This window comes from Stakelama flava, assembly GCF_019351405.1.
GTDB classification, from domain to species: domain Bacteria; phylum Pseudomonadota; class Alphaproteobacteria; order Sphingomonadales; family Sphingomonadaceae; genus Sphingomonas; species Sphingomonas flava_A.
In genome coordinates, this window is record NZ_JAHWZX010000016.1 from 1 (window position 1) to 57,671 (window position 57,671).

Below are 57,671 nucleotides of genomic sequence, written 5' to 3' on the forward strand. Positions count from 1 at the left end.
TTTTCATCGGGGCGGCTAAAGCGCCTGCTTTTCGGTGACCAACAAAACGTGCCAATCGGCCCGCCGCGTCGGTGAAAGGCCTTCTATGCCCCACACCACAAACCGTCAATCAGTTTTTTGCAATTTTGTCGCGGCCACCTGAATTAGCCCATTTTTCATCAGGTTGAGCGGTTTTCGTGGGGCTCGACCCGCGGCAAATTTGTCGTCTCCTCTCCGAATCAGGGATTCGAATCGGGGGACTTGGCAACGATGCCGGCAAGTGTATCGGCAAAGGTCGCCGGATCGAACGGCTTGGCAAGCACCGCATCCACCTGAAGCGCGGCAAGTTGATCCCGCTCCTCCTCGCGCGCGGCGGTTACGAATGCGAACCGGGTTTCGCCAAGCGCGGCGCGTGTGCGCAGCAACGCCAGCGTCTGCGGCCCATCGAGTCCGGGCGGCATCCTGGCGTCGAGGACGATCAGGTGGGGAAGCCAGCCACCATCATCGATCATCGCGATCGCCGCTTCGCCCGAATCGGCCATGCGCAGGTCGATATCGTCGCGCGCCTCCAACGCCCATTCGGCGATGTCCCGCAAATCGGGATCGTCGTCGACATACAATATCCGCATCTCGCCCTCCATCGATTCCAACCAACGTTAACAATACGATAGCCTTTTGGTGCCAGATGGAAAGCGAGGGAGAGCCACGTGACGACATCCGCACCTTCGCCCGCGCTGGCGCGCATCGCCCAGCGATTCGCCGCGCGCTTGCCCGAGCGCATCGACGCCATCGATGCGGCGATCGACACGCTGTCGACGGGCGCGGCGTCGGAAACGCCCGGCGACCTCGAACGCATGCTTCACGATATGGCGGGGACCGCCCCCATTTTAGGATATGAGGTGCTCGGCACGATGGCACGGCGTGGCGAGGACATGATAGCGGCGCGGCGAAGCTCGGCGGGCAACGCAAATCACGAATCGACACAAGCCTTGCTGGACCAGCTTCGCCAATTGCGTCTTGAAGCGCAGCGGCAGATGGACGAGCGCGCATGATTGCCAAGGGAATCGGCCTCCTTTCCTGTGCCGCTGTCCTGGTGATGCCGCTTCACGCCCAACCGCGCCCCGCCGCGCCTTTTTCCGCCAACATCGGCGACTCGTCCGCGCAGGATGCCGACGCAACCGGGCTGCAACGCATCATCGCGCTTCGCGAACTCGGCTATGCCGACGGAATAGACCTTTCCGGTCTTTCGGGGACGCGCGACCTGTTTTTCCCGGTTCCGCCCGTCAAAGGGGTTCGCAGCCTTCGCCTGCGGCTCCCCTATCGCAGCGCATCGGCGTTCGACAGCCGCCGCAGCCTTCAGATCGATGTCGGCGGCAACACCTTGTTCACCACCTCGCTACCCGCCGAAGCGCAGGACGGCGTAATTGAGGTTCCGATCGATCCGGCGTTGATCCGTGACGGATTTCTTGCCGTAAAACTGCGCTATAGCGGCGCGATTTCGGATGATCGCTGTGTCGATCAACGGGTTTCGGGCGCCTATTTCAACCTCGCGCCCGGCGGCGGGCTGACGGTCGGGCTTGCTCCCGAAGCCGTCGACAGCATCGGCAAGGTCGCGGCGATCATGCCGCGTGGCGGCGAAATCATGCTGCCCGCCAACGCCACCCCCAATCAGGCGGCGGCCGCATTCACGCTGGCGGCGAACGGCAGCGACACGCGCATCGTGAATGCACTGCCGCAAAGCGAAGGATCGCAATGGGCGCGCAGCCGGTTCGCACTTGCCGGGGCCGATGCCGGTGCGGTCATGCTTGCGCACGATGGCGACATCCCGGAAATTCGCCTGGGCGGTGAGGATCCGGCGGCGGCGGCGCGACTGCTAAATACCCGCTGGCGAGCTCTGGCCGCCTCCCCGATGCTTGCCGCCGCGGCGACCAGCCGGGATCAGCCAGCTCTGCCGCACCTGACCTTTGCCGATCTGGGCGCCGACACATCGGTGCAATCCGTCTCCGACCGCGGCAGCTGGACCATTGCACTGCCGGTCACTGCTATCCCTGCCGACCGGAAGGCAAGCGCTCTGGCGATCGACGTTGCGGTCGCGGACGACGGAAGCACGACGCCAGCGATCGTCAGCGTCCTGATGAACGGGCTTCTGCTCGGCAGCGCGCAGGCCGATCGCGGCGGCCGCACGCACTTGCAGCTCGACCTTCCCCAAGGCCTGCTCACCGCACGAAACAGCGTGGAGGTTGCGGTGACGCGGCAGGTGCGCGCGGGCGATTGCGCTTATGCGCCGCAGGGCTATCCCGCGCAGTTGCTGCCCTCCAGCCATGTCGTGCTTGCCAAGGCGGGGGCGCCGGTCGATTTTAGCGATCTTGCCCCCGTATTTGCGGGCGGCGTGACGATCGTCGTGCCCGGTCCCCAGGCTCTGCCGCCCCTGCGCCGCCTGCTGACAACGCTGATCGACGGTGCGACGCCGGTCCGCGTTTCCTATGGCGAGATTCCATCGAAAGGCCCCTATGTGCTGGTCGGTGCGAAGCCGCCGCCCGATGCCGCGTCGCCGGTTCGCTTCGATCAGGGGGCCGTGCGCATACAGGGTGAGGGCGGCACCACGCTTATCGATTCGGGCGCGATGAGCCGGCTGACGATCGCGCAACTGGTGCGTCAGGGCGACCGGGCTGTGCTGTGGATACGTCCGGGCAGGGATTTCGGCGACCTTGCCGGGGTCGATATCGATCGTTCCGGGCTTGCGCGCGGTGATGTCGCCTTTTTCGACGGCGACGGGCCGGTATTGGCCTTTTCCACCACGCGCGACCGGCTGGTCGATATCAACTATCCCGAACAGTCGAGCCTTGCCGACCTGTTGAAACGCTATCGGCTGTGGCTGATCGGTCTAGGCTGGCTGATCGCGAGCATCGGGTTCATCTATCTGCTGCGCCGCATCTACCGCCCTGCCGAAACGGAAGGGTAAGCCGTGGCGGAACTCACCGCGAGCGATAGCTGGACCGGCGATTTCCTTGCCGAACAGGGACTCATCACCCTCGCCCAGCTGAACGAGGCGAGCAGTCTGGCGCTGCGCTGGGGGACCAGCCTTCCCGACGTGCTGCTCGCCCGCGCATGGATCGATGCCGACACCTATTACGCCACGCTCGCGGCGCGGTTCGGCATGGAATATGTGCAGCTGACCGACGTTCCGCCGGATCCGGCACTGCTGCGCGAAGACGAAGTCGCCGATTATATGCGCGAACTCACCGCGCCCTGGCGCGTGCTCGACGGCCGGCTGCACATCGCCACCGCGCGGCCCGGCCCCGAAGCGATCGTATATATCCGCGAACATTGGGGGCCGGACGTCGCGCTGGTGGTGACGACAAAGCCGGATTTGCAGCGCGCGGTTCAGGACGTGTTTTCCGAACGGTTCAGCCACGCCGCGGTATTCGACCTTGCCGAGCGCGACCCCGTCATGTCGGCGCAAACGGTGTTCACGCCGCGCCAGCTGATCGCGGGATGGGCGGCGTTGACGGTCACCGCCCTGGCGCTTGCCGTGCGGCCGGTGGCGACGCTGATCGTCCTGAACCTGCTGATGTCGCTCTTTTACCTCGGCAATTTTCTGTTCAAGGCGGTCCTGATCTGGGCCGGGGGTAGCCAGCAGCATGTCCGCGCGCGGGAAATCGAGTCGGCGGTGCGCATGCTGCGCGACGAAGACCTGCCGATCTATACCGTGCTGGTGCCGATGTTCCGCGAACCGGACGTGCTGCCGATCCTCGCCAACGCACTGCGAAAACTCGACTATCCCACGTCAAAGCTCGACATCAAGATCGTGCTGGAAGAGGGCGATCACGAAACGATCGATGCCGCCGTCCGGCTGGGGCTGGAGGGGATTTTCGAAATCATCCGGGTGCCGCCTTCGCAGCCGCAGACCAAGCCAAAGGCCTGCAACTATGCCTTTCGCTTCGCGCGCGGCGACTATCTCGTCATCTTCGATGCGGAGGACAAACCCGAACCCGATCAACTGAAAAAAGTGGTGGTCGCGTTCAATCAGGCGCCCGACAGCGTCGCATGCGTTCAGTGCCGGCTGAACTATTATAACCGGGACGAGAACTGGCTGACACGCATGTTCACGCTCGATTATTCGTTGTGGTTCGACCTGATGCTGCCGGGGCTTGAACGGTTGCGGGTGCCGATCCCGCTGGGCGGTACGTCGAATCATTTCCGGATGGATGTTCTGCGCGAACTTCACGCCTGGGACCCGTTCAACGTGACCGAGGATGCCGATCTGGGCATCCGGATGACGCAAAAGGGCTATGAGGTCCGCCTCGTCGAATCGACGACGTTCGAAGAGGCCAATGTGTCGCAAACGAACTGGGTCCGGCAGCGTTCGCGCTGGATAAAGGGCTATATGCAGACCTTTCTGGTCCATATCCGCCGCCCGGTGCATCTGATGCGCACGATCGGGCCGCTGGGCGTGTTGGGGTTCACCTTCTTCATCGGCGGAACGATGCTGTCGGGCCTGCTCAACCCGATCTTCTGGGGAATCTTCGCGCTTTGGGCGGTGACGCAGACGGCGGCGCTCGACAATCTGTTCCCGCCGATCCTGCTGTATCTTGCGCTGTTCAACCTGCTCGCCGGGAACGGATTGTTCATGTTCCTGATGATGCTGGCGCCGTTCCGCCGCAACTGGCTTCAGCTGACGCCGTTCAGCCTGACCGTCATCTGGTATTGGGCCCTGATGTCGATCGCCGCCTGGAAGGGCGCCTGGCAACTCGTAAGCAAGCCCTTTTACTGGGAAAAGACGAATCACGGCCTGTCCAAACACACCGCGCACGAAGTCGCGCTCGCCGTTCAGGAACAACAGGCCGCATGACCCGCAACCGCATCTGGTCCCCGCTGGTCGCGCTGGTCGCCGGGGCGGCGCTGTTCGCGCTGATGCTGGCGATGCGGGCCAATGGTTACGCCTCGGCAAGCGGGCTCGACCTGTGGGGGCGCACGCTGCTCGCCGATGACGGGCTGATATCGGTGGCGCAGATCGTCACCGCCTATCCGCCGCTTCCCTATGGCGGCACGCTGATACTGGCATGGCTGTTTCCAGCGCTGGGATCGGCCGCGCCCATGCTGCTGGCGATCCTGCTGGCCGTCGGGCTTTGCACCGCCTGGTTCGCTTCGTTTCGCAACAGCGGATTCGGCCTGCCCGCCGCGCTGCTCTCCACGCTGTTTCTGTCGGCAAACCCGCTGTTCCTGCGGGCCGTCGCGGAAGGCCCCGGCTTCGTATTGCTGCACTGGGGCATCTGGCTGCTCGCGCTCGGCATGTTCCAGCTGGGTCGCGGCCATCGCGTGAACGACATCATTCTGGTCGCGATCGCACTGGTGATCATCGTGCTTTCGCATCCGCTGGGGCTGGTGCTCGCCTTTGCCGGGCTGCCGTTTCTCGCGCTGGTGGTGCCTGCCGATCGTCTGCGCAGGACGCCGGGCGCGGCGATCATGGTATTGATGTTCCCGCTGCTCTTCACCGCCGCGTCCTTCGCCTATGTAAACTGGATTTTCGGCGGCGATCCGCTGCACTTCATCGACACGCTCAGCCGGGAGGCCGCAGGGTTGGGACCAGCGCGCGGCGCCGCCCTTGCCACACCGTTCGACAGCCTGCTGTCCGGATGCCGCGCGGCGGTCGGGTTGTTCGTCGCCTGCCCGATCGGCGTTGCGATGTTCGCGCGAACCGCCGGCATGCCACCGTTGCGGCTCGCGGTGCTCGCGCTTATGGGATGGCTGGTGGCGGCGACTGCGCTTGCGACTTTGTTCGGACTGCTGCCGCCGCTGATGCTGGTCGTCGGACTGGGCGTGCCGTTTGCCGCCGCCTGCGCCCTGCGCTGGCCGCATGAACGCCCGGGACGCCCCGGAATCGTCCTGCTGCTGTTCGCCGGTCTGGTCGGGACGACGATCCTCACCTTTGTCGATCAATCCTCTGAAACCACGCGCTGGCGCGCGGCCGCGACCGGACAGCGCGTGCAACCGCCCGATCAGAATCTCGCCGCACTTGGCGCGCTGCTGCGCAACGGTGGCGCGATCCTGTTCGATGCCGAAGCGGCACCGCTGGTCGTTGCGGCGCGCGGCCGCGCCAGCGGAATATGGAGCGCCGAGACACCGCAGTTTCAGCTTGCCGGTCTGCGCGGCAAAAGCGACGCCGCGATCCTGGTGGTGCGCAACCGGGAATCGCGACTGGGCAGCGACCGGGTGGGTCGCCTGTTTCCCGACCTGTATGAACGCGGCCGGCCGGGATACCGGCGCATATATGACAGCGATCGCTGGCGCGCCTATGCCCGGGTGGAGAAGACCGGATCATGAACGCCCCCACCTCCCCCGCGCGCATCCTGATCGTCGACGATTCGGAAGATTCGGCAGACATCACCGCAATGTTTCTGGAAGAAGGCGGCTTCGACAATCTGACCTTCGCACGTTCCGCGTCCGAAGCGTTTCGCCATATCCATCACGAAATCGAAGGAGTGGAGAAACGCGACACCGATTTCGACCTGATCATCATGGATATCGTGATGCCGGAGATGGACGGGATCGAAGCCTGTGCAAGGCTACGCCTTGATGAACGCAGCAGGCAGGTCCCGATCCTGATGCTCACCGGCGCACGCGATGTTCAGGCGCTCAATCAGGCTTTCGTTGCAGGGGCGAATGATTTCGTCGGCAAACCGGTCAACCAGATCGACCTGTTGGCGCGGGTGCGCACGCTGCTTCGCCTCGGCCGCGAACTGGCGCGCAGGCGGCTGCGCGAAGCCGAACTGGAAGCGCGCAACCACAATCTTCAACGCGGCGCGCTTGATGCAACGCTGATCGATCCGGTGACGCGTCTGGCGCGAGACGTGGTGGTGGAACTGACCTTACGAAGCTGCCGCGAGCATGACGATTCGGCGGCGCTCGCACTGGTGCAGGTGGACGAATTCGACCTGTTTCGCGAACGCCACGGCGCGGTGGCCGCCGATGCGCTGATGCAGCGTATTGCGGAGATCATCAGCGAAGCGCCGGGACCGATGGCAGCGATGCCCTGCCACTATGGCGATGGCGCATTCATGCTGGTGCAGCCGCGCGCGCAAAGCCGCGAACCGCTTGGTATAAGCTGCACCGCGATCCGGGCCGCGCTGACCAGTGCCGAAATCCCGCACGGCAATTCGATGTCGGGCGAATTCGTCACGGTGTCCACACTGACCGCCTGGGGAACGGGCGAGGAACTGGGCGAGATCGCGGCGCGACTTCTTTCCGACAGCAAGCGCCAACGAAGCAAGGAGGGGCAAAATGGGCGGATTCAATAGCAAGGCCCGGCATCTGGGCCCGACGGCATTCGCATGCGCAATTTTAACGGCCATACCGGCGATGGCGCAAACCGACGGCACCATACCGTCGGAGCCTTCTGCCCCGCGGGGGCAGGTGATCGCCACCTTTTATTATTCTAACAGCGAACAGGGCTTCGATGCCGACGGCCATCGCGTCGACATCGCCGATTACCGCAAGATGGAACTGTACCTGCTGACCGAATATCGCGTGACCGACGACGTCACGTTGACCGTCACCCCCAGCCTGCGCGACGTGTCGGTGGAAGGGCCGGACAATGACAGCAGCGGCCTCGGCTATACCGATGTGGGCGCGCGCTATCGCTTCGCGCATGGCGACGGCTGGTCGCTGGCAACGCAGGGGACGATCCGTATTCCGGGCGATTCCCGGCGCGACGTGCTGGCGCAGGTGGGCAGCACCGATACCGAATATGATTTGCGCCTGCGCGGCATATACGGCTTTGCGATCGGCGCGGACAGCGGCTTCGTTGATCTGCAAGGCGCGTACCGCCTGCGCGACGGCGATCCACCGAATGAATATCATGTCGATATTACCGCCGGCTATCGCCCCGCGCCCAGATTGTTGCTGATGGCGCAATCGTTCAACACGTTCAGCGACGGTCGCGGCGAGGGGATTTTCGATCGCTATCGCTATCACAACGCTCAGCTGAGCGCGGTGTATGAAGTCGCGCCGGGGCTTTCGCTTCAGGCAGGCTGGGTCGGCACGCTGGGCGGCAAAAACGCCTTGCGTGAACGCGGCGCGTTCGGCGGGGTGTGGGTCAGTTTCTGATCCAGCGCGAACGCAGCATGCGCGCCGCGGCCTTGTTCTGCACGGTGAAATCAGTGTCCTGCGCCCCGCCCGCATGCGGATCGGAAAACCAGCGCCAAACCAGAATCAGGTCGGCCGCGTCCAGTTCCCCAATCGTGTCGAGCCAGCATCGCAGTACCGACCGCTGGAGCGCCTGATCGGGCGCGGCGCGGCGCTCTTCGGCGCTTTCCCATGGACGCATGGCCGCTCCGACAGCCGATCGTATGCCGATTTCGCCGATCCACAAGGGCCGCGCGTTACGATCCGCAACCTTTCGCGACGCAAGCAGCACGCCACGCATCGCCCGTTTCCAGGCTTCGCGATCCGCATCGCCGCCCAGCGAGGGGTAAAGCGAAACCGAAACGGCGTCGAGTTGCCGCCAGAACGGTATTTTCTCCGCCTCTTCCGCGCCATGCGCGACATAGGTCAGCCGGCCGGGGAAACGGCTTCGCGCAGCATCGATCACACCGGCCCATTCCGCCCGGCCGCTGGTGCGGCGAAGTTCGGTTCCGATGACCAGCGTTTGCGCCCCCTCATCGCGCGCCACATCCGCCAGAATCGCGACCACCGCTCGATAGGCGGCGAACCATGTCGCCCAGTCGGCTTCGCTGCGCATCGCCACGCTGCCCGCCCAGCGTTCGGGCACCCAGACATGCGGCTTTACGATAACGGAAAGCCCTGCGGTGCGCGCCTGGCCAATCGCAGCGCGCAACCGCGCCAGCGGCACGGCGTCACCGTACAAAATGTTGGGATCGTTCTCGCTGGCCTGCCACAAAAAGGGGATCAGCGCGACATGGTCCGCGCCGATCGCCGCCATCGCCTCGAAACTGCGGGCCGCGGCGGCGCTGCCGAAAGGCGCATCGGGCTTTTCGATCATGTTAAAACCGCGTGCCGCCGTTCGCGTGGCCGCACGAACGGAAGGCATCGTCACCCCCGTTCCGATCAGGGCCAGAAGCACAACCAGCGATCGCCGCGCCCGGCACGGGCCGATATCGCCACCGCCAGCTTGTATACCGACGCCGCCGGGGGCATGCGGTTTCGCCATGGTGCTTCCTTCCAGACAGCGCGGGCCGCAATCAGCGTGATCGGCAAAGGATCGACCATATCGCCCTTTTGCGCAAGAACGCTCGCCCCATTTGCGGTGCCGGGCACGGGAGTACCGACACATTTGCGCAAAACATTCACGATACTGGGAAACTTTTGCGACAAATAGAAATTACAAGCGTCGCCGATGCGGCATCGGGCCGTAAAAATAACAAGGGTCGATTCGTCCGCATGGGCAATATCAAGAAATTTACCGCGCTCCTGCTACTCGGCACCGCGCCGGTCGCCGTTCATGCGCAAACCGCCCCGCAAACCGAGGATCAGGGCGATACCGGTGCAGTCACGGACAGCGGCGCCGACCTGCCGACCGGCACCGAAAGCGATATCGTCGTCACCGCCGAGCGCGAACGCGGCGCCGTTATCGGTGACATCAAACCCGAACAGACACTCGATCAGGGCGATATCCGCGCCTATGGTGCCAGCACCATTTCCGAACTTCTCGACGCGCTGTCACCGCAAACGTCGAGCGGGCGCGGGCGCAGCAGCGGTCGCCCCGTCCTTTTGCTCAACGGCCAGCGCATTTCGGACTTTCGCGAACTTCGCGACCTTCCCACCGAGGCAATCGAGCGGGTGGAAATCCTGCCCGAAGAGGTTGCGCTGAAATACGGCTATCGCGCCGACCAGCGGGTGGTGAACATCGTTCTGCTCGAACGCTTCAACGCCTGGACGGTCGATCTGGACGACACGCTCCCGACCGAAGGCGGCACGAACGACGGCGAAGCGGAATCCAATTATCTGCGCATCCGCAACGGCGGCCGGCTGAACGTCAATCTGGAATATGAAAACAAGTCGCGCCTGCTCGAATCCGAACGCGGCATCACTGCGTCGGACCCCACCCATCCCTATGATATTTTCGGCAATGTAACCGCGCTGGGCGATACGGGCGACGATATCGATGCCGCCCTGCCGGTTTCGGTGGCGGGCGCTCCCGTCACGTCGGGCATTGCCTCGATCGGTGACTTTTCGACCACCGCCAACAGCACCGACACCACCCCCTACCGCACGCTTCAGGCGGCCAGCCAGCGCTTTGAGGTGAACACGATCTATTCGAAACGGATCGGCGACGTGTCCGCCACCGGCAACATCAATATCGAGCAGGAAAATACCCAGTCCTATAACGGCCTGGCGGAGGTCGGACTGACGCTCCCCGCCGATAATCCCTATTCGCCCTTTTCGAATGACGTGTCGCTATACCGCTATGCCGGCACCGATCCGCTGACGCAGGATACGCACACGCTGACCGCGCATGGCGGCTTCACCCTGAACGGCGCGCTTTCCGGGTGGCAATGGTCGGTAACCGGCAATCTCGACCGTGAACAGGTCAACACCTGGACCCAGACCGGCGTTGACACCGATGCGGTTCAGGCCGCGCTGCTCGCCGGCGACAGCAGCGTCAATCCGTTCGCGCCCGAATTCCTGAACGGCGATCTGTACCGGCCGACCGACAGCGCGAAATCGGTATCGACCAGCGAAGAAGTCAATGTCCTGTTCACCGGCACACCGCTCACCCTGCCCGCGGGCGAGGTGAATACCAGCGTGAAGCTGGGCTTCACGAACAGCGATTATGACAGCCGTTCGCGCAGCAGCGGGATATTGCAGACCAGCGATATCGGCCGCAGCCAGGCCGATGGACAGATCAATATCGATGTGCCGATTGCCGATGCCGATCGCGGCGTGCTGCCGATCCTTGGCCATGTGTCGCTGAACGGCAACGCCCAGGTGCAGCAGCTATCCGATTTCGGCACGCTGACTTCGATCGGGTACGGTCTGAACTGGGAGCCGATCGACGATGTGCGCCTGCTCGTCTCGATCACCGATGAAGACGGCGCGCCGACCGCCGCTCAGCTTGGCGGCGCGGTCATCACCACGCCGAACAGCCGGATCTTCGACTATGTCACCGGCGAAACGGTAGACATCACCCGCATTTCGGGTGGCAATCCGGATCTGGTCGCCGACAACCGGCATGTGATGAAAATCGGCCTGAACGCAAAACCGCTCAGCGATCCCGATCTTCGCCTCAGCGTTGAATATGTGAAGGAGCGCATCGACAATCCCATCGCTTCCTTCCCGTCGGTGACCGCCGCGATACAGGAGGCGTTTCCCGATCGCTTCGTGCGCGATGCGGCGGGCGATCTGGTTCAGGTCGATGCCCGGCCGGTCAACTTCCTGCGGTCGGATCGCCAGCAGATTCGCTGGGGTTTCGATTTCAACAAGCGGCTGGGCGGCAGCGCCTCCGACGGCGGTGGCGGTGGCCCTCCCGGTGGCGGCGGCCCCGGCGGCGGCCCTCCCGGTGGCGGCGGGCCGGGCGGCCCTGGTGGCCCGGGAGGCGGACCGCCCCCCGGCGACGATGGCGGCCCGCCCCCCGGCGAGCTTGCTGATTCGTCGAACAGCGATTCGTCACAAAGCGGCCAGCAGCAAAGCGATCAAACGCAAAGCGCGAACGCCAAGGGTGAACAGGACGGACAGCAATCCGGCAACCAGTCCGAAGGGCGGCAGGCGTCGAGCGGATCGGGCAATCGGCGCAGCGGTGGTCGCGGTCCGTTCGGCCATCATGACGGCGGGCGGTTGATGTTCAGCGTCTATCACACGATCCACCTGCAGGATCGGGTGCTGATCCGCGACGGCGTTCCCGAACTCGACCTGCTGAATGGCTCGGCAACCGGAAATAGCGGCGGCCAGCCGCGGCACGAGGTTGAACTGCGCGCCGGTGCGTTCAAAAACGGTTTCGGCGTACGCTTCAGCGGCGATTGGCAAAGCGGCACCGATGTCGACAGCGGGACGTCAGGCGATGAAAGCCTTCACTTTTCCAGCCTGATGACCTTCGACCTCCGGCTGTTCGCCGATCTGGGCAATCGCGACAATTGGGTGAAAGCGCATCCCTGGCTGCACGGCGTGCGGGTGTCGTTCGACGTCGACAACATCTTCAACGAACGCCAGCGGGTAACCGATTCGGACGGCACCGTGCCGATCAGCTATCAACCGGCCTATCTCGACGCGCTCGGCCGCACGGTGAAGATCAGCGTGCGCAAGCTGTTCTACTGATCCGCTGCGCCTCACCGGACAATATGCGATGATAAGCAGCTATAAGGGCACCCCGCCGGTCGATCGAATCGGCGGGGTGCCCTTGCCGATCATCGGTTGGCGGCCAGCGTCGTAGAAACCGCATATTTGCGCTTAACGCTTTGCTTACCGCGCCATGCGATTTTCGGACGGGATGGCGGAAAAGCATGACCCGAAACGAACCGGATATGACATCGAAACGCGGCTCCGGACCACAGGCCCGCACGATATTGGTGGTCGATGACAATCGCACCACCCTGAATGTTCTGGGCCATCAGCTCGGCAAACTCGGTTACCTGCCGGTATTGAGCGACAGCGCGATCCGCGCGCTCGATCTGATCGGTGCGGGCGGGTTCGATCTGGTCCTGCTTGACTACGACATGCCGAAAATGTCGGGCATAGAGGTGCTGCGCCATGTCCGCGCCGCGCATGAAACGACCGATCTGCCGGTAATCATGATGACGGGGCATGACGATGCCGCCGCGCCGGTCGGTGCGCTGGAAGCGGGTGCCAACGATTATGTGGCGCGTCCCTTCGCGTTCGACGTGCTGGCCGCGCGCGTTGCGCGCACGCTGCGGGACGCCAAACAGCTGGAAGAGCTCAAGCGGTTCAACGCGACGCTTGACGCGCGCATCGCATCACGCGCGATCGAACTGGGTGAAACCCGTGTCGAACTGGCCAATCTGCGCCATGATCGGAAGCGGCTGGTCCGTTCGATCGATTCGCTGACCGCGCAGGTTGCCCGGCTCGGCGGTTGATCTGGCAGGGCCGTCAGGCCGCCATGGTAAGGAACAGCGTCAGCCCCGGCGGCCGCTCCCCCGATGTCTGCGCATCCCATTCGATGCGCACCGCATCGGCACGGGCGCGGTGCAGGATCGCCGCCGGAACGCCGGGGGTGTGGACGATATAATCGGCATTGGCGAGCAGCCGCGCCTGGCGCACGGTCAGTTCGTCCGGGTCCTCCGATCGCAGCGAAAGGTTCGCCGCCTCGCTAACCGGCTCGGCGGTCTCGCTCTCCAGCCAGCGATCGACCGCATCCTCGCCAAGGTCGGCCATCGGGTCCAGCTTGCCGCCGCGCATCAATGCACCCGACAATACCCGCCGCCGCTCGCCCGCATCGGGCCAGCGCTGGCGCATCGTCGCGCGCGCTTCGCCCAGCCGGGTGGCCAGCGTGCCGAGCCCCGCCGGGATCATCCCTTCCAGCCGCTGCCGCAACGCCGCGGCCAGCCCCGCTGATGCGCCGCCGGTCGAGATCGCGACGATCACGGGATCGCGCTCGACGATCGAGGGAAAGATGAAATCGCACAGGTCGGGCCGATCGACCGCGTTGACCAGAATATCGCGCTCGTGAAGCCGCTCGACGATTTCGCACGCCTCGGCGTCGCTGTCGGCGATCACCACGGCAAGGCGCGCCTGTTCGGTCTCTCCGACGATTTCAGCGCCGGCGCGTTCGAGGATGCGGCGCTTGGCGTCCGCCGCTTCGCCTTCGCCGACCAGAATCACCGGCCGCCCGGCGACCTGAAGCATGACGGGAAGTCCTGAAAGGCTCATGGCAACCACTCCGGTACACGTTCGGCCGCCATGACGGTGGCGGCCTGGATGCGGTCGGCGACAATGGCATAGCGATCGCCAGAAACCAAAACCTCCGGCACCAGCGACCGGCTGTTATAGGTAGAAGCCATGGTCGCCCCATAGGCGCCGGCGGTCAGGAAAACGCCCAGATCGCCAGACGCGACACTGTCGATATCGCGATCCATCGCAAAGGTGTCGCCGGTTTCGCAAACCGGCCCGGCGATATTGGCATTCATCGTTTCGCCGCTCGGGCGAACCGCCTGAAACTGGTGATACGCGTCATAAAGCGATGGTCTGGCAAGATCATTCATTGCTGCATCGACGATTACATAGGGCCGCGCAATACCGGGTTTTACCCATATTACGCGAGTCATCAGCACGCCCGCATTGCCGGCGATCACCCGGCCGGGTTCGAACATAATCTCGACGTCCCAGTCCTTGGTGACGCGCGCGGCCATCTCCCCCAGGGCGGCGGGACTGGGCATTTCATCGCCCGGTCGGTATGGCACGCCCAGACCGCCGCCCAGATCGACCCGGCTGATGCGATGTCCGGCCGCTCGCAGCTCGGCGATCAGTTCGCCGACCCTGGTATATGCGCGTTCGAGCGGCGCAAGGTCGGAAAGCTGGCTGCCGATATGAATAGCGATCCCGCGCATATCGAGTCCGGGCAGCGCGGCAAGGCGCGCGAACATCGCGGGCGCTTCCGAAATGGGAACGCCGAACTTGTTTTCGGCCAGTCCCGTGGAAATCTTGGCATGGGTGCCGGCATCGACATCGGGATTGACGCGCAGCACGGCGGGCGCGGACAGTCCCTTTTCATGGGCGAGCGCGGCAAGCGCGATTCCTTCGGGTTCGTGTTCCAGATTGAACTGGCCGATTCCGGCATCGAGCGCGGCGGAAAGTTCCTCCCCGGTCTTGCCCACGCCCGAAAACAGGATGTCCTTCGCCTTCATTCCCGCGGCGAGCGCGCGCACCATCTCACCACCCGACACCACATCGGCGCCATAGCCCTGATTGGCGAGTACGCGCAGCACGCCCAGATTGGGATTGGCCTTGATCGCGAACGCGCAATGGACGCGCGGCAGCACGCCGACGCCTTCGCGAAAGACGCGGGCATGCCGTTCCAGCGTCGCCTGCGAATAGACATAGACCGGGGTGCCGACTTCGGCGGCGATCTTTTCCAGCGGCACGTCCTCGCAGAACATGCGACCGTCGCGATATTCGAAATGGTTCATAGCATTCAGTCTGTTGGCGGAAGGTCGAAAGGATCGTCTTCGCGTTCGTGCGAATCGGTCAGAATGTCGTCGCTGCGCCGGGGCCGGGTGGCGGTACGCGGTGCCATCAATTGCTGGGCATTGGGCTGCTCGCTCGCGCCATAGGGGGCGGGCGGCAAGGCCTGCCCTTCCGGGGGAACCAGCGCGCTCTTCGCCCCGCATCCGGCAAGCGCAAGCGCGGCAACGCCGAAAAGCGCGGAGACCGGCTTCATGCCCTGCCCTCCCGGCTGAGGGCATCGCGAGCGGCGGCGATCGCCTCTCGCACCCGATCGGGCGCGGTTCCGCCAAAGCTGCGTCGGCTGGCTACCGAGGCGTCGACGCTCAGCACGTCGAACACGCTTTCATCGAATCGCGAATCGATGTCGCGCAGATCGCCCAGCGGCAACTGGTGCAGCGCCACGCCGCGATCCTCGGCCAGTTTCACCGCCCGGCCGGTCACATGATGCGCTTCGCGGAAGGGCAGTCCGGCTTCGCGCACCAGCCAGTCGGCAAGATCGGTCGCGGTGGCAAAGCCGCTTTCGGCCAGGGCGCGCATCCGATCGGTGCGAAAGGTCGCGCTTTCCACCATGCCGGTCATCGCCGCGATCGCCAGCCCGATCAGGTCATGCGCCTCGAACACCGGCGGCTTGTCGTCCTGCATATCCTTTGAATAGGCGAGCGGCAGCCCCTTCATCGTGACCATCAGGCTGGTCATGCAACCGATCACCCGCCCCGCATGGCCGCGAACCAGTTCGGCGGCGTCGGGATTGCGCTTTTGCGGCATGATCGAACTGCCCGTCGACCATTGGTCGGAAAGCTGGACAAAGCCAAAGGGCTGCGATGCCCAGATCACGAATTCCTCTGCCAGTCGCGACAGGTGCAGCGCGCATTGCGCCGCAGCGGTGAGATATTCGAGCGCGAAATCGCGATCCGACACGCTATCGAGCGAATTGGTCGTCGGCGAATCGAAGCCGAGCGCGGCGGCGGTCGCATCGCGATCGAGCGCAAATCCGGTCCCGGCAAGCGCGGCCGCACCCAACGGACACCGGTTGAGCCGCGCCCTGGCATCCGCAAACCGTCCCCGGTCGCGCACGATCATGTCGTGATAGGCCATCAGATGATGGCCGAGCGTCACCGGCTGCGCCGATTGCAGATGGGTGAAGCCGGGCATCACCGAATCGGCATGTTCGTCGGCGCGCGCGATCAGCGCGTCGATCAGCGCGCAAAGGCCGGTATCGATCTCGTCGATCGCTTCGCGCACCCATAGTTTGAAGTCGGTCGCGACCTGATCGTTGCGCGACCGCGCGGTGTGCAGCCGCCCCGCCACCGCGCCGATCTTTTCGGTCAGCGCGCGCTCGGTCACCATGTGAATATCTTCGAGGTCAAGCAGTTCGGGCACGCCGTCGCGTTCATAATCGGCAGCGACGGCATCGAGTCCCTGCGCGATCGTCGCTGCATCCGCCGCATCGACGATCCCCTGTTTCGCCAACATTGCGACATGCGCCTTCGATCCGGCGATATCCTGCCGCCACAGCGCCTTGTCGAACGGGATTGACGCATTTATCACACGCATCACCGCCGACGGGCCGCCTTCGAACCGTCCGCCCCACATCTGATTGGAGTCTGCCTTGCGCTGCGAAATTGCGCTTCTCCTCGGTCTCGCGCTTATGGCCGCCGGCTGCGATAGGCAATCGTCCGCGCCGGGGCAAGCAAGCGCGAACAGGTCGGATGATAGCATGGCTAATGACGACGCCTCGCAACCGCTACACGGATCGGTCGATCGCAGCCATGCGGGCGAAGCGGCGCCCGATGCCCGCTTCACCGATCCGTCGGGAAAATCGGTCACGCTTGCCGCATTTCGCGGGACGCCGGTGCTCCTCAACCTGTGGGCGACCTGGTGCCCGCCATGCGTAGCGGAAATGCCCACGCTCGATACGCTGGCGGGCGATCTTGACGGAAAGGTGGCGCTGCTTGCCGTCAGCCAGGATCTGGGCGGCAAGGAACAGGTGGCCCCGTTCTTCGCGAAACACAAATTTGCGAATCTCCAGCCCTATCTGGATCAGCAACTGGCATTATCGACGCGCTATGGCGTCAACCTTCCCACCACCATCCTGTATGATGCGAACGGCAAGGAGATATGGCGAGTAACCGGCGGCATGGACTGGACCAGCGAAAAGGCCCGCACCCTGATCGCAGAAGCAACCCGCTGACGTAAAAGCGAATAGCGCTGAAAAGCTGCGCTATTTGGCGCAAACGCACAAAATACGTCAGGCCGCGCTTCATTTCGTGGCAGACGGGCGGCTCGAGAACACGAGCACGAATGCGTTGTCCAAGAATGTCGAGATATCGATCGTTCACATCCGCAGTCAGCGAAACTGGTGATTATTCGGCCACGGCTGTATGAATCCCGTTGTTAACCTTCGGTCGCTATCCCTCCGGTCGGCTTGGACGATGAATGAGCGGAGAAGGGGTATGTGGAAGATTGGATTTATCGCTGCTGGACTGGCGATAAGTGGAAGCGCGCAGGCGCAGAATAATTACTATTGGCCGGCGCCAGCCCGTGTCGATGGCGACAAACCGATCCAGACCAGATTTTTCCCGATGGGAACGCAATTGATGCTGCGGACGCGGACGGACGTATCAACGAAGGATGCTGAGCCGGGCGACCGCATCTATCTCGAAGTCGCCGAGAGCCTGTCTTATCGTGGTCAGGTCGTCGTACCGATCGGCGCTCCCGCCGTCGCGGAAGTAGTTCGAGCGCAGGCGAATGGCCATGTCGGCAAAAAGGGCAAGCTCGATATTCGCATCCTGTATGTCGAAACGCCTAGCGGACCCGTTCGACTAAATGGTCAGGCGCACGACGAGGGCGTCAGCGGCACTGCGGCGTCCGTCGCCACGATGGTATTGCTCAGCCCACTTGGCGGCTTCCTGATCCATGGCACGAGTGCAAGGATACCTTACGGTACGACGGTGAAGGCATATCTTGCCGAGCCGTTGAAATTCATGGTGCAGCCGCCGAATGAGCCGGTCGCGATGGTACAACCCGAAAGAGCAAAGGCGTTGCCGGCTACATTTGATCCGAACGTCTTCGGCGGATCAGGACCAGCGCCGGCCCTGATTGACGCCGGCGACTAATCGGAATGCCGCAATATTATGCTTCCACGATCAACTGGATGCGTGACGTGGCGATCAGCATGCCGTTCATTACACCCCCGCGTCTGGCATGGTCATCGTTTCTTCAATGAATTGCGCACGCGATGCTATCTCAGCAAGGTCCGACACACCTGACGCCGGTGGGCTTGGCTTTATCGGCGAACATGTTGCTGTTCGCCACATTCACGACGCAACTCCTGTATGTTCGCTTCAAGTTCGGGAAGCTTGCCGATTTCACGGTTGATTCGCTCGATCGGGAGCTTGGTTTCATCAACTCTCCGGCAAGAAGATATGGCGAGTAACCGGCGGCATGGACTGGACCAGCGAAAAGGCCTGCCCCCCTGATCGCAGAAGTCACCGGCTGATGTAAAAGCGAATAGCGCTGAAAAGCTGGATGCCCCGCGTGGATTCGAACCACGATTGACGGAGTCAGAGTCCGTAGTCTTGCCGTTAGACGACGGGGCAACAGGAGCGCGGCTCTAACGCCCGGTTTTCCGCCGGTCAAGGGGGTTGAGGGCATTACCGCGCGACATGCTTGATGTCACTCGCTCAACAATAATCGCGCAAATCGGCGAAACGTCAACCCGCCATTTGATCGCCGCCCATCGCGCTTGCCGTTCCACCCCATACGCGTTAGCTTCACGGCCAAGCACCGAGCGCCCATCGTGCAATTCGTGCGCGGCGGGTGTGACGGAAGAATATAAGCGAGTGACGGCATGGGGGATCATCCCGCCCGGGTGCCGCACCGGCAGGGCAAGTCCCCACGCCGACAGGCGCCCACAACGCCAGCGCGCGCGCGCTGGCCCCAGGCACGGCATTATGCCGCCCTGGACCTAGGTACGAACAATTGCAGGCTGCTGATCGCGCGGCCGCAAGCCAACGGCTTTACCGTGGTCGACGCCTTTTCGCGCATCGTCCGGCTGGGCGAAGGGCTGAACGCGTCCGGCAGGCTGAGCGATGCCGCGATCGAACGGACGATCGCCGCGCTGCGCGTTTGCGCCGACAAGCTTCGCCGGCGCAACGTCACGCTGGCGCGATCGGTCGCGACCGAGGCATGCCGCCGCGCCGCCAACGGACCGTCCTTCATCCGGCGCGTATATCGCGAAACGGGCATCCTGCTCGACATCATTTCGGCGGAGGAGGAGGCGCGGCTTGCCGTGCTTGGCTGCCATGCGCTGCTCGAACCGGGCGAAGGGCCGGCGGTGGTGTTCGACATTGGCGGCGGATCGACCGAACTGGTGCTGATCGATTCGGCCGAACCGGTCCCGCGCGTCATCGACTGGCACAGCGCACCATGGGGCGTCGTGTCGCTGACCGAGGAAATACGCGCGCGCGACATTTCCAGCCCGATAGACCAATATCGCGCAATGCGCGAAACCGTCACCAGAAGCTTTGCCGGTTTCGCCGGGCGCCTGCCCAAAATGGCCGATGGGCACCGCCTGCTGGGCACCAGCGGCACGGTGACGACGCTGGCCAGCGTGCATCTGGGCCTCGAATCCTATGATCGGGGCCGGGTCGACGGTCTGATCGTACCCTCGGACGAGATGCGGCAGGTGAGTTCGGACATTGCGTGCATGACGATGACGCAGCGCAGCGAAGTACCGTGCATCGGGCGCGAACGGGCCGATCTGGTCGTAGCTGGGTGCGCGATCCTGGAAACGATACTCGACCTGTGGCCCGCCGAGCGGCTGGGCGTTGCCGATCGCGGCATTCGCGAAGGGATTTTGCGCCGGATGATGGAAGGATCGGGACAATGAGCCGCGGCGGAAGGGGCGGTCATACACGCGTGCGCACGTCGCGCGGGCGGACCGCGCAATCGACCCGCTGGCTCGAACGGCAGCTCAACGATCCCTATGTGAAGCGCGCCAAGGCCGAAGGCTATCGCAGCCGCGCCGCGTATAAGCTGATCGAGCTAGACGAGAAATTCGGTCTGTTGAAAGGATCGAAGCGGGTCATCGATCTCGGCATCGCGCCGGGCGGCTGGACGCAAGTCGTTCGCCGCAAACTTCCCAAGGCGGCGGTCGTCGGTATCGACCTGCTCCCGGTCGATCCGATCGAAGGCGCGACGATTTTCCAGATGGACTTCATGGCCGATGACGCACCCGATACGCTGATCGAGGCGCTGGGCGGGCGCCCCGACCTGATCCTGTCCGACATGGCGGCAAACACGGTCGGGCATCAGCAGACCGACGCGCTGCGCACCATGGCGCTGATCGAAACCGCCTTTGCCTTTGCCGAAGATGTGCTCGAACCCGGCGGCGCATTCGTTGCAAAGGTGTTTGCCGGGGGCGCCGATGCGAATCTGGTCGCGCAGATGAAGCGCGCCTTCGCCACCGTCAAACACGCCAAGCCCCCGTCAAGCCGCAAGGGATCGGTCGAATGGTTCGTCGTCGCGCAGGGGTTCAAGGGCCCCGGCGATCCAGGCCCTGAATAATCCCCGGCGGGCAAGCGTGTTTACATGAAGAGGGACTGGTGCGCTGCGACACCGGCAAGCACGCCGGCCGCCGACGCCATGGTTCCGTTATGCATCGGTGCGGCAGCATCGCCCGCCGCGAACACTCCGTCGATCGAGGTCTTCCCCCATTGATCGACCTTGATAAAAGGTCCGCTGGGGCCGTCTTCCATCGCGCATCCCAACTGCGCGGCCAGTGGGCTTGATTGCCGGGTAACCGGTGCTGTGAAGATCGCCGCAACCTCCACTGTCCTGCCATCGGCCAGCCTCACCGCCCGCAGCGCCGGAGCATCGCCCAGCAATTCGACCACCGGCGTCCGTTCGATCGCAACGCCGCGACGGGCGAGCAGCGCCGCTTCGTCGGCGTCGGGTTCGTACAGGTCCTGCGTGAAATAGGTCGCTTTTCCCCAATCGGGGATCATCGCCGCCTGATGCGCGGAGAAGGGATTATTGGCGATGATGCCCAGATTTTGATCGCAAACCTCGTATCCGTGACAATAGGGGCAGTGTAATACGGTTTCACCCCAACGTTCGCGCAACCCCGCGATCGGCGGCAGTTCGTCGCTGACCCCGGTGGCCAGAATCAGGCGTCGTGCCGCGAAGCGTTCCCCGTCTTCGCCCATGACGGTGAAGCGCCCCTGCCCGCGTTCGACAGTCGCGATTTTGCCGCGAACGATTTCGGCGGCCGGATAGGCGAGAAGCTGTTTCGATGCATCGCGCATGATCGCCGCCGGACTGCGCCCATCTTGCCCGAGAAAGCCATGCGCGGCTTCGGCAAAGCGATTGCGCGGCTGCCCCGCATCAATCAGCAGCACCCTTTGTCGTGCACGCGCCAGCTGCATGGCAGCGGACTGGCCGGCAAAGCTGCCGCCGACAACGATAACGTCATGCATGGTTCGTGACCTCGACTTTTTACGCAACATATGGGGTTACATAAACCGGCCACCTTCTTTTGCAACCTCAAACATAGCGTGACCTATGATAAGGGGGTTGCATGAAACTGGATTCCCGCCTTTCGCGAATGCTGCACATTCTCGTCCATATGGCCCGCGCCGACGGACCGATCACGTCGCAGGCGGCGGCGGAAATGCTTGGCAGCAACGCCGTGGTAGTGCGGCGAACGATGGCCGGCCTTCGCGATGCCGGCTTGGTACAGTCGGTAAAGGGGCATGGTGGTGGCTGGACGATTACCGCCGAACCCGATCAGGTCACCATGCTGCAGGTTTATCGTGCGGTGGGGGAGCCGCGCATATTCTCGATCGGGCTAGCCGATCCCAATTCCGCCTGCCTGGTCGAACAGGCAGTGAATGCTTCCATGCGTTCGGCGCTCAAAGAGGCGGAGGAAGCACTGGTTACCCGGCTCGGTGAAGTAACCCTTGCCGATATTGCGCGTGATTTCGAACGGCGCTTTGCTCTGCTTGGCGAACAGGCGCGCACCGCCTGAACCGTTCGTCGGCGGCAAGAAAAACCCCGGACGATGCCGGGGTTTTTGCAAATTCAACTGAACCGACCGAATCAGCCTTCGTAGTCGCTGCCGACATTGGTGTTGCGCGGCGGGGCGGCGGCGGTGAGGCGAAGCGCTTCGGCCGACGCGGAGAGCGATCCCACTTCGTCGGGGGCTTCCTCATCATCGATCTGAACGCGCTGAAGCGACTGGATCGCGCCCTCTTCCAGATCGCGGGGCTTTATCGTCTGTTCGGCGATCTCGCGAAGTGCGACGACCGGATTTTTGTCGCGGTCACGATCGATGGTGAGGTCGGCACCGCCCGAAATCTGACGGGCGCGCTGCGCCGCGAACAATACCAGATCGAACCGGTTGGAGACCTTGTCTACGCAATCCTCGACGGTAACGCGCGCCATGAAACGCTTCCTTCAAACTTGACGGTGTACGGAAAGGCAAGAAGCTACTCATCCAGCTTCCGATTGTCAAGAAAAGTCGGTCGCGGGCGGTTGCCTGCCCCGCCGCACCGGTGCAAGGAGGCGCCATCATGCAGGCTCCCCCCGATCAACCGACATTCACCGTTGACGGCAACCACCTTACCCTGCTCGACACCGGCCCCCGCCGGCTCGACGCGCTGATCGCGCTGATCGACGGCGCGCAAACCAGCCTCCGCTTCCTGTATTACATCTATGTCGACGATAGTGTCGGGACGAAGGTGCGCGACGCGCTGATCGCCGCGGTGGCGCGCGGGGTACAAGTATCGCTGATCGTCGATGCATTGGGCAGCGATAAGGCCGACGACCATCACTTCTTCGATCCGCTCCAGCGTGCGGGCGCGACCGTCAGTCGGTTCGTGCCCCGGCTCGGCCGCCGCTATTTGCTGCGCAATCACCAGAAAATGGCAATCGCCGACGAAGCACGCGCGATCGTCGGCGGCTTCAACATTCAGGACAGCTATTTCGGGACGCTCGACCAGCATGCGTGGCGCGATCTGGGGCTGCTGGTCGATGGCCCGGCAGCGGCACGGCTGGCCGGGTATTTCGACGCGCTCGAACGCTGGACACGGCGGTCGAAAGCGTCGCTTCGCGCGCTGTCGCGAACCCTGAACGACTGGAGCGAGGAAAGCGGCAATGCGCGCTGGCTGCTGGGCGGGCCGACGCACCGCCTGTCGCCCTGGGCGCGAACGATCAAGCGCGAGATGGACCGCGCGCTGCGGATTGATCTGATCGCGGGCTATTTTGCACCGGGGCCGGCAATGCTCCGCCGCCTCGACAGGGCGGGCAAACGCGGCCAGGTACGCCTGATCCTGCCGTCAAAGACCGATCACGGCGCGGCAATCTGGGCCTCGCGCTTCACCTATGCCGGGCTGCTGCGCAAAAAGGTACGGATATACGAATATCAGCCAACCAAGTTGCACACGAAGCTGTTCGTCATCGGCGACGTCGTTCATATCGGGTCAGCCAATTTCGATGTCAGGTCGATGTTCCTCAACCTTGAACTGATGTTGCGGGTGGAGGATCGCGCATTCGCCGCGCATGCACGCGCCTATGTCGATACCGAAGTCGCCAATTCGGCTGAGATGACCCGCGATTACTATAAACAGTTTACGACACCCTGGCGGCGGGTGAAGCAGGCGGCGGCCTATTTCGTCATGGCGATCCTCGATTACACCGTGACCCGGCGGCTCAACTTCGGCGACGACTGATACCGGGGCGCAGTAATCCGGACCCGTGGCAGTATCGTCAGTGCGTTACGCTTTACCGGACCTTGAGATAAGGGGCTATTTCAGCCGCTCGGCGTGCCAGGCGACATGATCCGCCATGAAGGTGGAGATGAAGTAATAGCTGTGGTCGTATCCGGGCTGGCGACGCAGCGTCAGATCGATTCCGGCGCGCTCACATGCCTGTTCAAGCAGTTCGGGACGCAATTGCCCGTCGGCAAGGAAATTGTCGGCAAGCCCCTGATCAACCAGCAATTCGGGCACGCGTGCGCCGTCATCGATCAGCGCACAGGCATCGTAGCGCCGCCACGTTTCGCGATCCTCGCCCAGATAGCGCGGCAACGCCTTTTGCCCCCAGGGCACCTGCATCGGCGCGACGATCGGCGCAAAAGCCGATACCGACCGGAAACGCGCCGGATTGCGAAGTGCGATGGTCAACGCGCCGTGCCCGCCCATCGAATGGCCGGTGATTCCCTGCCGGGTCATGTCCGCCATGGGGAACTGGTCGGCGATCAGCGCAGGCAGATCCTCCTCGATATAGCTGCGCATCCGGTAATGACGCGACCATGGCGCTTCGCTCGCGTCGAGATAGAAGCCCGCCCCCTTGCCGAAGTCATAGCTGTCCTCGTCCGCGACCTCGTCCCCGCGCGGGGACGTGTCGGGCGCGATGAAGATCACGCCCTTTTCGGCGCATGCGGCGCGATATTCGCCCTTTTCGGTAACATTGGCATGGGTGCAGGTCAGCCCGGAAAGATACCACAGCACCGGGAGGGCCGCCCCCGGCGCATGCGGCGGGACGAAGACCGAAAAGGTCATGTCGGTGTTCGTGGCACCGGAAGCATGGCTGTACACGCCCTGCATTCCACCATGCGCAATGTTGGTCGACAGTGTCTCCATGGTCGCCGCTACGCCATCGGCTTCATGGCGCACAGCTTGTTGCCGTCGGGATCGCGCAGATAGGCGAGATAGACGCGCGCTCCCTCACCCTTGTCGCGAATGCCGGGCGACTCTTCAATCGACGTTCCGCCATTGGCCAGCCCTGCCCGGTGCCAAGCATCGCCCTGCTCCGGTCCGGTGACCGCAAAACCGATCGTCATGCCGTTGCCGGGGGTCGCCGTATCCTCGTCAAGCGGCTCGCCGACGATCAGAAGCGCGCCTTCGCGCTGCCAGAACCAGCGATTGCGAAGCGAGTCCTTCCAGCTTTTCGCGCCGCCCAAGGCATCAAAGAGCGCATCGTAAAAACGCTTGGAACGTTCGACGTCGTTGCTGCCCAGATGGATGTGGCTGAACATTATAGCCTCCTTAATACACCACGACGCTGCGAATGCTTTCGCCCGCATGCATCAGGTCGAACCCCTTGTTGATCTCTTCGAGTTTCAGGACATGGGTGATCATCGGATCGATCGCGATCTTGCCGTCCATATACCAGTCGACGATCTTGGGCACGTCGGTGCGTCCGCGCGCGCCGCCGAACGCCGTGCCCTTCCACACGCGGCCGGTGACGAGCTGGAACGGGCGGGTGGAAATTTCCTTCCCCGCTTCGGCAACGCCGATGACGATTGATTCGCCCCAGCCGCGATGCGCACATTCCAGCGCGGTCCGCATGACGTCGGTATTGCCGGTTGCATCGAAGGTATAGTCGGCGCCGCCATCGGTCATTTCAACGATCTTCGCGACGATCTCCTCGCGCGTCATGCCCTTGGTATTGAGGAAATGGGTCATGCCGAACTTGCGACCCCATTCCTCCCGGTCGGGGTTCAGGTCGACGCCGATGATCCGGTTCGCGCCGACCATCTTCGCCCCCTGAATGACGTTGAGGCCGATGCCCCCCAGCCCGAAGACGACGACATTGCTGCCCGGTTCAACCTTTGCGGTATGCACCACCGCACCCACCCCGGTGGTGACGCCGCACCCGATATAGCAGCTCGTCTGGAACGGCGCGTCCTCGCGGATTGTCGCCAGCGCGATTTCGGGAAGCACGGTGAAATTCGAAAAGGTCGAACAACCCATATAATGATGGATCGGCTCGCCCTTGTATGAAAAGCGGGTGGTGCCGTCAGGCATCAGCCCCTTTCCCTGGGTGGACCGGATCGCGGTGCACAAATTGGTCTTCTGGCTGAGGCACGATTTACACTGGCGGCATTCGGGCGTGTAGAGCGGAATGACATGGTCGCCCGGCTTCACGCTGGTTACGCCCGGTCCCACTTCGCGCACAATGCCTGCGCCTTCATGGCCGAGTACGCTGGGAAACAGCCCCTCGCTATCCAGACCGTCCAGCGTGTAGGCATCGGTGTGGCAGATGCCGGTCGCCATGATCTCCACCAGCACCTCGCCCGCTTTGGGTCCTTCCAGGTCGAGTTCGACTATCTCCAGCGGCTTTTTGGGTTCAAACGCTACGGCTGCGCGGGTTTTCATGACGTCTCCATATCGGCAATCTTTTGTCGGTGGGCAGCGCGCCCGTACCTACATCATGCGATGGTACAGATTAAACAGGATGATCAAGGTGCCGCCGACCATTAGCAATGTGATCAGCGTCGAAAACAATATGAGCTGAAGATCGTCCCGCGCCGATTTTTTCAGGTCGATGTGCAGGAAGAACCGGAAATGCACGTTCAGCTGAATCAGCCCCAGTGCGAACACGATGCCGATCGTGGTGCCGGCGGGCGCCAGATCGAAATGCACCGTGGCGAAGGCAGCGCAGGTTAGCGCCAGCGCGCTCGCGAAGCCGATCGCATAGCCGCGAAGTTCGCGCCGATATTTTGCCCGATCGTCCATTAGGCAAGCCCCTGCAGATAGACGACCGAGAAAATGCCGATCCAGATGATGTCGAGAAAATGCCAGAACAGGCTCAGGCGCATCACATTGATCTTCACCATCGGATCAAGCCCGAATTTGCGAATCTGCACCAGCATCACCATGCCCCAGACGCAGCCGATGGTGACGTGCAGCATATGCATCGGCACCAGCGCATAAAAGCCCGATAGATAGCCGCTGCGCGACGGCACCTCTCCCTTCGCCGCCATCGAGACGAAATCATGGATTTCCCAGCCGATAAAGGCGAAGCCGAGGAGCAGCGTGACGCCCAGCCAGAGTTCAAGCTGGTGCCGCTTATGTTCATATTTCATCGCCAGCGAGGCGAGGCCGAAGGTGAAGCTCGACGACAGCAGGATCAGCGTTTCAATGAACGCGCTTTTGATCTCATATACCTCGTGCGGCACCGGTCCGCCCGCCGTGCCGCGAAGCATCACGCCATAGGTGGCGAAAAGCAGCGCAAAGACGACCGCGTCGCTCATCAGGAACACCCAGAAGCCGAAAATCGCCTCTCCCGCCTTTTCGTGCGTCAGCGGATCGGCTTCCTGCAGGTTCAACCCGGCATGTTTCAGTTCGTCCGCGCTCATACCGCGCTCTCCGCCAGTCCTTCATTGGCGCTTCTGGTTTCCAGTTCCCGCGGAATGGCGCGCGCTTCGGCAACCGTGCGCAACCAGTGTTCGTGCGTCCTCGCAACCTCGCTCGCCGGAATGACCCTGTGGGTGTCGCGGGAGAAGCTGCTCACGATTACCGCCGCCAAGATGCCGAGAAACGACAGGATCGCCAGCCACCAGATGTGCCAGACCAGCGCAAAGCCCGCTGCCGCGCCGACGATGCACAGGACCGGGCCAAGAACCGAATTTTTCGGCATTTCGATATCTTCATATGCGTGCGGCGGCTGATACGCCCTGCCCTGCTCCTTGCGCAGCGCAAAGGGATCGCGGTCCTCGACACAAGGAATCACGGCGAAGTTATATTCGGGGGGCGGTGAAGAGATCGCCCATTCGAGCGACCGGCCGTCCCACGGATCGCCTGCGGGAACGCGGGTTTTCTCGCGTCGGCGGATGCTGATCACCAGCTGCACGAACAGCGCCCCCAGCGCGGCGAGAAGGATGAACGCGCCGATGCACGCGATAATCAGCCAGGGCAGATATTCGCCCTGAAATACGCCCGCCATCCGGCGCGGCATGCCCATCGCGCCAAGCACGTACAGCGGCATGAAGGCAAGGTAGAACCCCACCACCCAGCACGCGAAGCTGATCCGCCCCCATGTTTCGTCAAGGCGGAATCCGAACGCCTTGGGGAACCAGAACTGATACCCCGCCAGCATGCCGTACAACAGGCCAGGTATCAGCATGTTATGGAAATGCGCGACGAGGAACAGCGTGTTGTGCACCACGTAATCGAGCGGCGGCGTCGCCAGAATGATGCCCGTCATGCCGCCGATGACGAAGGTGACCAGGAAGGCAATCGCATACAGCATCGGCACGGTGAAGCGCACCCGCCCGCGATACATGGTGAGTATCCAGTCATATACCTTCACCCCGGTGGGGATTCCCACGCACATTGTAGCGATGCCGAAAAAACCGTTGATGTTTGCGTTCTGCCCCATGGTGAAGAAATGGTGCAGCCACACGGTGAAGCTCAGCACCGCGATGACCATCGTCGCATATACCAGCGTTCGATATGCGTAGAGCCGCTTGGCCGAAAAGGTCGAAATGACTTCGGAATACACACCGAAGGCCGGCAGGATCAGGATATAGACTTCAGGATGACCGAACAGCCAGAACAGATTGGCGTAGTTCATCATGTTCCCGCCAAGGTCGGTCGTGAAGAGGTGGAAGTCCAGATAGCGGTCGAGCGCCAGCATCAGCGTGGCGACGGTGAGCGGCGGCATCGCGAAAATCATCAGGATCGACGTGCACAGCGCCGTCCAGCAGAATAGCGGCATGCGAAACAGATGCATCCCCGGCGCACGCGATTTATAGATGGTGACCGCGAAGTTGAGCCCCGTCATCGTGCTGCCGATCGAACTGAGCGTCACCGCCCATATCCAGTAATCCGGCCCCACCCCCGAATTGAACGCCATTTCGGTATAGGGGGGATAGCCCGACCAGCCGCCGGTCGAAAACTTGCCGACCACCAGCGATATCATCAGCAGCACCGCGCCCGACACGGTCAGCCCAAGGCTGATCGAATTGAGCGTGGGGAACGCCACATCGCGCGCGACGATCTGCAACGGCATCACATAGTTGATGATACCGGTGAGGAAGGGCATCGCCATGAAGAAGATCATGATCGAGCCATGGGTCGAAAACAGTTCGCCGAAATGTTCGGGGGCAACGATTCCCGGCTGATTGACCGCCACCGCCTGCTGCATGCGCATCAGCACCGCCTCGATCACCGCGCGCGTCAGCATGATTCCCGACAAAATGACATACATGATGCCGATTTTCTTGTGGTCGACGCTGGTGAACCAGTCCTGCCAAAGATAGCGCCATTTGCGCAGCTTCGTGATGATCGCGAACACGGCGATCGCGCCGAGCACGACCAGCGATGCGGCGCCCGCGGCGATCATCTTGTCGAGCGAAGGGTCCTCCCATGCCCGGACAAAGGCGAAGGAATGCAGGTCGATCCTGCCGATCGCCCAAAACCATGCGGATTGCACGGTCATTGCCCGCCCTCCTTCCCGCGCCGTTCGGGCTGCATATATTTGGCGATGATGCGCGCGAACAGGCCCTCGGGGACGGCGGAAAATTCCATCGGCGCATCGGGCACGGATTTTTTGGCAAGCGTTCGATAGCGCGCTTCATTCAGCGGGCTGCCCGATGCCTTCACCCGCTTCACCCAGCCATCGAAAGCGGCGTCCGTGACGGCGAGCGTCCGAAAATTCTGCTTGTGAAAACCTTCGCCGTTATATTGCGTGTTTTCACCGAAATAGCTGCCGGGCCGGTCGGCCTTCAGGTTCAATTGGGTGCGCATTCCCGCCATCGCATAGATTTGTCCGCCCAACCGGGGAATGAAAAGCGACTGCATCACCGTGTCGCTGGTCAGGTCGATATGAACCGGGCGACCTGCCGGAATCACCAGCCGGTTGACCGTCGCGATATGCTGATCGGGATAGATGAACAGCCATTTCCAGTCGAGGCCGACCGCCTGAACCGTGATCGTCCCGTTTCCGTCCAGCCGCTTATAGGGGTCGAGCGTCTGCGTGCTATGCCATAGCTGGATGCCCAGCAGCACGACGATCAGCACCGGCACGCCCCATATCACGAATTCCAGTCTGGGGTTCCAGTCCCATTTGGGATCGTAGCGCGCCTTGTCATTGCCCCGGCGATACCGCCACAGCACCAGCGGCAGACCGATAAAAACCGGCAATACGACGACCATCAGCGCCGCGATCACCAGCCAGAACAGATGGCGCTGTTCGGCTGCCACCGGCCCCGCCGCCTGCAGGAAGCTGGGGCTGGCCGCGCATCCGGTCAGCAGGCCGGCGACCATCGCCATGGCGAACAGCCGGGCTTTCGATGCCATCCCCGCCGTCATGCCAGCCGCGGCGGTTTCCCGTCGGAGGAAAGGCTGAGCGCGGTATTGACCAGCGAAACATGGCTTAGCGCCTGCGGAATGTTGCCGAGTTGGCGGCCGTCCTCGGGCCAGCATTCCTCACTCAACAACCCCAGATCGTTGGCGGTGCCCAATACCGAATCGAACAATCGGCGCGCTTCGTCCTTGCGCCCCTGCAACGCATAGACATCCGCAAGCCACAGTCCCACGGCCAGGAACACGCCCTCCGCGCCGCCTACACCGTCGTCCGTACTGTCATCGGAGTAGCGATAGACGAAATCGCCCACCATCAACTCGCGCTCGATCGCATTAACCGTTTTTCGCATACGCTCGTCATTGGCGTCGATGAAGCCGACAATGGGCAGGCGCAGCACCGCGCCGTCCAGCGCATCATCGCCGAATGCCTGTGTAAACGCGCCGCGTTTTTCGTCGAAACCACGCGTCAGCACCTCTTCGCGCACCTCCTGCGCCAGATCGCGCCAGCGCCGGGCGGCATCGGGCATCGCGTCGGCCAGCATCTTCGCGGCGCGATCGAATGCAACCCAGCACATTACCTTGGAATAGACATGCTGTTTTGGCTCGCCGCGGCTTTCCCAGATGCCCGCATCGGGTTCGCGCCAAAGCGTTTCCAGCTTCTCCGCCATTCGCGCGACCAGTTCATCGGTATCCTGCGCCAGACCGTGACGGCGCGCGACGCAGATCGCGTCGATCACCTCGCCATAGATGTCGAGTTGTATCTGGTCCACCGCGCCGTTGCCGAACCGCACCGGTCTTGCATCGCCAAACCCCTGCAGCCAGTCCGCTTCCCATTCCAGCGAATGGCGGTTGCCGTCGATGGCATAGAAGGGCTGGACGTCGATCGGTTCGCCCGCCACCGCACGGCGCAGCCAGTCGATCCACTGCTTTGCCTCCTTTTTATGCCCGGTATGCAGGAAACCGAGCAGCGTGAAGGTGGCATCGCGCAACCAGCAATAGCGATAGTCCCAGTTGCGCTGCCCGCCGGGACGTTCGGGCAGCGATGCCGTGGCTGCGGCTACCATCCCCCCGGTATGTTCGTGCACCAGCGCCTTCAGCGTCAGCAGCGATCGCTTTACCGCTTTTTCCGCCACGCCGTCATATTCCGTCTTGGCCGACCAGTCGTGCCAGACTTTGCTCGCCTGCTTCAGCGCCTTCTCCGGATCGACAGGATCGGGCACATCGCCCTCGCTCCTGAACCAGGTCATGCATAATGGCCTGCGCTCGCCCTCGGCAACCGTGAAGCTGCCCGAAAAGGCGCGCCCGTCATGGTCGATACCGCACCCGAAGCGCAGCGCAACCGCGTTCGGCCCGGCGATCGCCAGCATCTCGCCATCCGAATGCTGCAGCACCATGGGATGCGTTCGTCCGTCGTCGAAGCGAAGCGCGAGGCGGGTCTGCATTTCCACCGCACCGCGCCGTCCTTCGACGATACGCACCACATCCGGCGCTTCGCCGCGCTGGATCGGCATGAAATCGAGTATCGCGACCTCGCCACCCTCCGTTTCCATAACGGTTTCGAGGATCATCGTACCATCGAGATAGCGCCGCGAGGTGTTGATCACTTCATCGACCGGATGAAGCCACCAGCCACCATTCTCACCCGTACCCAGCAGCGCGGCAAGACAGGCCTGGCTGTCGAAACGCGGCATACACAGCCAGTCGATCGTCGCGTCTTCATAGACCAGCGCGGCGGTTTGCCCGTCGGAGATCATCCCGTGCCCGCTGATCGCGTGCGGGCGCCAGTCTTCGCTCATGCGCGGTCCTTCCTCGCCAGCGCCCACAGGCCGCCCATGGCAGCAACCAGCATGCCGGCGGCGATCAGCCCCCGATTCTTGGTCACGACAAGCTGCGGGCTCCAGCTTTTGGCGGTCGAATCGAACCGCCCGTGCGCGCCATGATCGCCGGGCACCGGTTCATACAGGTTATTCTTCCGATCGGGTTGAACCCACTCCTGCCCCTGCTGTCCGGAAAAACCAGTGCGGCCCAGATACCAGTCGAGCAATGGCGAAAAGAATTTGTCGGCCCATATCGCCTGCCAGCTCGACACGCCGACCTGAACCTCCTTGCGGCGGTGATGCGCGGCGAAGTGAATCGCCTCGGCTGCCACTTCGGGCTGATAGGGGGGACTGGCCGGACGCGGCTTTTTGGGCAGGTTGGTTTTCATCCAGTCGAATTGCGGGGTGTTCACGCCGGGCAGCTGGACCATGGAAACATGCACCTTGCTGTTCGCATGAATCAGCTCGGCGCGCACCGAATCCTCAAATCCCTGAATGGCATGCTTTGCCCCGCAATAGGGCGATTGCAACGGTATGCCGCGATAGGCGAGCGCCGACCCGGTAAGCACCAGACTGCCTTTGTCACGCGCGATCATCCGGCGAAGCGCCGCACGCGCACCGTTGACCTGCCCCAGATAGGTCACCTGCGTGACCCGTTCATAATCCTCCGGTTCGATATCGATGAAGCGCGAGAGAATGCCGGCAAAGGCGACGTTGATCCAGATATCGATGGGACCGAATTTCTCCTCCATCTCGCACGCCGCCGCTTCGACCGCGTCATTATCCGCGACGTCGCAGGGAAGGATCAACGCCTCGCTTCCCATCTCCTCCACTTCGCGGGCGGTTGCGCGCAGCCCGTCCATGCCGCGCGCGATCAGGCCAATCTTCACACCGTCTCTTGCAAAACGGCGCACGACCGCGCGACCCACCCCCGCCGTCGCGCCGGTGACCACGACCACCGGGATATTTCTGCTGGTTGCCATATCTCGTCTCCCTACAGCTCGCCTCGTGCCGCCAAAGCCTTGATCCTGTCCGCCGTGCGGCATGCCACGGCCTGAATGGTGAGCGATGGATTGACCCCGCCGACGGTGGGGAACACCGATCCGTCGCAAACCCACAGATTGGGAATGTCCCAGCTGCGGCAATCGGCATCGACCACGCTGGTGGCCGGATCATTGCCCATCCGCGCGGTGCCGTTCAGGTGACAGGTGTCCGACATTTCCTTCCACCGTTCGGTCGCGCCGGTGGCAGCCAGGCTCCGGTCCATGAAATCGACCGCGTGGTTCATCATCGCCTTGTCGTTTTCGCTATGGGAAAAGGTGATCCGCGGGATGCGCAGGCCGTACTGATCGGTTTCATCGGCCAGCGTCACGCGGTTGCGCTCGTCGGGAAGCACCTCACCGACCATTTTCAGCCCGACCGAATGGTTGTTGCGCGCCATTTCGTCGATCAGCGCCTGTCCCCACAGTCCGTGCCCACCAGCCAGCGTCTTGGCCCAGCTGATCGGCAACGGCCCTTGGCTCATATAGGACCAGCCGCCGAAATAATCCTTGCCCATATCCGCGTAATTCCAGTGTTCGGAAATCGCCAGGCTGGGCGGCCCCTTATAGGATCGCACCTCATCCGCCACCTGACCCCAGGCCGCCTGGTTGAGTTGCACCATCAGGTTTTTGCCGACCAGCCCGGAGGAATTGGCGAGGCCGTCGGGAAATGCGTCACTCGCCGAATTAAGCAGCAGGCGCGGCGTTTCGATCGCATAACCGGCGACCACGACATGCCTTGCGCGCTGAAACCGCCATTCGCCCTCGCGCACATAATGTACGCCGGTGCAGCGTCCGTTCTTCGTTTCGATCCGGCCCACCATCGACAGGTCGCGTATTTCCGCCCCCGCCTTCAATGCGCGGGGAAGCCAGGACACCAGCACCGATTGCTTGGCGTTGGTCGAACAGCCGGTGACGCAAAAACCGCGATAGACGCATGGATGCGCTTTGCCATGCGGCGCGGAAAGCGTGGCGATCGGCGTTTCGGTCCAGTCGATGCCCAGCGCCTCTGCCCCCCGCGCAAGATATTCGGCCGCCGCGTTCATCGGATGCGCGCGCATCGGGTAACGGCCGCGCTTCGGTCCCCAGGGATAGCGGACCGGGCCGGCAATCTTCAGCGTCTTTTCGACCTCGTCATAATATTTCCACATCTCTTCCCAGCAGATCGGCCAATCGACGCCGTAGCCGAGCTTCGTGCGGGTCGCGAAATGTTCGGGGCGCATGCGAAGCGACACCATCGCGAAATGAACGGTCGATCCGCCGACCGACTTGCCCGAATTATTCGCGCCCATCGTGATCGGATTGTCGCCGTCGACAATGCGCTCGTCGGTCCAGTACAGTTTTTGCTGCTCGGTCTCGTCAGAAGCGAAATCCTGCAATGGCCGCCAATACGGGCCGGCATCCATCGCCACGACGGAAAAGCCCGCTTCGGCCAGTTTGCAGGCGAGCGTCCCGCCGCCCGCGCCCGTACCGACGATCAGAAAATCGACTTCCTTGTCATCGGCATGGCCACGCATCGGCACCCAGCCATCGGGCGTGAACACATCGGGCGCGCGGCCGTTGATCGCGCGCGGCTCAGCCTGAAATTCACTTGGCATGAAGATTACGTTCCCCGGCCGGGATCAAATGGCCATCCTTGCGCTCCGCCGCTTCCCACGGATCGCGGCGATTGGCCTGAAGCCGAACATATCCGCGCGGCGACGCGGGACCGCCGAACCCCATCGCGCTCCAGGCGCTGGGATACGCGTAATAGGCCGACACGATGTCGGGGATCAGCCGGTCGTTCCAGAACAGGTCGACGGGCAGGTTCTGCCATTCCGACGCCTTGACATCCCCGTTTTGAAGCGCGCGGATGACGTCGTCGGCGCTTGCATCATTCAGAGCGGCAAAGCCCGCGCCGTGGCGTTCGCGCGCTTCAGCATCGATAGCCTTCAACCCGCGCTCCCACGCCTCCCGGACCTGCGGCATCCGTGCATTGCGAAACCCATCGCCGCGATTGGCGGCGATTTTTTCAAGCACCTGCGCCGCGGCGTTTACCGGCGCGCGCTGTTCGGGCTGCGGGACGATCCGGTCGACCAGCTTGCGCAGCACCGCGCGCAGGGGTTCGGTAAGCGTATCGGATTCCGTCGTCGCGATCCGCTTTTCCACCGCTTCGCGCGTCTTGTCGTTCCAGCTTGGCGTATCGCGCTTTTTCAGCACGTCATAATCGGGAAACCGGTCGGCCATGGTCAGCGCCTCGCCTTCATCAGCAGCAATGCGCCAAGTCCCGCTATGGCAAGTCCGGTAAAGGCGGGTGGTGCGGGAATTGGTGGGCCGGCAAGGATATTCTGCCGCCAGTTGCGAAATCCGCCCATGTTGCGGGCGACGCCATAGGCATGAAAGCCGACGCCGAGTATGCCCACCACCGCCGTCGCCGCCAACAGCACCGTGGTCGCGGGCCGCACGGTATCTTCGATCACATCGCGCCCTAGCGAAATCGCCGCGATCGGCGGCAGGGTGACCGGCAGCCACATGAACGGATCATGATATGCGCCGCGAAAATGCAGCAGCGCCGCTTCGCCGACCGTACCAAGGATGCCGACACTCACTACGCCGCCGACCGCGCGGCCCGATGTCAGGCCGATGGGGCCAAGCTCCTCCTCGCCCTTGGAAAGCCGATCGGCGATTCCGCCCAGCATGCCCGACAGCACAAGCGAGGCAGGCGCGCCGACCGGAGCGCCATAGAACAGATTGGTGAAGGTGAGCCCGCCCGGTCGTTTCGTCACGTTATAGACATGAAAGCCCAGTCCGATCAGCCCAACCGCGGTCGATGCGACATGGCTGATCGTTGGCGCTTCCGACCCGCCGCTCTCGGGTTTTCCCGATCGACGTGCGTTGACCGCGATACTGAGCGCCGCCGACCCCAGCGGCAACACCATGGTCGGGTTTGCGAAAGACCCGCGATAATGTTCCAGCCCGCTATCGGCCAGTACCGAGGACGCAAGCATTGCAGCGCCCCCGGCGATCAGCCGTGTCGCGACGATGTCGATACGTGACGCCGCCATGACCTATTCTTTGTCGCCGCCAAACACCCCGGAAAACATCTGTTTCATGCTGCCCTTGATGACGCCCTCTTCGTCAGGGTCGCCCTTGATCAACGTCGAGGTGAAGGCGCGCGCCTGATCGAAAGTGATGTGCGGCGGCAGCGGCGGCACCTCGCCATCGGTCTTCGCCTCGATCACCACCGGCCGGTCTGCGGCGAGCGCCTCTTCCCAAGCGCCCGCAACTCGATCCGGATTATCGACGTAAATGCCTTTCAGCCCAATCATTTCGGCGAACTTGTGATAAGCGACATTAGGGATTTGCTGCGTTGCCTCGAACCGCGGATTACCCTCCATCACCCGCTGTTCCCACGTCACCTGATTCAGGTCCTCATTGTTGAGCACCAGCACGACAAAACGCGGGTCGGACCATTTGTGCCAATATTTGGAAACGGTAATCAGTTCCGCCATATTGTTCATCTGCATGGCGCCATCGCCCACGCATGCGATGACCGCGCGGTCGGGATAGGCGTATTTCGCCGCGATGGCATAGGGCACACCGGCCCCCATCGAGGCGAGCCCGCCCGATAGCGAACACATCATCCCGCGACGGATTTTCAGGTCGCGCGCATACCAGTTGGCGACGCTCCCCGAATCGCTGGTGATGATGCAGTTGTCGGGAAGCCGTGGGCTGAGTTCGCGAAACACGCGCTGCGGATTGAGCGGGTCGGCCGAAACCATCGCGCGCTCGTCGAGCGTCTTTTCCCACTTCGTGTTCCAGTCGGCGATCTTCTGCCGCCAATCGCCGCTTTTCTGGTTCAGCATGGGCAGCAATGCTTCGAGCGTCGATTTGACGTCGCCGGTGAGGTTCACCTCCATCGGATAGCGGATCGACAGCATGCCCGGATCGATATCGACCTGAACGCCGCGTGCCTGACCTTCCTTTGGCAGGAATTCCGAATAGGGAAATCCCGAGCCGAGCATCAGGAAAGTGTCGCATTCCTTGATCATATTGTCGGTGGGTTCGGTGCCCAGCAGCCCGATCGATCCGGTCACCCAGGGCAGGTCGTCGGGAAGTACCTGCTTGCCAAGCAAGGCCTTGGCCGCCCCGGCATCCAGCCGGTCGGCGGTCGCGATCACTTGATCCACGGCGTTCTTCGCGCCCGCGCCCACCAGAATGGCGACCTTTTCGCCGGAATTGAGCACATCGGCGGCGCGGCGCAGATCGGCGTCTTCGGGAACGACCTTGGGCGGCGTCCAGCCGATTCCCGAAAATACCGCACCGTGCGAGCGCGGCGGCTGCTCCATCGGCAGCGACTGCAGATCGTTGGGAAGCACAAGCGCGGTCACGCGGCGTTCGCCCATTGCGATCCGCACCGCCCGGTCGATCAGGTGTCTGACCTGCGCGGGCACCATCGCGGTCTGGTTGAACGCGCCCGCGACATCCTTGAACATAGCGCCGAGGTCGAGTTCCTGCTGATAATGCGCGCCGATCGCGGTGCGCGCCTGCTGCCCGACAATGGCGAGGACCGGCATATGGTCCATTCGCGCGTCATATAAGCCGGTCAAGAGGTGCGCAGCGCCCGGCCCGGACGTGGCCAGGCACACGCCCAGCTCGCCGGTGAATTTGGCATGCGCGGACGCCATGAACGCCGCCATTTCCTCGTGCCGCGTCTGAACGAAGTCGAACTCTCCCTCGCTGCGGTCAAGCGCACCGAGCAACCCGTTGATACCGTCGCCCGGATACCCGAAGATTCGGCGCACGCCCCATTGATGCAATCTTTCCCAAAAGAAATCTCCAACGGTCTGCGCCATGCCGCGCCTCCTCAAAATTCAAGCGTCACAATGATTCGGTAGTGACTTCGAAACGGAAGGCAGCCGCGCTCGTTCCGATGCGCCGCGGGAATCTTTTCAAAGACTGATCTGGATTAAATTTGCCGCATCCGCGCCGGTGCGAAGCCGTTTTATGGCAGGGGATTCGCCAGACTGTACAATATCACTCCGGCGCCCCGGCCGGAGGAAAGATGGTGCGGTCGAGAAGACTCGAACTTCCACGGCCTTTCGGCCACAACGACCTCAACGTTGCGCGTCTACCAGTTCCGCCACGACCGCACACAATATTCGCCGGACATCACGGTCCAGCGCTGGCAGGCGTGCGCCCCTAGCAAAGCCTTTGGCGGCTGGCAACTGATCTTGCGCGCCGGTTGGAAAATTGTCGGCCGGACAGACGATTGCCCCATGCCCCGTCAGGGCAATGGTTCACGTTTCGACGCTTCATTTCAACGAAAATTGCTGCCGTTGCGCAGCGACGCGCGCCCGTGCCTGTTCGATTTCCTGTACTTCCGTGGCGTGGAGCAGCGATTCGAGCACGCGCGACAGATGCGACACCATTGCCCGTCTCGCCTCCGCAGCATCGCCGGATCGCAACGCCTCGACGATCGCCGCATGTTCGTCGATGATCGGCCCAACCCCGGCCGAATGGGCTTTGTCGCTCAACAAACGATATTGCGGCGATCGCGCACGCGCATCCCACAATGTTTCCACCGCGTTATAAATGGCGCTGTTGTTCGTAGCCTGGGCAATCGTCATGTGAAACTGACGATCCGCCGTTTCCTGCGCAGGAATGTCCCCCACCGCCGATTGCATGCGGTCGACCAGCGCGTCGAGTTCCGCCAGCGCAGCCTTGTCAATTCGCGGCGCAGCAATCGCGCAGGCTTCGCCTTCGATCGCGCGGCGCGCTTCGATAAGTTCGAAGGGACCTACATCGGCCTGGCTCTGCTCACCGCCTTCCGGTTCGGTCGCAACGACATATACGCCCGATCCCATGCGCACCTCGACAAGACCGTCGAGTTCCAGCGCTATGATCGCTTCGCGTATCGTCGGACGCGACACGCCATAGCTCTGCGCCAGATTGCGTTCGGCGGGTAGCCGGCTGCCAATTGGATATGCGCCTTCAGAGATTTTCGCTCCAAGGTCGCGAGCCACGCGCTCGTACAGGCGGCCATTGTCCGAGTTTTGCATTGCCGATGTCTATCATCGCGGTCGTTTGCCCGACAAGCGGCTTGGTCTACCCACAAAGGTTCTTTGAAAACTGGACAAGCCAATTTCTGATATCTATCAATTTGGTCAGACAGGATGAGATGATGCCCCAACCCAAACCCGACGAAAACGCGCGCGCTTGGCACGCAAGCGCAGCGAGCAAGGTCCGAATCACCGGTGCGAAGGTGATCGTCACCTGCCCGGGACGCAACTTCGTCACGCTGAAGATCGAAACCGATTCCGGCGTGTACGGCGTCGGCGATGCCACGCTTAACGGCCGCGAGCTGGCGGTAGCGTCGTATCTTACCGATCACGTCAACGACTGCCTGATCGGTCGCGACGCGCATCGTATCGAAGATATCTGGCAATTCCTGTATCGGGGCGCATATTGGCGGCGCGGGCCGGTAACGATGGCCGCGATCGCAGCGGTCGATACCGCCCTGTGGGACATCAAGGGCAAGCTTGCCGGCCTGCCGGTCTACCAGCTTCTGGGCGGCGCGGCGCGCGACGGGGTGATGGTATACGGGCATGCCAATGGCGCGGACGTGGACGAAACCGTCGCGAACGCGCTGCATTATAAGGAATTGGGGTACAAGGCGATCCGCCTGCAATCCGGCGTACCGGGCCTTGCCTCGACCTATGGTGTTTCCAGGGACCGCTATTTCTATGAGCCCGCCGACGCACGGCTCCCCACCGAAAATATCTGGTCGACCGAAAAATATCTTCGTTCGGTGCCGCCATTGTTCGAAGCGGCGCGAAAGGCGTTGGGATGGGACGTGCACCTGTTGCACGACGCGCATCACCGCCTGACGCCGATCGAGGCAGGGCGGCTGGGCAAGGAGCTTGAACCCTATCGTCCATTCTGGCTCGAAGATGCAACGCCGGCGGAGAACCAGGCCAATTTCCGTCTGATCCGCCAGCACACCACGACGCCGCTGGCAGTCGGCGAAATCTTCAACTCGATCTGGGATGCCAAGCAGCTGATCGAGGAACAGTTGATCGATTACATCCGCGCCACCATCGTTCACGCCGGTGGTATCAGCCATTTGCGCAAGCTGGCGAACTTTGCTGATCTGCACAATGTTCGCACCGGCTGCCACGGCGCTACCGATCTGTCGCCGGTATGCATGGCGGCGGCGCTACACTTCGACCTGTCGATCGCGAATTTCGGCGTGCAGGAATATATGCGTCACACGGCGGAAACGGACGCGGTTTTTCCGCATCATTATCGGTTTGCCGATGGCATGATGCATCCGGGCGATGCGCCCGGCCTCGGCGTCGACATCGATGAAGCACTCGCCGCCCAATATCCCTACGAACCTGCTTCGCTCCCCGTAAACCGGCTCGAAGACGGCACCATGTTCAACTGGTGAGGCCGGTTGGACCGATCCGCGTTCGCCGAAGCAATATCAGGCAACATACCGAAAAGGAGAGGCTGTGATGGCGGTTGATCGACGCACCCTGATTGGCGCTGCGCTGTGCGCGCCGATATTCGCGCGTGCGGGGCATGCCGCCGCCGCGCCTACGCTGACCGGAGCGGCAGCCGCCAAAGGCATACGGTGCGGCAGTATTCTTGCCGAACGATATCTGCAGGATCATCACTATCGTGATCTGATCGCGGACCAGTGCGGCATTGTTACATTCGAAAATGCGCTGAAATGGACCGCTCTACGCCCGTCAGCGGACAAATTCGATTTCAGCCGTTCCGACAAGCTGCTGCAATGGGCCACCGGCGCCAATATGGAAGTAAGGGGCCATAATCTGCTCTGGCCCCGCCAGGACCGGCTGCCGAAATGGCTGGCCAGCTATGATTTCGGCGAGAAGCCGGGGGAGCGTTCGCAGGCGCTGGTCGGCGATCATATCGAAACCGTGATGCACCGCTATGCGCCGTATATGCAGAGTTTCGATGTGCTCAACGAAGCCATTCAACCGGAAAGCGGCGACTATCGCAAATCGGTGCTGACGCCCACGCCCGGCGCCGCCGAAGCGTTGTTCGATTTCGCATTCCATACCGCGCGTCGCGCCGCACCGAATGCTCAGCTTGTCTACAACGACTATATGGACTGGGGCGACGGATCAAAGGCGCATCGGGCCGGTGTTCTGCGCATGCTGGAAGGGTTCCGCAAACGCGGCGTTCCGATCGACGGACTTGGTATCCAGGCGCATGTCACCGCGACCGCCGACGCCGCCACGATCGCGCGGCGCGAACGGGACTGGCGCGCCTTTCTTGACGAGGTGACGGACATGGGATTTCGCCTTCTGGTAACGGAATTCGATGTCGACGACCGGGATCTGACGGGGGATGTCGCGACCCGCGATGCGCAGGTGGCGGGGTATGCCCGCGCCTATGCCGATTTGATGCTCGACTATCCCCAGCTTGGGACCTTCATGCTCTGGGGCCTTGTCGATCGCTATAGCTGGCTTCAGGATTTCCGCCCGCGCAAGGACGGGCTCGAAAAGCGGCCGAACCCCTATGACGACCAGTACCGTCCAAAGCGGCTGCACGATGCGCTGATTCAGGCGTTCAACCACGCCGCGCCGCGCAAGCCCAGCTATTAGGCGGGTCAATGGCGTGGTGGGAACGCCCCGGTTCGGCACCTGCACCTGTCAATTGAGAACGCTTTGGGCGGCCAGGCCGGAACGACGGCCACCGCCCAATCGAAGATTTTACGCGTCGGCGTCGCTCCGCCATTTCGACCGAAGCAGATGCGCGGCAAGCTTGGGAGTCCTGTCCCGAGTGAACACCCCCTTCAGGTTCATTGACTTCGCGCGCGTCACCGCCTGCGGCGTTTTGAAATCGGCGAAGGCCCAGGGATGTTCGCCGATTATATAGGAATAGCGGCCCAGCACCTTCAGATACATCGCGATCATGTCGGCCTGATATTCCTCGCTCCACATGCGCGGCGGGTCGGCGTGATTCCCCGCGACCGCATCGGCCCCGAATTCGGTAATGATGACGGGTTTGCCGGGATGATCGGTGTGCAGTTGTTCGAGCTCCTTGACCAGCGCCGCTTCGGCTTCCTCCAGCCGGCCGCCATATTCGTACCAGCCGTCATAGGAATTTGCGCAGATCACGTCCCCCTGCCCCACCCATTCGGCCGGGCCGTGCTGCAGACTGACCAGCGTCGCCGGGCGGCTGGGATCGGCGGCGCGCACGATCGCAAACATATCGGCAAAGAAGGCCGTCCCCTTGGCGACAGCATCGGCGGGCGCTCGGTCGAGCGTGCGAAATGGCTTGGTGAGCGCTTCATTGCCGATCGACCACAGCACGACCGATGCGTAATTCTTGTCCCGCTGTATCCGCGCCTTCAGATCGGCGGCAAGTTGCCTGTGCTGCGCCGCAAGCACGTCGTCGGAATCGGAAAAGGCAAGGCTGACCGCCGAGGATTCGGCGATGACGAGAAAACCGTACCGATCCGCCAGCATCATCGCTTCTTCCGCGCAAGGGTAATGCGACGTGCGAAAGCTGTTGGCGCCGATCCAGCGGAGCAGTTCGAAATCGCGCACCAGCACCGCAAGGTCCAGTCCGCGCCCATGCAGGAAGAAATCTTCATGCCTGCCGAAACCTGTCAGATGGACGGGTTCGCCATTGAGCAGAAGCCGTTCACCATCGACCGCGATCGTGCGCAGTCCGATTGGCATTTCATAGACATCAGCCGGCGCGCTGGCTTCTCCAAGCGCTACTGAAAGCGTGTGCAGAAACGGATCGGACGGCTGCCACAGGCGCGCATCGGACACTTGCAGGTTGACCGTTCCCCGGCCGTTTCTGATCGCGGCGGTCGCCGCTATGCGTCGCTTGCCGTCGGACAGGGACACGGCGGCGCGACCGTTCCAGCCATCGTTCACGCCGATTTCGATTTGCGCGATCGCAGTGCCGCCGTTGCGGCGCGTCGTCACCGTCAGATCGTAAACCTGCGTTTCCGGCACCGCGCAAAGCAATACCGGTCGATCAAGGCCGGAATAGGGGAAAAAGTCATATGCCGTGCCGGGAAAATCACTTTCATAGAAACGATACCGGCTGCGGTCAGGCAGAGCAGGCACGCGATCGGCGCGCAGCTCGTTCTCGACCATCACCACCAGCCGGTTTTCGTCATCGGGACGAAGCGCTGGAACAGCATCCAGCGCGAATGGCAAATGCCCGCCGACATGCTCCCCCAACAGCCTCCCATTCAGCCAGACTTTCGCGCGGTAGCTTGCCGAACCGAAGCGCAGGTAGATTCTTTTGCCACGCCAGCCTGGGTCCATCCGAAACGATGTTTCATACCAGGCCGTACCGAAATAGTCGGCGGTGTCGTCGAACAGGTCGTTCCAGCTGCACGGAACCGCAATGGTGCGCGTATCGTCCAGTCCGCGAAACCAGCCGTCTTTTTCGCCCCGCCCGTCGGGGTCGAGGCGGAACCGCCAAAGGCCCGACAGGTCTCTCGTTTGGCGGGTCCTGCTGGAATGCGGATAGAGAATCGGCGCGGGTTCGCGCGGCGGCGATGCAGCGGCCGTCCGCGCCGGCGCGGCCTCTCCCTCCGACGCGCCGGCGCTCAGCGACAGTGCGACGCCGATCGCGCCCAGCGTCTCGCGGCGGTTGAGCGTTACGCGCGTCGGCTCTTCGGGGGGCCGCTCGCTCATGAACCGAACCGCGCGCGCACCGACAGCGTGAAGCGACGATCGGTAACGAACCACGATCTTGGCGCACGCAAAAGTTCGTCGTTGATAACCTGAGTCGTGCGAGTCTGCTTGTCCGTCAGATTGACCGCCTGGATACCGATCCGCACTCGCGGGGTAACGTCGTAGAAGATCGAGGCATCGAGTTGCCCGGTCGGCTCCGCAAAAATCGGCGCAAACGGCACGATCACGTCACGCGTCGTCAGCAGATAGCGGGACCGCCAGGTATATGCCGCGCGCATTTCCAGTTTGCCGTACTGATAGAAGGGCTGAATATTGTAGGTGTATTTCGACAGCCCTTCGAGCGGCAATTTGCTGGTGTCGACGCTGGCGACGTTGCCCGCGGCGACATCGGGATCGGTGACCGACAAGGTGCTCTGCTGCACGCCATTGGCATCGACATAGGTGAAATTCGCCGAAAGCCCCAGGCCCGAAAGGATTCCGGGAAGGAAATCATAGGTCTGCGAATAGCCGAACTCCGCGCCCTTCACATGGCCCGTTTCGGTCGAATTGACCGGCGTCGTCACGATCCCGTCAAAGGTGACGCCGTTGTTGGTAAAGCTCAATCGCTGGGTGCCGTTGGTGACGACCCCGGTCAGATCCTTTTTGAACAGGGCCAGCGAAAGCTGCCCGGTCTTTCCGAAATAATATTCGGCAGTCAGATCGTAATTATTGGCACGCACCGGTTTCAGATACGGATTACCGACATTGATCACCGCCTCCGGAGCGCCGTTCGCCTCGATAATCTCGTTCGCGGTGGAAAGCACCACATCATAATAATCGCGGGTCAGGCCGAAATCGGGCGGCGCGATCGATTTGTTGAACGCGAAACGGAACAACAGGCCATGCCCAACCGACAGCTTCATGTTCAGCGAAGGCAGGAAATAATCATAATGAATCTTAGCGCGGTCCGGCGTAAGCGCGCCATTGGCAAACGCGTTCGCCGCAGCGAGCGTATCCGCGCCTAGTTCGCAAAAGGGCGATGTTGCGGCCGGCGGCTCGGGACAGGTATAGGTATGCTGCGGAAACGACATATAGCCTGAGGCCACGCGCCGCGTTGAGGTATAGCGCACGCCGGCATTGCCCGTCAGTTTCCAGCCATTTGCGAATTCGCCGCCGAAACGCGCCTCCACATACGCGTCGTTGACGGTTTCATGAACCGGATTGATTTCGCCGGGCAGGAACGACGTGCCATCAACCACGCCGCAGCGTTGCGCCACCGGCACCCAGTTTTCGGGACAGCCATTGACTAGCCGCGCCCGCCATTCATCGCCAATCTGAAGCAGCGCGGCGCTTGCGCTCGCATAGTCTTTCAACAGCGAACCAGGGAAGAACAGCCGTCCTTCATTTGCCGGACTGTTCGCCTGCCCCCGGAAGAAATTGTTGAAGAAATGCGGTTCGGACGGTCCCGGCGCACCACCGGCGACGCTGGGATCGCCATTGACGCCCTCGTCCAGCCAGACGGGTCCGCCGCCACCCCAGACGTCGCTCAAGGATCCGTAATTATAGCGGGAATACCGCGCGACATTCTTGCGGTCCGCATAGCGATAGCCCACGCGGATCGAGTTCAGCCAGCCGCTGGGTATCGAATAGGCAAGGTCCACTTTCGCGGCGTCTTCATTGCCGTCGCTTTCCTCCAGATGATCCATCGCGGCGCTGTAATAGCTGTTGTACGGATCGAGATAGGAATCATGCGGCGACAGCAGATAGGAAGGCGGGAACGAAACGCCGGGACAGGCCGCCGCTGTCGGGCAGGTCTGTACCGGGATGAAATTGACATAGGGCACCTTCGATCCGTTCATGCCGATCTCGACATCCTGGAACGATGCGGTCCGCACGCTCATATCGTAATTGTCGACCGATGAATCGACATGCTGATAATCGATCATCAGATCGAGGCGGCTGTTGATATCCCATTTGAAATTGGCGCCGAAATCCTGGGTGACGAGCCGGCGACTGATATATCGCGAAATATTGCTGCTTTTCAGGCCGGTGAGCGGCGTACGCGCGCGTGAATTATACTGGTCATCACGATATCCGGTGTTCGACGTAAGCGCGCCGGATGTGAACAAACCATCGTCGTCAAAGGTAAGCGTCGACCCGGGAACGGCCTGCGAATCACCGTGCGAGGCGACACTGTCGGTTGCAATCTCGGAAGTATATTCCAGCGTTTTTTCGCGCGCATCGGACCGCAGGAACTGCATCGTCAGGTTCATCGACCCGTCATTGCTGCGCCATTGCAGCGCACCGGCATAGCCGTAACGGACGCGATTGAACGTTTGCGACCGCTCCCCCGCGCCGCGCGGCACATAGACGGTGCTAACCGCGTCGGGATCGCCACCGGGCAACAGGCTGCCATCTGCACCCAGTCCGCGCTGGCCATAGTTCGAAATCTGGATGCCGTCGGCGCGCGATCGCAGCTGCGATCGCACAAAACTGCCCAATATGCCGAATTCCCCGATGCCGGTCTGGAACCGGTCGCTGGCGAGGACCGAAATATTGGGCGCGGACCGTTTCGAAAAATCGCCGTAATTTTGTTCGAGCGTTCCGGCAAGCAGCAGGCCCTTGGCATCGAAGGGAACGCGGGTACGCAGATTGACGGTGCCCGAAATCCCGCCCTCGATCATGTCGGCGCTCGCGCTTTTTACGACGTCTACCCCTGCGAGCAGTTCGGACGGCACATCGGCGAACGACAGGCCACGGCCATTATTGGCGGTGAAGGTATCCCGCCCGTTCAACTCGCTGCGCGTATAGGTCAGGCCACGTATCACGACGCCGCTGCCCTCGACCGAAAAGTGATCGGGATCGTTGCCCGCCTGAAAATGGCTGATCGACACACCGGGGATGCGTTGTACCGCTTCTGTCACGCTGCGATCGGGAAGCGCGCCGATATCCTCTGCCGACACGCTGTCCTGCACGACATCGGCGTCCTTCTTTCGATTGCGCGCCGATTCGATGCTGCTGCGGATTCCGCGGACGATGATATCGTCGGTGGATACCTGCTCGTCCGTCGTTTGATCGGCCGATTGCGAATCGTCGGAACCGGCCGAAGTCTGTGGCGCCTGCTGCGCATAACCTGGCGTTGCGACGGAAAGCGCGGCGATCGACGCCCCGACCAGCAGCATTTTCGATCTTGTGTTCATGAAAGCCTCCCCTTTCCAGATTCGATAGTCTGGCTAGGTCAACTTTACTGAACTGGTCATACCAAAACAAGCGTTGTTTGATTTTCGGCCTGATCGGCTTTGCGATCGAAATATCGGCCGCCTTCCTCCATACGGAAATTGCCCGCGATCAATGGCGGGGAAGTCGTTTCAAGGTGTCGAAAGTCGTCGCGCCTACGCTTGAAGCGCGAAGATCAATCGTCGGCAGCACCGGTCCATCCGCCTGCGGTGGCGACATACAGGCGCGCGATGTTGAGGAACTGTCGCGACCGGGCGCGAACCAGATTCGACCGGGCGCTTTGATATTGTCGTTCGGAATCGAGCGTTTGCAGGATGCCGCTATTGCCCACTTCATAGCTGCGCCGTGACAGATGGAGCGAGCGCCCGGCGACCGCAACCGCTTCACGCTGGTTGCGCACCGACCGCGCGTCGCTATCCACCGCCTGCAACAGGTCCGCGACCTGCCGGAACGCGTCGAGCACCGTCTGGCGATAGGTGGCGGCCGCCGCGCGCGCGCGGTCCGCCGCGGCGCGCTTGTTCGCCTTCAGCGTCCCGCCGTGGAATATCGGCGCGGTCAGCCCGGCGAACAGATCGAAGCCGCGCGTCGAACCGCTCAACAGGTCTTCGGGACCCAGTGCGCCCTGGCTTACGGTGCCGCCCAGCGTGACATCTGGATAAAGCCGCGCAGTGGCCACCCCGACAGCAGCGGTGGCAGCATGCAGATCCGCCTCAGCCTGCAGGATGTCCGGGCGTTTGTGGACCAGTCGCGACGGGATCGCGACCGGAATGGTCTGCGGCAAGGTCAGCGATTCGAGGTCGAAATCGGTCGCCCCCAGTTCCGCCGGGGAAATGCCGGTCAGCGTGGCAAGCATATGGCGCGCTTCGGCAAGCTGCTGGTCGAGCTGCGGTATGTCTCCGCGGTCGTTCTCAAACTGGCTCTGCGCGTTGAGCACTTCGACCAGCGTGCCCTCGCCCGCCTCTTTGCGCTTGCTGGTAAGGTCGATGTTGCGCCGGTCCTCTGCCAGCAGCGCATTGGCAGTGTCGATCTGCGCGCGCAACGCGGCGATAGTCAGCACCTGCGTCACCACCCGTCCGGCGACCGACAGATGCGCGGCTTCGGTGCGATGAAGCTGGGCCTGCGCCTCGGCCGCGCTCTGTTCGACCTGCCGCCGCTGGCCGCCAAAGGGATCAAGGTCGAACGACACCCCGCCGCCGATCGAATACAGGTCGAATTCGGGATTGCCGCTAAGGCCCAGCGCGGGGTTGGGTTCAAGGCCGAATGCAGCCAGATTCACCTGTTCATGTTCCACCCGGGCATTGGCATCGACCTGGGGAAGCTGCTTGCCGCGCGCCGCCGCAAGCTGTTCGCGCGCAGCGGCCAGCGTCGCATTGCTCGCTTCCAGACTAGCATTATGCGCAATCGCCCGATCCACCAGCGAGTCGAGTTCGGCCGATCCGAACGCCGTCCACCAGCGCAGCGCAGGTCCCGCGCCCTGCGTTATCTGTGGCGTGCCTGCAACCACGGGCTGCTGGCCGTCCTGCGCCGAGCGATATGCGGTCGCACTTGGGGAAGCGGGCGGCGCGAAATCCGGCCCGACGGTGCACCCGCCAAGCGTAGCGGCGATCGTGGCGGCAAGGGTCGATTTCCAGAGAAGGGCGGTACGCATGGGGTCAGTCCATATGCATGGCAGGCGCGGCCGCGCTTTTTCGCGGCGGGCGCATCAAAAGGATCAACGGCGAAACGATCAGCGTCGTGAGAAACAGGAAATGGAAGGCGTCGATATAGGATACCATCGCCGCCTGACGCGTGACTTCCGCATTCAGGCGGGCAAGCGCCCCCGTAACAGAGAAGTCGAAATCTGGCATTGCGTGGCGCAAGGCGGGATTGTCGGGACGCACGCCTTCGATCAGTCGCGAATGAACGGTGCTGGTGTTACGGATCGTCATCGCCTGCAACACCGAAATGCCGATCGCCGAACCGATGTTGCGGATCAGCGTGAACATCGCCGCGCCTTCGTTGCGCAACCGGGGGTCGAGCGTGGTGAACGCGATTGTCGACAGCGGAACGAAGATCAGCCCGGTGCCGATCCCCTGAATGAACCCGGTGCTGACAACCAGGCTTTCGTCCATTTGCAACGAAAAGCCGCTCATCCGCCAGGTCGAATATGCCGCCACGGCCAATCCCGTACCGATCAGCAACCGGGCATCGACTCGCTTGATCAGCTGACCGACAATGACCATCGACAGCATCGTCCCCATCCCGCGCGGCGCGGTGACGAGGCCGGTAAGCACCACCGGATAGCCCATCAACCCTTCCAGCATCGGCGGAAGCAGCGCGAGCACCGAAAAGATCAACACGCCAAGGAAGAAGCCGAGCACCGATCCCGACACGAAATTGCGGTCCCTGAACAGGGCAAGGTCGATGAACGGCCGCTCGGCGGTCAGCGTATGGACGATAAACAGATACAGGAATGTGACGGCAGCGGCCCCTTCGATGCAGATTTCCCATGAGGAGAACCAGTCGAGCTGCTGCCCGCGATCGAGCATCATCTGAAGCGATGCGATCGACAGCGCGAGCATCGCGAAACCGAACAGGTCGAGCCGCGATTTCTGCGCCTTGCTTTCGCTCAGGAACAGCGACAGTCCCGCAAAGGCGATCAATCCCACCGGCAGGTTGATATAGAATACCCAGCGCCAGTTGTAATTCTCGGTCAGATACCCGCCCAGCGCCGGGCCGACGATAGGGCCGAGGATCGCCCCCATACCCCAGATCGACATTGCGGGACCGTGGCGTTCAGGCGGGTTGATGTCGAGCAGGATGGCCTGGCTCATCGGCACCAGCGCCGCGCCGAACAGGCCCTGAAGCAGCCGGAACCCGACCAGTTCGCCAAGGCTGGTCGATATTCCGCACAATCCCGAAGCGATGGTGAAGCCGATGATCGACGACAGGATCAGCTTCTTGCGGCCGATCCGCCCGGCCAGCCATCCGGCAAGCGGCGTCATGATCGCGGCGGCAACGATATAACTGGTCAGAACCCAGGTGATCTGGTCCGCGCTCGCGGCGACGCTGCCCTGCATATGCGGCAAAGCGACATTGGCGATGGTGCTGTCGAGCGAATTCATCACCGTTGCCGCCATGACCGACGCGGTAATGAACCGCCGCATCGCCGGGGCGGGGTATGTCTCGCTCATCGCTGTTGCGCTGCCTGCGGGGTTCGCGGCGGGATGTCGGGGCCGAACAGACGGCGCTCATGGCCGGTATCGACTTCAGCGATCACCGACAGCCCGGCGTGCAGCGGAATGTCCGACGGCACCTTGTCCAGCGTGATTTCCACCGGCAGGCGCTGAACCACCTTCACCCAGTTGCCGGTCGCGTTTTCGGCCGGGAGCACCGAAAAGGCGTTGCCGGTTCCGGGGCTAAAACTGCTGACGCGTCCGGTAAGGTGCAGGTCGGGAAACGCGTCCACTTCCACCGTGGCGCGCTGTCCCAGCCGCATATATTGCAACTGGTCTTCCTTGAAATTCGCCTCCACCCAGATCCGGGTCCCCGCTTCGGTGAACAGCGGCTTTCCGGCGGTGACGTAATCGCCCACCTGCAACTGATCGACATTGGCGACGACACCGTCCTGATCGGCGCGCACCACGGTATAGCCAAGGTTCAGTCGGGCGCGATCGAGCGCCGCCTGCGCCGCTTTCACCGCGGGCTGACTCTCGACCGGAGCGCCGACATCGCCCGACAGCCGGGCCTGCACCGATTCATTCTGCTGCAGCGCGGTCTCGACATTCTGTTGCGCGGTTTTCGCGGCAAGGACCGCCTGATCATACTGGTTCTGGCTGGAAATGCCCTCGGCGAGCAATTGCTTCTGGCGCGCCGCCTCGCGCTCGGCATAGCGGACCTGTTCGCGCGCCGCGGCAGCCTGCGCCCGCCCCTTGCGATAGGTCGCTCGCTGTGCCGCCACCTCGGTCCGCGCATTTTGCAGTTGCGCCTCGGCCTGCGCGACTTCCGCCTTGAACGGGGCGGGATCGATTCGGAACAGCACCTGCCCCTTCCTGACCCGCTGGTTCTTGTGAACCGCCACCGCGATCACCCGCCCGGACACGTCGGGGCTGATCGAAACCATCCCCGTCTGCAGAAACGCATCGTCGGTGCTTTCATACCGGCCACCATTCAAATAAACGTACAGCCCGCCGAGCAGCAGCAGCACCGGGGCAAGCAGCAACAGCACCTTGCGATAGCGTTTCAGCCCCAATCTTCCGCCCGTCTGGGCGTCGGCGGCGGCCTCGGCGTTGGTCTGTTCCGAAAACACCCGGTCTTCGGTCCATTCATCACCCAACGCATCATGGCCTTGTGCGGGACGTGCTTCTTCGATGGTAGAGGCTTCGTCCACCGTAACTTCCTTGCTGACGATTATGGAACGCGGCGCGCGGCTCGCACCACGGTCCCGGCAATATAATGCGGCGCAGTAATTTACAAAATGGTCATTTGGCCCGATTAGTATGAGCAAGATTCATGATCCAGCTTGACCTCAACCTGCTGCAAACCTTCGACGCGCTATTCGAATCGCGCAGCACGACGCGCGCCGCCGACCGGCTGGGCCTGACCCAGTCGGCGGTCAGCCATGCCCTTCGGCGCTTGCGTGAGGCACTGGACGATCCATTGTTCGTGCGATCCGGCAGGTCGTTGCAGCCGACCGCCCGCGCGCTGGAAATGGGCCCCGAAATCCATGCCGGACTGGTTCAGCTTCGCGGCGCGCTCGCCTCCGGCCGGTTCGATCCCGCCACGGTGCACCGCACGATCACGCTGGCGGTCGGTTCGTATTTCTGCACGCTGATCGCGCCGCAACTGATCGCCTGGGCACGCGCGGCGGCGCCGGGCATCACCTTTCGCCTGGTGCCGCTCGACAAGGAACTGCCCGCGCTGCTCGAAGCGGGTTCGGTCGATCTGGCGATGGGATTGTTCGAACATGTTCCCGACCGGTTCGTTACCGAAGCCGTTTTCGACGACGAATTCGTCTGGATCGCGGCTGCGAACCACCCGTTGGTCCGAAGGCGGGTCAACCTGGAGGAGATAGACCGTTTCCCGCTGCTTCAGGTCGGCACCGTGCATCCTTTCGGCCTGCCCAGCGCGATGATCGAGATTCGTCAGGTATCCGATGTCGCGGGGTTGCAGATACCCCGCGGAAAAGTGCCCGATTCGGTAGTATACGAAGGAACCACGGCCATCGCCGCGGTCGCCGCGACGGATATGGTCGCGCAGGTGCCCCGCCGGCTGGCCGAACGGGTGGGACCGACGCTCGGCACCGTCTGTCTCGACACCCGGACATCCGGCGTGCGCTTCACCCTGTCGGCGCTGTGGCACAGCCGCTTGCGGCAGGATGCGGGGATTCGCTGGCTGCTCGACCAGCTGAAACGTTTTTGAAGCCGCGGCGTGGCGGTGTACCATAGCACGCGATGGACACGCCCCGTTTCCTGCCCGCACATCCCGACCGGCTCGACCGGGTGGCCGGGCCCTGGGCGTCACTGTTCGGCGAACACAGTCGCAACGCCATTGCCGGCTGGTCGAACGCGGCGTTCGGCCAATGGCATACCCGGCGAAAGCTGGGCCGGCTGGTCGTCCATATCCCGCGTCACCCCGATGCGGTGGAGCGGGTGCTGCTTGCCAATGCCGCAAATTATCACAAGCCGCGAATCGTCAAGAAGCTGATCGCGCCGCTGGTCGGGCGCGGCCTGTTGAGTGCCGACGGCGAATTGTGGCGCACGCAGCGCAAGATCGTCGCGCCCAGCTTCGCCCCCGGCGCGGTGGCGGGGCTCATCGCCACCATGGCGCATGCCGCGCGCGGCGCGATGTCGGACTGGCCCGAACGCGGCACGATCGATGTCGCGCAAACCGCGACCGACACCACGATGCGAATTATCGCGGAAGCGCTGTTTTCCGCCGACCCGCGACTGGTGACACCGCAGGCGACCCGGCACATCGCCGCCGCGCTGGAGGCGGCGGGGTCGGTGCGGCTGAGCGCGATCCTTGGCCTGCCGACGCTTCGCCTTACCCGTGTCGCGCGGGCGGGAGCGCGCGGGCAGCGCTATTTGCGCGAGACGTTGACCGCGATCGTGCGCGAGCGCGGGCCGGAGGGCGGCGAGGATTTTCTGGGCGGCATGATCCGCGATCTGAACACCCGCTTTTCGCGAAGCGAGGCGACCGCGCTTGCCATCGACAATGCCGCGACCTTCTATCTTGCCGGGCACGAAACCACCGCCAACACGCTGTGCTGGGCGGCCTATCTGATGGCAGGCGCGCCGCAGGTGCAGGAACGCGCGCGCGAAGAGGCGAAGGCGGCGCTGACCGGCGATCCCGCCACCCTGCCGCAGCGTCTGCCCTATCTGAAACAGGTGGTGGACGAGGCGCTTCGCCTCTATCCGCCAGCCCCGCGATTCGACCGGGAAGCGGTCGCCGACGACATGCTCGCGGGCGAACCAGTCGGCGCGGGCGATATCGTTTCGATCTGGCCCTGGCTGATCCACCGCCATCGCCATCTGTGGGACGATCCGGACGCGTTCGATCCCGATCGCTTCGCGCCGGGACGCGAAGCCGACCGCCACCGCTTTCAATATCTACCGTTCGGCGCAGGTCCGCGTATCTGCGTCGGTGCGCGCTTCGCACAGACGGAAGCGCTGGTGATCCTCGCCCACTGGATCGCCGCGCGTCGCTTCGCACTGGTCGAAGGTGCGCCGCCCGATCCGGTCGGACTGGTAACGTTGCGTCCGCGCGGCGGCCTGAAACTGACACTTTCGCCAGCGGATTGAACCGGCGGCACCGCGCATCGGTTCACAAGGGCGTATGCGAAAGGAACCTTCATGACCGACACCCCGATGCTAGACATGCCCGACGGGCGAAAGATTCCCGCGCTTGGCCTCGGCACCTATAAAATCCCTGATTCACAAGCCGGATCGGCCGTCCGGCGCGGGCTGGACATGGGATATGCCCTGGTCGACACCGCCGCCGCCTATGACAATGAACGCGGCGTCGGCGACGGGTTCGCCGCATCCGATGATGCGTTTCTGACGACAAAATTATGGAATGAGCGGCAGGGACATGACGAGGCCATCGCCGCGTTCGAGGAAAGCCTGGCGTTGCTTGGCCGCGATTATGTCGATCTGTACCTGATCCATTGGCCCTGCCCCGCGCAGGGCAAATATGTCGATACGTGGAAGGCGTTGATCGAACTGCGCGAACAGGGGCGCGCCCGGTCGATCGGTGTGTCCAATTTCCTGCCCGACCATATCGATGCCCTGATCGATGCGACGGGGGTCGTGCCCGCGGTGAATCAGATCGAGCTTCATCCCCATTTCCAGCAGCGCGAACTGGTCGCCTATAACAGCGACCACGGGATCGTTACCCAGGCATGGACGCCGCTTGGCCGCGGCGCAGCGTTCGAGGAGGAAGCGGTAAAGCAGGTCGCCGAAAAACACGGCAAGAGCGCCGCTCAGGTCATCATCCGCTGGCATATCGACAAGGGCCATTCGGCAATCCCCAAGGCCGCCGATCCCGATCACATGGAAAGCAATCTCGGCGCGCTCGGCTGGTCGCTCGACGAAGACGACATCGCCGCGATCGATGCGCTCGACAAACCGGACGGCGCGGTAATTGGCCGCATCGATTGTTAAGCTACGCTACTCCGCCCGGCCGATCACTGCCCGGGCGCGATCGGCCAGGCGAGCGACGGCGGCGTCATGAATGCCCGGAGCGCTCGCCAGCACGCCGAAGGCGCGCGCTTCCGGCGTGTTGAAGGCAAGCGGGCGGCCGAGCGCGTCGGTAACGCCCGCCCCCGCCTCGCGCGCGATCAGCACTGCCGCCGCGATGTCCCATTCATTGCCCCAGCGCAGCGTCGCGAGCAGGTCCGCCTCGCCCGCCGCCACCATGGCGATGCGAAGCGCGATCGAATTGGGCTTTGCCACCATCGCGAAATCGCGATCGGCCCTGGGCAGCGCATCGGCGGGAACCCGCGCGCCGGCAAGCTCGCTCCGGTCGCTGGCGATCAGCCGCTCCTCGTCGCGATAGGCGCCCTGTCCGGCAATCGCATGCCAGCGTTCGCCGCGCGCCGGCGCTTCAAGCACGCCCATGACCGGATGGCCGTGATCGACCAGCGCGATCGAAACCGCCCATCCTTCGCGCCCGCGGATATAATCACGCGTCCCGTCGATCGGATCGACCACCCAGATGCGGGTCGCGCCCAGCCGCCGGGCATTGTCGGCGGTTTCTTCGGACAGCCAGCCCGCTTCGGGATCGAGCGCCCCCAACCGGTCGCGCAGCAGCGCATCGATTTCCAGATCGACCTCGCACACCGGGTTGCCGGGCGATTTTTCCCAGCGGCGAAAATCGGTTCGCCAGCGCGACAGCGCAAGCGCGCCCGCTTCGGCGGCGATCGCGCGCAGCGCGTCGTACCGCTGATCAGTCACCCGCGACCGTCATTCCATCGACCCGCAAGGTCGGCGTGTTGACGCCGTAGCGAAATTCCAGATCGTTGGCCGGCGTCATGTTGCGGAACATGTCCTTCAGATTGCCCGCGATGGTGATTTCGGCAACCGGGCGGGTGATCTCTCCCCCTTCTATCAGAAATCCCGACGCGCCGCGGCTGTAATCGCCGGTGACCGGATTGACGCCCTGCCCGATCAGCTCGGTCACCCATAGGCCGTTTTCGATATCGCCGATCAACGCCTGCGGCGAAGCCGTGCCTGCGGCGATATACAGGTTGCTGGTCGCAACCCCGCCGCCATGCGATCCGTGACCGGTCGGTTCGAGCCCGAGCTGGCGCGCCGAAGCGCTGTCGAGCAGCCAGGTTTCGAGCATCCCGTTCTCGACGATGGTAACCGGCGAGGTGGGCAGCCCTTCGCCGTCGAAGGGGCGCGAACGCAGGCCGTGCGGGCGGTGCGGATCGTCGAGCACAGTGATGCCGTGGGCAAAAACCTGCTTACCGAGCATATCCTGAAGAAAACTGGTGCGCCGCGCGATCCGTCCGCCCGAAATCGCGCCGGTGAAGGCACCGAGCAGGCCGGGCGCGATGCGCGGATCGAATATGATCGGCATCGCCCCGCTGCCGATACGGGCGGGGTTCAGTTTTGCAACCGTTCTCGCACCAGCGCGGCGTCCCACCGCTTCGGGCGATTCGAGGTGTTTGCGGTGCCGTGCCGAATGATGCGCGTAATCGCGCTCCATCCCCTCGCCCGTCCCGGCAAGCACGCTGGCCGACAGCGAATGGCTGGTCAGCGCATAGGCGCCCGCGAAACCGTGGCTGGTGGCGAGTGCGATCACCACCCGGCTGGCGCTCGCCCCGCCGCCTTCGGAATTGGTGACGCCTTCCACGCCCCGCGCAGCGGCTTCCGCGGCAAGCGCATCGGCCTTCAGCATTTCAGGATCGACCTCGGCCCCGTCGTCAAGATCGAGCGCGGGCGGCGCGCCGTTCAGCAGCCGCTCTTCAGGCGCAAGGCCCGCCCAGCGATCCTCGCTTGCCTCGCGCGCCATCCTGACTGCGCGCTGGGCAAGGTCGTCGAGCGCGCCATCATCCAGTTCGCCGGTCGATACGCTCGCGCTTCGCTGCCCGATAAACACGCGCAGCGACAGATCGGCACCTTCCGATCGTTCGACTTCCTCAAGCGCGCCGAGGCGCACCGAAACGGAGAGCGCAGCATCGGTGGAAAGTGCGGCGTCGGCCGCATCGGCCCCCGCCTTTATCGCGCGTTCTATGGCCGCGCAGGCGCGGTCCCTTGCTTCATCGGGTGTCAGCATCTTCGCGATTTAGGGAGGCAGGCGGCTTTCGTCAAAGCGTTGCGCCGACGACGAAGCATGCCGCGAACATCAAAAGCCCCGCATCGCGGTTCGAACGAAAGCGCCGCAGCGCGCTTGCCCCGTCGCCGGGGTCGAGCGTCGCGACCTGCCAGACAAGGTGAAGCGCCATGGGAAGCAGCGCCAGCAGCGCGACCCAGTCGAGCCGCATCCACCAGATGCTCAAGGCCCAGAGCGCGAGCGCGATCGCATAGCAAAGCCCGACCCCGCCGCGCACATGCCGCCCCATGCGCCGGGCAGACGATCGAACGCCGACGATCGCATCATCCTCAATGTCCTGAATCGCGTAAATCGTGTCGTACCCGATCACCCAGAAGATCGAGCCTGCGTAGAGCAGAACGCCGGGCAGCGGCAGGTCATGCGTGACCGCCGCCCATCCCACCGGTGCTGCCCAGGAAAACACCAAACCGAGCCATGCCTGCGGCCACCAGGTGATCCGCTTCATGAACGGATAGGCCGCGACCAGCAACAGGCTGCCCAGCGCGATACCGATCGCGACGGGATTGAGTTGCACAAGCACCAGCAGCCCGACCATGCATAGCAGCAGCAGCCATACCCAAGCGGCTTTCAACGACACCGCTCCGCTCGCCAGCGGGCGTCTGGCGGTGCGCGCCACCTGCCGGTCGAGATCGCGATCGACGATGTCGTTATAGACACACCCCGCCGCGCGCATCGCGATCGCCCCCAACAGGAACCATAAAAGCAGCGCCCAGTGCGCCGGCAGGCCGCCCGACAGCGCGATTGCCCAAGCGCCGGGCCAGAACAGCAGCCACCAGCCGATCGGCCGTTCGAACCGGCCGAGCACCGCGAAGGGACGCAAGCGGCGGGGCAGCAGGGCAAGAAGGCCGCGATATTCGGTATCTGCGACGGTGTCGGGCTGGCTCATGGCCTGCC

General features: G+C 63.0%; 49 protein-coding genes and 2 tRNA genes. 19 read left to right on the forward strand and 32 right to left on the reverse strand.

Going from position 1 to position 57,671, the window contains the following annotated elements; translation table 11 throughout:
• Window positions 1-218: 218 nt before the first annotated feature.
• Window positions 219-608, reverse strand: a complete 390-nt coding sequence (locus KY084_RS14010) for a response regulator (RefSeq protein WP_219239108.1) — start codon at window positions 606-608, stop codon at window positions 219-221.
• A gap of 78 nt (window positions 609-686) precedes the next feature.
• Between KY084_RS14010 and KY084_RS14015 the strand changes: the two genes are divergently transcribed.
• From KY084_RS14015 to KY084_RS14040, 6 genes are all read left to right on the forward strand, one after another.
• Entirely contained in the window at window positions 687-1,031 is a 345-nt protein-coding gene (locus KY084_RS14015) for an Hpt domain-containing protein (RefSeq protein WP_219239109.1), read from the forward strand.
• Window positions 1,028-2,941 carry a cellulose biosynthesis cyclic di-GMP-binding regulatory protein BcsB gene (locus KY084_RS14020; RefSeq protein ID WP_219239110.1) on the forward strand — a complete coding sequence of 638 codons (1,914 nt, stop codon included), beginning with the start codon at window positions 1,028-1,030 and terminating at the stop codon, window positions 2,939-2,941. Before KY084_RS14015 ends, KY084_RS14020 begins: the two co-directional genes overlap by 4 nt.
• 3 nt (window positions 2,942-2,944) lie before the next feature.
• The gene (locus KY084_RS14025) at window positions 2,945-4,831 is read left to right on the forward strand and encodes a glycosyltransferase (protein ID WP_219239111.1); all 1,887 of its coding nucleotides are present in this window, start codon (window positions 2,945-2,947) and stop codon (window positions 4,829-4,831) included.
• On the forward strand, window positions 4,828-6,303 hold the full coding sequence (locus KY084_RS14030) for a glycosyltransferase family protein (protein ID WP_219239112.1): 1,476 nt from the start codon (window positions 4,828-4,830) through the stop codon (window positions 6,301-6,303). Before KY084_RS14025 ends, KY084_RS14030 begins: the two co-directional genes overlap by 4 nt.
• Window positions 6,300-7,277 carry a response regulator gene (locus KY084_RS14035; RefSeq protein WP_219239113.1) on the forward strand — a complete coding sequence of 326 codons (978 nt, stop codon included), beginning with the start codon at window positions 6,300-6,302 and terminating at the stop codon, window positions 7,275-7,277. The genes KY084_RS14030 and KY084_RS14035 overlap by 4 nt, the downstream gene beginning before the upstream one ends.
• Window positions 7,278-7,338: 61 nt before the next feature.
• Entirely contained in the window at window positions 7,339-8,085 is a 747-nt protein-coding gene (locus tag KY084_RS14040; RefSeq protein WP_219239114.1) for a transporter, read from the forward strand.
• Here the strand turns inward: KY084_RS14040 and KY084_RS14045 are convergent.
• Window positions 8,075-9,148 carry a glycoside hydrolase family 113 gene (locus tag KY084_RS14045; RefSeq protein WP_219239115.1) on the reverse strand — a complete coding sequence of 358 codons (1,074 nt, stop codon included), beginning with the start codon at window positions 9,146-9,148 and terminating at the stop codon, window positions 8,075-8,077. The two genes, KY084_RS14040 and KY084_RS14045, sit on opposite strands and share 11 nt — an antisense overlap.
• A 230-nt stretch (window positions 9,149-9,378) precedes the next feature.
• Between KY084_RS14045 and KY084_RS14050 the strand changes: the two genes are divergently transcribed.
• Both KY084_RS14050 and KY084_RS14055 read left to right on the forward strand, forming a co-directional pair.
• Window positions 9,379-12,249 carry a porin family protein gene (locus KY084_RS14050; protein ID WP_219239116.1) on the forward strand — a complete coding sequence of 957 codons (2,871 nt, stop codon included), beginning with the start codon at window positions 9,379-9,381 and terminating at the stop codon, window positions 12,247-12,249.
• 185 nt (window positions 12,250-12,434) lie between these two features.
• Window positions 12,435-13,025, forward strand: coding sequence for a response regulator (locus tag KY084_RS14055; protein ID WP_246587185.1), 591 nt, complete (start codon window positions 12,435-12,437; stop codon window positions 13,023-13,025).
• Between the two features lie 13 nt (window positions 13,026-13,038).
• On the opposite strand, the gene KY084_RS14060 is transcribed toward KY084_RS14055, so the two are convergent.
• Genes KY084_RS14060 through argH form a run of 4 tightly spaced genes read right to left on the reverse strand, consistent with a single transcriptional unit; the run spans window position 13,039 to window position 16,704 of the window.
• Window positions 13,039-13,818 carry a precorrin-2 dehydrogenase/sirohydrochlorin ferrochelatase family protein gene (locus KY084_RS14060; protein WP_219239117.1) on the reverse strand — a complete coding sequence of 260 codons (780 nt, stop codon included), beginning with the start codon at window positions 13,816-13,818 and terminating at the stop codon, window positions 13,039-13,041.
• Window positions 13,815-15,074: a diaminopimelate decarboxylase gene (gene lysA / locus KY084_RS14065; RefSeq protein WP_219239118.1), complete on the reverse strand. Its 1,260-nt coding sequence runs from the start codon at window positions 15,072-15,074 to the stop codon at window positions 13,815-13,817. Before lysA ends, KY084_RS14060 begins: the two co-directional genes overlap by 4 nt.
• Before the next feature lie 5 nt (window positions 15,075-15,079).
• On the reverse strand, window positions 15,080-15,325 hold the full coding sequence (locus tag KY084_RS14070) for a hypothetical protein (RefSeq protein ID WP_219239119.1): 246 nt from the start codon (window positions 15,323-15,325) through the stop codon (window positions 15,080-15,082).
• Window positions 15,322-16,704, reverse strand: a complete 1,383-nt coding sequence (gene argH / locus KY084_RS14075; protein ID WP_219239120.1) for an argininosuccinate lyase — start codon at window positions 16,702-16,704, stop codon at window positions 15,322-15,324. The genes KY084_RS14070 and argH overlap by 4 nt, the downstream gene beginning before the upstream one ends.
• 124 nt (window positions 16,705-16,828) lie before the next feature.
• Between argH and KY084_RS14080 the strand changes: the two genes are divergently transcribed.
• Both KY084_RS14080 and KY084_RS14085 read left to right on the forward strand, forming a co-directional pair.
• The gene (locus KY084_RS14080) at window positions 16,829-17,302 is read left to right on the forward strand and encodes a TlpA family protein disulfide reductase (protein ID WP_343228031.1); all 474 of its coding nucleotides are present in this window, start codon (window positions 16,829-16,831) and stop codon (window positions 17,300-17,302) included.
• A 262-nt stretch (window positions 17,303-17,564) separates the two neighbouring features.
• Window positions 17,565-18,227: a hypothetical protein gene (locus KY084_RS14085; protein WP_219239121.1), complete on the forward strand. Its 663-nt coding sequence runs from the start codon at window positions 17,565-17,567 to the stop codon at window positions 18,225-18,227.
• Between the two features lie 409 nt (window positions 18,228-18,636).
• Here the strand turns inward: KY084_RS14085 and KY084_RS14090 are convergent.
• Window positions 18,637-18,710: transfer RNA gene (locus KY084_RS14090), tRNA-Gln, on the reverse strand.
• A 251-nt stretch (window positions 18,711-18,961) separates the two neighbouring features.
• Here KY084_RS14090 and KY084_RS14095 point away from each other — a divergent pair.
• Entirely contained in the window at window positions 18,962-20,002 is a 1,041-nt protein-coding gene (locus KY084_RS14095) for a Ppx/GppA phosphatase family protein (RefSeq protein ID WP_219239122.1), read from the forward strand.
• Window positions 19,999-20,679 carry an RlmE family RNA methyltransferase gene (locus tag KY084_RS14100; protein WP_219239123.1) on the forward strand — a complete coding sequence of 227 codons (681 nt, stop codon included), beginning with the start codon at window positions 19,999-20,001 and terminating at the stop codon, window positions 20,677-20,679. Before KY084_RS14095 ends, KY084_RS14100 begins: the two co-directional genes overlap by 4 nt.
• Before the next feature lie 20 nt (window positions 20,680-20,699).
• Here the strand turns inward: KY084_RS14100 and KY084_RS14105 are convergent, their stop codons facing one another.
• Window positions 20,700-21,590: an NAD(P)/FAD-dependent oxidoreductase gene (locus KY084_RS14105; RefSeq protein ID WP_219239124.1), complete on the reverse strand. Its 891-nt coding sequence runs from the start codon at window positions 21,588-21,590 to the stop codon at window positions 20,700-20,702.
• A 101-nt stretch (window positions 21,591-21,691) separates the two neighbouring features.
• Between KY084_RS14105 and KY084_RS14110 the strand changes: the two genes are divergently transcribed.
• Window positions 21,692-22,141, forward strand: coding sequence for an RrF2 family transcriptional regulator (locus KY084_RS14110; RefSeq protein WP_219239125.1), 450 nt, complete (start codon window positions 21,692-21,694; stop codon window positions 22,139-22,141).
• A gap of 71 nt (window positions 22,142-22,212) precedes the next feature.
• Here the strand turns inward: KY084_RS14110 and rpoZ are convergent, their stop codons facing one another.
• Entirely contained in the window at window positions 22,213-22,557 is a 345-nt protein-coding gene (rpoZ, locus tag KY084_RS14115; protein ID WP_219239126.1) for a DNA-directed RNA polymerase subunit omega, read from the reverse strand.
• Between the two features lie 128 nt (window positions 22,558-22,685).
• Between rpoZ and KY084_RS14120 the strand changes: the two genes are divergently transcribed.
• Entirely contained in the window at window positions 22,686-23,843 is a 1,158-nt protein-coding gene (locus tag KY084_RS14120; RefSeq protein ID WP_219239127.1) for a phospholipase D-like domain-containing protein, read from the forward strand.
• A 75-nt stretch (window positions 23,844-23,918) separates the two neighbouring features.
• Here the strand turns inward: KY084_RS14120 and fghA are convergent, their stop codons facing one another.
• The 15 genes from fghA to KY084_RS14195 form a co-directional block, all read right to left on the reverse strand.
• A complete protein-coding gene (gene fghA / locus KY084_RS14125; RefSeq protein ID WP_219239168.1) occupies window positions 23,919-24,755 on the reverse strand; it encodes an S-formylglutathione hydrolase in 837 nt (278 codons plus the stop codon).
• An 8-nt stretch (window positions 24,756-24,763) separates the two neighbouring features.
• On the reverse strand, window positions 24,764-25,150 hold the full coding sequence (locus KY084_RS14130) for a VOC family protein (protein ID WP_219239128.1): 387 nt from the start codon (window positions 25,148-25,150) through the stop codon (window positions 24,764-24,766).
• Between the two features lie 10 nt (window positions 25,151-25,160).
• Entirely contained in the window at window positions 25,161-26,273 is a 1,113-nt protein-coding gene (locus tag KY084_RS14135) for an S-(hydroxymethyl)glutathione dehydrogenase/class III alcohol dehydrogenase (RefSeq protein ID WP_219239129.1), read from the reverse strand.
• Between the two features lie 48 nt (window positions 26,274-26,321).
• Window positions 26,322-26,633, reverse strand: a complete 312-nt coding sequence (locus KY084_RS14140; RefSeq protein ID WP_219239130.1) for a cytochrome o ubiquinol oxidase subunit IV — start codon at window positions 26,631-26,633, stop codon at window positions 26,322-26,324.
• Window positions 26,633-27,256, reverse strand: a complete 624-nt coding sequence (locus KY084_RS14145) for a cytochrome c oxidase subunit 3 (RefSeq protein ID WP_219239131.1) — start codon at window positions 27,254-27,256, stop codon at window positions 26,633-26,635. The genes KY084_RS14140 and KY084_RS14145 overlap by 1 nt, the downstream gene beginning before the upstream one ends.
• A complete protein-coding gene (locus tag KY084_RS14150; RefSeq protein ID WP_219239132.1) occupies window positions 27,253-29,340 on the reverse strand; it encodes a cbb3-type cytochrome c oxidase subunit I in 2,088 nt (695 codons plus the stop codon). The genes KY084_RS14145 and KY084_RS14150 overlap by 4 nt, the downstream gene beginning before the upstream one ends.
• Window positions 29,337-30,200, reverse strand: coding sequence for a COX aromatic rich motif-containing protein (locus tag KY084_RS14155; protein WP_219239133.1), 864 nt, complete (start codon window positions 30,198-30,200; stop codon window positions 29,337-29,339). The genes KY084_RS14150 and KY084_RS14155 overlap by 4 nt, the downstream gene beginning before the upstream one ends.
• 8 nt (window positions 30,201-30,208) lie before the next feature.
• The gene (locus KY084_RS14160; protein WP_219239134.1) at window positions 30,209-32,002 is read right to left on the reverse strand and encodes a glycoside hydrolase family 15 protein; all 1,794 of its coding nucleotides are present in this window, start codon (window positions 32,000-32,002) and stop codon (window positions 30,209-30,211) included.
• Window positions 31,999-33,006, reverse strand: coding sequence for an SDR family oxidoreductase (locus tag KY084_RS14165; RefSeq protein ID WP_219239135.1), 1,008 nt, complete (start codon window positions 33,004-33,006; stop codon window positions 31,999-32,001). Before KY084_RS14165 ends, KY084_RS14160 begins: the two co-directional genes overlap by 4 nt.
• A gap of 11 nt (window positions 33,007-33,017) precedes the next feature.
• The gene (locus tag KY084_RS14170; protein WP_219239136.1) at window positions 33,018-34,661 is read right to left on the reverse strand and encodes a GMC family oxidoreductase; all 1,644 of its coding nucleotides are present in this window, start codon (window positions 34,659-34,661) and stop codon (window positions 33,018-33,020) included.
• Window positions 34,651-35,289 (reverse strand): gluconate 2-dehydrogenase subunit 3 family protein, encoded by a 639-nt coding sequence (locus KY084_RS14175; RefSeq protein WP_219239137.1) that lies wholly within the window; start codon window positions 35,287-35,289, stop codon window positions 34,651-34,653. Before KY084_RS14175 ends, KY084_RS14170 begins: the two co-directional genes overlap by 11 nt.
• Before the next feature lie 2 nt (window positions 35,290-35,291).
• Window positions 35,292-36,107 carry a hypothetical protein gene (locus tag KY084_RS14180; protein WP_246587188.1) on the reverse strand — a complete coding sequence of 272 codons (816 nt, stop codon included), beginning with the start codon at window positions 36,105-36,107 and terminating at the stop codon, window positions 35,292-35,294.
• 3 nt (window positions 36,108-36,110) lie between these two features.
• Entirely contained in the window at window positions 36,111-37,898 is a 1,788-nt protein-coding gene (locus KY084_RS14185; RefSeq protein ID WP_219239138.1) for a thiamine pyrophosphate-requiring protein, read from the reverse strand.
• A gap of 210 nt (window positions 37,899-38,108) precedes the next feature.
• Window positions 38,109-38,195, reverse strand: a tRNA-Leu gene (locus tag KY084_RS14190).
• A 162-nt stretch (window positions 38,196-38,357) separates the two neighbouring features.
• Entirely contained in the window at window positions 38,358-39,104 is a 747-nt protein-coding gene (locus KY084_RS14195; protein WP_219239139.1) for a FadR/GntR family transcriptional regulator, read from the reverse strand.
• 122 nt (window positions 39,105-39,226) lie between these two features.
• Here KY084_RS14195 and manD point away from each other — a divergent pair, with 122 nt between their 5' ends.
• Together manD and KY084_RS14205 are read left to right on the forward strand one after the other, a co-directional pair.
• Window positions 39,227-40,495 carry a D-mannonate dehydratase ManD gene (gene manD / locus KY084_RS14200; protein WP_219239170.1) on the forward strand — a complete coding sequence of 423 codons (1,269 nt, stop codon included), beginning with the start codon at window positions 39,227-39,229 and terminating at the stop codon, window positions 40,493-40,495.
• 67 nt (window positions 40,496-40,562) lie between these two features.
• On the forward strand, window positions 40,563-41,681 hold the full coding sequence (locus tag KY084_RS14205) for an endo-1,4-beta-xylanase (protein ID WP_219239140.1): 1,119 nt from the start codon (window positions 40,563-40,565) through the stop codon (window positions 41,679-41,681).
• A 108-nt stretch (window positions 41,682-41,789) separates the two neighbouring features.
• Here KY084_RS14205 and KY084_RS14210 read toward each other — a convergent pair whose 3' ends face one another.
• The 5 genes from KY084_RS14210 to KY084_RS14230 form a co-directional block, all read right to left on the reverse strand.
• A complete protein-coding gene (locus KY084_RS14210; protein WP_219239141.1) occupies window positions 41,790-43,742 on the reverse strand; it encodes a glycoside hydrolase family 2 TIM barrel-domain containing protein in 1,953 nt (650 codons plus the stop codon).
• The gene (locus tag KY084_RS14215) at window positions 43,739-46,921 is read right to left on the reverse strand and encodes a TonB-dependent receptor (RefSeq protein ID WP_219239142.1); all 3,183 of its coding nucleotides are present in this window, start codon (window positions 46,919-46,921) and stop codon (window positions 43,739-43,741) included. The genes KY084_RS14210 and KY084_RS14215 overlap by 4 nt, the downstream gene beginning before the upstream one ends.
• Before the next feature lie 212 nt (window positions 46,922-47,133).
• Window positions 47,134-48,606, reverse strand: a complete 1,473-nt coding sequence (locus tag KY084_RS14220) for an efflux transporter outer membrane subunit (protein WP_219239143.1) — start codon at window positions 48,604-48,606, stop codon at window positions 47,134-47,136.
• A 4-nt stretch (window positions 48,607-48,610) separates the two neighbouring features.
• Window positions 48,611-50,131 (reverse strand): DHA2 family efflux MFS transporter permease subunit, encoded by a 1,521-nt coding sequence (locus KY084_RS14225; protein WP_219239144.1) that lies wholly within the window; start codon window positions 50,129-50,131, stop codon window positions 48,611-48,613.
• Window positions 50,128-51,273, reverse strand: coding sequence for an efflux RND transporter periplasmic adaptor subunit (locus KY084_RS14230; protein ID WP_219239171.1), 1,146 nt, complete (start codon window positions 51,271-51,273; stop codon window positions 50,128-50,130). The genes KY084_RS14225 and KY084_RS14230 overlap by 4 nt, the downstream gene beginning before the upstream one ends.
• Before the next feature lie 176 nt (window positions 51,274-51,449).
• Between KY084_RS14230 and KY084_RS14235 the strand changes: the two genes are divergently transcribed.
• From KY084_RS14235 to KY084_RS14245, 3 genes are read left to right on the forward strand one after another with little or no spacing between them, the layout of a single operon-like run.
• Entirely contained in the window at window positions 51,450-52,358 is a 909-nt protein-coding gene (locus KY084_RS14235) for a LysR family transcriptional regulator (protein WP_219239145.1), read from the forward strand.
• A gap of 32 nt (window positions 52,359-52,390) precedes the next feature.
• Window positions 52,391-53,740, forward strand: a complete 1,350-nt coding sequence (locus KY084_RS14240; RefSeq protein ID WP_219239146.1) for a cytochrome P450 — start codon at window positions 52,391-52,393, stop codon at window positions 53,738-53,740.
• A gap of 51 nt (window positions 53,741-53,791) precedes the next feature.
• Window positions 53,792-54,601, forward strand: a complete 810-nt coding sequence (locus KY084_RS14245) for an aldo/keto reductase (protein WP_219239147.1) — start codon at window positions 53,792-53,794, stop codon at window positions 54,599-54,601.
• Between the two features lie 6 nt (window positions 54,602-54,607).
• Here KY084_RS14245 and KY084_RS14250 read toward each other — a convergent pair whose 3' ends face one another.
• Genes KY084_RS14250 through ubiA form a run of 3 tightly spaced genes read right to left on the reverse strand, consistent with a single transcriptional unit; the run spans window position 54,608 to window position 57,663 of the window.
• Window positions 54,608-55,393: a 3'(2'),5'-bisphosphate nucleotidase CysQ gene (locus KY084_RS14250; protein WP_343228033.1), complete on the reverse strand. Its 786-nt coding sequence runs from the start codon at window positions 55,391-55,393 to the stop codon at window positions 54,608-54,610.
• Complete coding sequence (locus tag KY084_RS14255) at window positions 55,386-56,720, reverse strand: TldD/PmbA family protein (RefSeq protein ID WP_219239148.1); 1,335 nt, start codon at window positions 56,718-56,720, stop codon at window positions 55,386-55,388. The genes KY084_RS14250 and KY084_RS14255 overlap by 8 nt, the downstream gene beginning before the upstream one ends.
• Window positions 56,721-56,751: 31 nt before the next feature.
• Window positions 56,752-57,663 (reverse strand): 4-hydroxybenzoate octaprenyltransferase, encoded by a 912-nt coding sequence (gene ubiA, locus KY084_RS14260; protein ID WP_219239149.1) that lies wholly within the window; start codon window positions 57,661-57,663, stop codon window positions 56,752-56,754.
• Window positions 57,664-57,671 lie beyond the last annotated feature (8 nt).

Bases quoted from the DNA above. Each gene is read 5' to 3' on its own strand.
- KY084_RS14055 (WP_246587185.1), top strand. From the start codon at position 12,435: ATGACCCGAAACGAACCGGATATGACATCGAAACGCGGCTCCGGACCA.
- KY084_RS14140 (WP_219239130.1), bottom strand. From the start codon at position 26,633: ATGGACGATCGGGCAAAATATCGGCGCGAACTTCGCGGCTATGCGATC.
- KY084_RS14100 (WP_219239123.1), top strand. From the start codon at position 19,999: ATGAGCCGCGGCGGAAGGGGCGGTCATACACGCGTGCGCACGTCGCGC.
- lysA (WP_219239118.1), bottom strand. From the start codon at position 15,074: ATGAACCATTTCGAATATCGCGACGGTCGCATGTTCTGCGAGGACGTG.
- KY084_RS14120 (WP_219239127.1), top strand. From the start codon at position 22,686: ATGCAGGCTCCCCCCGATCAACCGACATTCACCGTTGACGGCAACCAC.
- KY084_RS14175 (WP_219239137.1), bottom strand. From the start codon at position 35,289: ATGGCCGACCGGTTTCCCGATTATGACGTGCTGAAAAAGCGCGATACG.
- KY084_RS14080 (WP_343228031.1), top strand. From the start codon at position 16,829: ATGGCTAATGACGACGCCTCGCAACCGCTACACGGATCGGTCGATCGC.
- KY084_RS14050 (WP_219239116.1), top strand. From the start codon at position 9,379: ATGGGCAATATCAAGAAATTTACCGCGCTCCTGCTACTCGGCACCGCG.
- rpoZ (WP_219239126.1), bottom strand. From the start codon at position 22,557: ATGGCGCGCGTTACCGTCGAGGATTGCGTAGACAAGGTCTCCAACCGG.
- KY084_RS14045 (WP_219239115.1), bottom strand. From the start codon at position 9,148: ATGGCGAAACCGCATGCCCCCGGCGGCGTCGGTATACAAGCTGGCGGT.
- manD (WP_219239170.1), top strand. From the start codon at position 39,227: ATGCCCCAACCCAAACCCGACGAAAACGCGCGCGCTTGGCACGCAAGC.
- KY084_RS14130 (WP_219239128.1), bottom strand. From the start codon at position 25,150: ATGTTCAGCCACATCCATCTGGGCAGCAACGACGTCGAACGTTCCAAG.
- KY084_RS14105 (WP_219239124.1), bottom strand. From the start codon at position 21,590: ATGCATGACGTTATCGTTGTCGGCGGCAGCTTTGCCGGCCAGTCCGCT.
- KY084_RS14195 (WP_219239139.1), bottom strand. From the start codon at position 39,104: ATGCAAAACTCGGACAATGGCCGCCTGTACGAGCGCGTGGCTCGCGAC.
- KY084_RS14165 (WP_219239135.1), bottom strand. From the start codon at position 33,006: ATGGCAACCAGCAGAAATATCCCGGTGGTCGTGGTCACCGGCGCGACG.
- KY084_RS14020 (WP_219239110.1), top strand. From the start codon at position 1,028: ATGATTGCCAAGGGAATCGGCCTCCTTTCCTGTGCCGCTGTCCTGGTG.
- KY084_RS14185 (WP_219239138.1), bottom strand. From the start codon at position 37,898: ATGGCGCAGACCGTTGGAGATTTCTTTTGGGAAAGATTGCATCAATGG.
- KY084_RS14010 (WP_219239108.1), bottom strand. From the start codon at position 608: ATGCGGATATTGTATGTCGACGACGATCCCGATTTGCGGGACATCGCC.
- KY084_RS14205 (WP_219239140.1), top strand. From the start codon at position 40,563: ATGGCGGTTGATCGACGCACCCTGATTGGCGCTGCGCTGTGCGCGCCG.
- KY084_RS14135 (WP_219239129.1), bottom strand. From the start codon at position 26,273: ATGAAAACCCGCGCAGCCGTAGCGTTTGAACCCAAAAAGCCGCTGGAG.
- KY084_RS14170 (WP_219239136.1), bottom strand. From the start codon at position 34,661: ATGCCAAGTGAATTTCAGGCTGAGCCGCGCGCGATCAACGGCCGCGCG.
- KY084_RS14225 (WP_219239144.1), bottom strand. From the start codon at position 50,131: ATGAGCGAGACATACCCCGCCCCGGCGATGCGGCGGTTCATTACCGCG.
- KY084_RS14145 (WP_219239131.1), bottom strand. From the start codon at position 27,256: ATGAGCGCGGACGAACTGAAACATGCCGGGTTGAACCTGCAGGAAGCC.
- KY084_RS14235 (WP_219239145.1), top strand. From the start codon at position 51,450: ATGATCCAGCTTGACCTCAACCTGCTGCAAACCTTCGACGCGCTATTC.
- KY084_RS14110 (WP_219239125.1), top strand. From the start codon at position 21,692: ATGAAACTGGATTCCCGCCTTTCGCGAATGCTGCACATTCTCGTCCAT.
- KY084_RS14060 (WP_219239117.1), bottom strand. From the start codon at position 13,818: ATGAGCCTTTCAGGACTTCCCGTCATGCTTCAGGTCGCCGGGCGGCCG.
- KY084_RS14210 (WP_219239141.1), bottom strand. From the start codon at position 43,742: ATGAGCGAGCGGCCCCCCGAAGAGCCGACGCGCGTAACGCTCAACCGC.
- KY084_RS14255 (WP_219239148.1), bottom strand. From the start codon at position 56,720: ATGCTGACACCCGATGAAGCAAGGGACCGCGCCTGCGCGGCCATAGAA.
- argH (WP_219239120.1), bottom strand. From the start codon at position 16,704: ATGTGGGGCGGACGGTTCGAAGGCGGCCCGTCGGCGGTGATGCGTGTG.
- KY084_RS14070 (WP_219239119.1), bottom strand. From the start codon at position 15,325: ATGAAGCCGGTCTCCGCGCTTTTCGGCGTTGCCGCGCTTGCGCTTGCC.
- KY084_RS14085 (WP_219239121.1), top strand. From the start codon at position 17,565: ATGTGGAAGATTGGATTTATCGCTGCTGGACTGGCGATAAGTGGAAGC.
- KY084_RS14150 (WP_219239132.1), bottom strand. From the start codon at position 29,340: ATGACCGTGCAATCCGCATGGTTTTGGGCGATCGGCAGGATCGACCTG.
- KY084_RS14040 (WP_219239114.1), top strand. From the start codon at position 7,339: ATGGCGCAAACCGACGGCACCATACCGTCGGAGCCTTCTGCCCCGCGG.
- KY084_RS14030 (WP_219239112.1), top strand. From the start codon at position 4,828: ATGACCCGCAACCGCATCTGGTCCCCGCTGGTCGCGCTGGTCGCCGGG.
- KY084_RS14245 (WP_219239147.1), top strand. From the start codon at position 53,792: ATGACCGACACCCCGATGCTAGACATGCCCGACGGGCGAAAGATTCCC.
- KY084_RS14215 (WP_219239142.1), bottom strand. From the start codon at position 46,921: ATGAACACAAGATCGAAAATGCTGCTGGTCGGGGCGTCGATCGCCGCG.
- KY084_RS14035 (WP_219239113.1), top strand. From the start codon at position 6,300: ATGAACGCCCCCACCTCCCCCGCGCGCATCCTGATCGTCGACGATTCG.
- KY084_RS14220 (WP_219239143.1), bottom strand. From the start codon at position 48,606: ATGCGTACCGCCCTTCTCTGGAAATCGACCCTTGCCGCCACGATCGCC.
- KY084_RS14095 (WP_219239122.1), top strand. From the start codon at position 18,962: ATGGGGGATCATCCCGCCCGGGTGCCGCACCGGCAGGGCAAGTCCCCA.
- KY084_RS14155 (WP_219239133.1), bottom strand. From the start codon at position 30,200: ATGGCATCGAAAGCCCGGCTGTTCGCCATGGCGATGGTCGCCGGCCTG.
- KY084_RS14180 (WP_246587188.1), bottom strand. From the start codon at position 36,107: ATGGCGGCGTCACGTATCGACATCGTCGCGACACGGCTGATCGCCGGG.
- KY084_RS14160 (WP_219239134.1), bottom strand. From the start codon at position 32,002: ATGAGCGAAGACTGGCGCCCGCACGCGATCAGCGGGCACGGGATGATC.
- ubiA (WP_219239149.1), bottom strand. From the start codon at position 57,663: ATGAGCCAGCCCGACACCGTCGCAGATACCGAATATCGCGGCCTTCTT.
- KY084_RS14240 (WP_219239146.1), top strand. From the start codon at position 52,391: ATGGACACGCCCCGTTTCCTGCCCGCACATCCCGACCGGCTCGACCGG.
- fghA (WP_219239168.1), bottom strand. From the start codon at position 24,755: ATGGAGACACTGTCGACCAACATTGCGCATGGTGGAATGCAGGGCGTG.